Origin of the sequence: Telluria sp. B2, assembly GCF_051789535.1 — a bacterium.
GTDB lineage: Bacteria > Pseudomonadota > Gammaproteobacteria > Burkholderiales > Burkholderiaceae_D > Telluria.
Genome location: NZ_CP196525.1, coordinates 2,434,168 through 2,491,600 on the forward strand (window position 1 = coordinate 2,434,168; position 57,433 = coordinate 2,491,600).

At 66.8% G+C, this 57,433-nt stretch carries 46 protein-coding genes and 2 riboswitches; of the genes, 34 read left to right on the top strand and 12 right to left on the bottom strand.

Annotated features, from left to right (window positions below; translation table 11 throughout):
• Positions 1 to 38: 38 nt before the first annotated feature.
• Positions 39 to 1,169, bottom strand: a complete 1,131-nt coding sequence (gene gcvT / locus ACSUZJ_RS10890) for a glycine cleavage system aminomethyltransferase GcvT (RefSeq protein WP_499415984.1) — start codon at positions 1,167 to 1,169, stop codon at positions 39 to 41.
• Between the two features lie 65 nt (positions 1,170 to 1,234).
• A riboswitch (glycine riboswitch) is annotated at positions 1,235 to 1,324 on the bottom strand.
• A gap of 16 nt (positions 1,325 to 1,340) precedes the next feature.
• Positions 1,341 to 1,427: riboswitch (glycine riboswitch) on the bottom strand.
• A 128-nt stretch (positions 1,428 to 1,555) separates the two neighbouring features.
• Between gcvT and ACSUZJ_RS10895 the strand changes: the two genes are divergently transcribed.
• Positions 1,556 to 2,116, top strand: coding sequence for an ATP-dependent Clp protease proteolytic subunit (locus tag ACSUZJ_RS10895; RefSeq protein WP_499415986.1), 561 nt, complete (start codon positions 1,556 to 1,558; stop codon positions 2,114 to 2,116).
• 354 nt (positions 2,117 to 2,470) lie between these two features.
• On the opposite strand, the gene ACSUZJ_RS10900 is transcribed toward ACSUZJ_RS10895, so the two are convergent.
• The gene (locus ACSUZJ_RS10900; protein WP_313705641.1) at positions 2,471 to 2,791 is read right to left on the bottom strand and encodes a hypothetical protein; all 321 of its coding nucleotides are present in this window, start codon (positions 2,789 to 2,791) and stop codon (positions 2,471 to 2,473) included.
• A 210-nt stretch (positions 2,792 to 3,001) separates the two neighbouring features.
• A complete protein-coding gene (locus ACSUZJ_RS10905) occupies positions 3,002 to 4,285 on the bottom strand; it encodes a methyl-accepting chemotaxis protein (protein WP_499415988.1) in 1,284 nt (427 codons plus the stop codon).
• Positions 4,286 to 4,518: 233 nt separating this feature from the next.
• On the opposite strand from ACSUZJ_RS10905, the gene ACSUZJ_RS10910 reads away from it, so the two are divergent.
• The 9 genes from ACSUZJ_RS10910 (at position 4,519) to ACSUZJ_RS10950 (ending at position 16,781) form a co-directional block, all read left to right on the top strand.
• Complete coding sequence (locus tag ACSUZJ_RS10910) at positions 4,519 to 6,936, top strand: DUF1631 family protein (protein ID WP_499415990.1); 2,418 nt, start codon at positions 4,519 to 4,521, stop codon at positions 6,934 to 6,936.
• A 108-nt stretch (positions 6,937 to 7,044) separates the two neighbouring features.
• Positions 7,045 to 7,221, top strand: coding sequence for a hypothetical protein (locus ACSUZJ_RS10915; protein WP_499415992.1), 177 nt, complete (start codon positions 7,045 to 7,047; stop codon positions 7,219 to 7,221).
• Between the two features lie 175 nt (positions 7,222 to 7,396).
• A complete protein-coding gene (gene smc, locus ACSUZJ_RS10920) occupies positions 7,397 to 10,921 on the top strand; it encodes a chromosome segregation protein SMC (protein WP_499415994.1) in 3,525 nt (1,174 codons plus the stop codon).
• The gene (locus tag ACSUZJ_RS10925) at positions 10,918 to 12,096 is read left to right on the top strand and encodes a cell division protein ZipA C-terminal FtsZ-binding domain-containing protein (RefSeq protein ID WP_499415996.1); all 1,179 of its coding nucleotides are present in this window, start codon (positions 10,918 to 10,920) and stop codon (positions 12,094 to 12,096) included. The genes smc and ACSUZJ_RS10925 overlap by 4 nt, the downstream gene beginning before the upstream one ends.
• Positions 12,097 to 12,103: 7 nt before the next feature.
• Positions 12,104 to 14,449 (top strand): NAD-dependent DNA ligase LigA, encoded by a 2,346-nt coding sequence (gene ligA / locus ACSUZJ_RS10930; protein WP_499415998.1) that lies wholly within the window; start codon positions 12,104 to 12,106, stop codon positions 14,447 to 14,449.
• Between the two features lie 20 nt (positions 14,450 to 14,469).
• Positions 14,470 to 15,366, top strand: a complete 897-nt coding sequence (galU, locus tag ACSUZJ_RS10935) for a UTP--glucose-1-phosphate uridylyltransferase GalU (RefSeq protein WP_499416000.1) — start codon at positions 14,470 to 14,472, stop codon at positions 15,364 to 15,366.
• A complete protein-coding gene (def, locus tag ACSUZJ_RS10940) occupies positions 15,353 to 15,889 on the top strand; it encodes a peptide deformylase (protein WP_499416002.1) in 537 nt (178 codons plus the stop codon). Before galU ends, def begins: the two co-directional genes overlap by 14 nt.
• Positions 15,886 to 16,416 carry a hypothetical protein gene (locus ACSUZJ_RS10945; protein WP_499416004.1) on the top strand — a complete coding sequence of 177 codons (531 nt, stop codon included), beginning with the start codon at positions 15,886 to 15,888 and terminating at the stop codon, positions 16,414 to 16,416. The genes def and ACSUZJ_RS10945 overlap by 4 nt, the downstream gene beginning before the upstream one ends.
• Positions 16,413 to 16,781, top strand: coding sequence for a SpoIIAA family protein (locus ACSUZJ_RS10950; RefSeq protein ID WP_499416006.1), 369 nt, complete (start codon positions 16,413 to 16,415; stop codon positions 16,779 to 16,781). The genes ACSUZJ_RS10945 and ACSUZJ_RS10950 overlap by 4 nt, the downstream gene beginning before the upstream one ends.
• A gap of 54 nt (positions 16,782 to 16,835) precedes the next feature.
• Here the strand turns inward: ACSUZJ_RS10950 and ACSUZJ_RS10955 are convergent, their stop codons facing one another.
• Positions 16,836 to 18,593, bottom strand: a complete 1,758-nt coding sequence (locus ACSUZJ_RS10955; protein WP_499416008.1) for a DUF885 domain-containing protein — start codon at positions 18,591 to 18,593, stop codon at positions 16,836 to 16,838.
• A gap of 227 nt (positions 18,594 to 18,820) precedes the next feature.
• On the opposite strand from ACSUZJ_RS10955, the gene ACSUZJ_RS10960 reads away from it, so the two are divergent.
• Genes ACSUZJ_RS10960 through ACSUZJ_RS10970 form a run of 3 tightly spaced genes read left to right on the top strand, consistent with a single transcriptional unit; the run spans position 18,821 to position 22,086 of the window.
• Positions 18,821 to 19,255, top strand: coding sequence for a hypothetical protein (locus ACSUZJ_RS10960; RefSeq protein WP_499416010.1), 435 nt, complete (start codon positions 18,821 to 18,823; stop codon positions 19,253 to 19,255).
• On the top strand, positions 19,256 to 20,725 hold the full coding sequence (locus ACSUZJ_RS10965; protein WP_499416012.1) for a DUF7125 family protein: 1,470 nt from the start codon (positions 19,256 to 19,258) through the stop codon (positions 20,723 to 20,725).
• Positions 20,726 to 20,736: 11 nt separating this feature from the next.
• Positions 20,737 to 22,086, top strand: coding sequence for a hybrid sensor histidine kinase/response regulator (locus tag ACSUZJ_RS10970; RefSeq protein WP_499416014.1), 1,350 nt, complete (start codon positions 20,737 to 20,739; stop codon positions 22,084 to 22,086).
• Here ACSUZJ_RS10970 and ACSUZJ_RS10975 read toward each other — a convergent pair.
• Both ACSUZJ_RS10975 and ACSUZJ_RS10980 read right to left on the bottom strand, forming a co-directional pair.
• The gene (locus ACSUZJ_RS10975; protein ID WP_499416016.1) at positions 22,043 to 22,612 is read right to left on the bottom strand and encodes a GNAT family N-acetyltransferase; all 570 of its coding nucleotides are present in this window, start codon (positions 22,610 to 22,612) and stop codon (positions 22,043 to 22,045) included. The genes ACSUZJ_RS10970 and ACSUZJ_RS10975 overlap by 44 nt on opposite strands.
• Before the next feature lie 59 nt (positions 22,613 to 22,671).
• Positions 22,672 to 24,129 carry a peptide MFS transporter gene (locus ACSUZJ_RS10980; protein ID WP_499416513.1) on the bottom strand — a complete coding sequence of 486 codons (1,458 nt, stop codon included), beginning with the start codon at positions 24,127 to 24,129 and terminating at the stop codon, positions 22,672 to 22,674.
• A gap of 223 nt (positions 24,130 to 24,352) precedes the next feature.
• On the opposite strand from ACSUZJ_RS10980, the gene ACSUZJ_RS10985 reads away from it, so the two are divergent.
• Positions 24,353 to 25,786 (top strand): hydroxysqualene dehydroxylase, encoded by a 1,434-nt coding sequence (locus ACSUZJ_RS10985; RefSeq protein WP_499416018.1) that lies wholly within the window; start codon positions 24,353 to 24,355, stop codon positions 25,784 to 25,786.
• 40 nt (positions 25,787 to 25,826) lie between these two features.
• On the opposite strand, the gene ACSUZJ_RS10990 is transcribed toward ACSUZJ_RS10985, so the two are convergent.
• From ACSUZJ_RS10990 to map, 5 genes are all read right to left on the bottom strand, one after another.
• Positions 25,827 to 28,661 (bottom strand): sensor domain-containing protein, encoded by a 2,835-nt coding sequence (locus ACSUZJ_RS10990; protein ID WP_499416020.1) that lies wholly within the window; start codon positions 28,659 to 28,661, stop codon positions 25,827 to 25,829.
• A 10-nt stretch (positions 28,662 to 28,671) separates the two neighbouring features.
• A complete protein-coding gene (locus tag ACSUZJ_RS10995) occupies positions 28,672 to 29,520 on the bottom strand; it encodes a phosphate/phosphite/phosphonate ABC transporter substrate-binding protein (protein ID WP_499416022.1) in 849 nt (282 codons plus the stop codon).
• A 577-nt stretch (positions 29,521 to 30,097) separates the two neighbouring features.
• Entirely contained in the window at positions 30,098 to 30,844 is a 747-nt protein-coding gene (locus ACSUZJ_RS11000) for a pseudouridine synthase (protein ID WP_499416024.1), read from the bottom strand.
• A gap of 28 nt (positions 30,845 to 30,872) precedes the next feature.
• Positions 30,873 to 33,464, bottom strand: coding sequence for a [protein-PII] uridylyltransferase (locus ACSUZJ_RS11005; protein WP_499416026.1), 2,592 nt, complete (start codon positions 33,462 to 33,464; stop codon positions 30,873 to 30,875).
• Between the two features lie 16 nt (positions 33,465 to 33,480).
• The gene (gene map / locus ACSUZJ_RS11010; protein WP_499416028.1) at positions 33,481 to 34,305 is read right to left on the bottom strand and encodes a type I methionyl aminopeptidase; all 825 of its coding nucleotides are present in this window, start codon (positions 34,303 to 34,305) and stop codon (positions 33,481 to 33,483) included.
• A 355-nt stretch (positions 34,306 to 34,660) separates the two neighbouring features.
• Between map and rpsB the strand changes: the two genes are divergently transcribed.
• From rpsB to ACSUZJ_RS11100, 18 genes are all read left to right on the top strand, one after another.
• The gene (gene rpsB / locus ACSUZJ_RS11015) at positions 34,661 to 35,410 is read left to right on the top strand and encodes a 30S ribosomal protein S2 (RefSeq protein WP_499416029.1); all 750 of its coding nucleotides are present in this window, start codon (positions 34,661 to 34,663) and stop codon (positions 35,408 to 35,410) included.
• Positions 35,411 to 35,565: 155 nt separating this feature from the next.
• Positions 35,566 to 36,477, top strand: a complete 912-nt coding sequence (gene tsf / locus ACSUZJ_RS11020) for a translation elongation factor Ts (RefSeq protein ID WP_499416031.1) — start codon at positions 35,566 to 35,568, stop codon at positions 36,475 to 36,477.
• A 373-nt stretch (positions 36,478 to 36,850) separates the two neighbouring features.
• Positions 36,851 to 37,567, top strand: a complete 717-nt coding sequence (gene pyrH, locus ACSUZJ_RS11025) for a UMP kinase (protein WP_312549657.1) — start codon at positions 36,851 to 36,853, stop codon at positions 37,565 to 37,567.
• A 35-nt stretch (positions 37,568 to 37,602) separates the two neighbouring features.
• Positions 37,603 to 38,163 carry a ribosome recycling factor gene (frr, locus tag ACSUZJ_RS11030; protein ID WP_499416033.1) on the top strand — a complete coding sequence of 187 codons (561 nt, stop codon included), beginning with the start codon at positions 37,603 to 37,605 and terminating at the stop codon, positions 38,161 to 38,163.
• A gap of 142 nt (positions 38,164 to 38,305) precedes the next feature.
• Positions 38,306 to 39,055 (top strand): polyprenyl diphosphate synthase, encoded by a 750-nt coding sequence (uppS, locus tag ACSUZJ_RS11035; RefSeq protein WP_499416035.1) that lies wholly within the window; start codon positions 38,306 to 38,308, stop codon positions 39,053 to 39,055.
• Positions 39,055 to 39,885 carry a phosphatidate cytidylyltransferase gene (locus ACSUZJ_RS11040; RefSeq protein WP_499416037.1) on the top strand — a complete coding sequence of 277 codons (831 nt, stop codon included), beginning with the start codon at positions 39,055 to 39,057 and terminating at the stop codon, positions 39,883 to 39,885. The genes uppS and ACSUZJ_RS11040 overlap by 1 nt, the downstream gene beginning before the upstream one ends.
• Positions 39,886 to 39,895: 10 nt before the next feature.
• Complete coding sequence (gene ispC / locus ACSUZJ_RS11045) at positions 39,896 to 41,074, top strand: 1-deoxy-D-xylulose-5-phosphate reductoisomerase (protein WP_499416039.1); 1,179 nt, start codon at positions 39,896 to 39,898, stop codon at positions 41,072 to 41,074.
• Positions 41,075 to 41,119: 45 nt separating this feature from the next.
• Positions 41,120 to 42,457, top strand: a complete 1,338-nt coding sequence (gene rseP / locus ACSUZJ_RS11050; protein ID WP_499416041.1) for an RIP metalloprotease RseP — start codon at positions 41,120 to 41,122, stop codon at positions 42,455 to 42,457.
• 66 nt (positions 42,458 to 42,523) lie between these two features.
• Positions 42,524 to 44,878: an outer membrane protein assembly factor BamA gene (bamA, locus tag ACSUZJ_RS11055; RefSeq protein WP_499416043.1), complete on the top strand. Its 2,355-nt coding sequence runs from the start codon at positions 42,524 to 42,526 to the stop codon at positions 44,876 to 44,878.
• A 38-nt stretch (positions 44,879 to 44,916) separates the two neighbouring features.
• On the top strand, positions 44,917 to 45,429 hold the full coding sequence (locus tag ACSUZJ_RS11060; RefSeq protein WP_499416045.1) for an OmpH/Skp family outer membrane protein: 513 nt from the start codon (positions 44,917 to 44,919) through the stop codon (positions 45,427 to 45,429).
• 4 nt (positions 45,430 to 45,433) lie between these two features.
• Positions 45,434 to 46,510, top strand: a complete 1,077-nt coding sequence (gene lpxD / locus ACSUZJ_RS11065; RefSeq protein ID WP_499416047.1) for a UDP-3-O-(3-hydroxymyristoyl)glucosamine N-acyltransferase — start codon at positions 45,434 to 45,436, stop codon at positions 46,508 to 46,510.
• Entirely contained in the window at positions 46,500 to 47,012 is a 513-nt protein-coding gene (gene fabZ, locus ACSUZJ_RS11070; RefSeq protein ID WP_499416049.1) for a 3-hydroxyacyl-ACP dehydratase FabZ, read from the top strand. Before lpxD ends, fabZ begins: the two co-directional genes overlap by 11 nt.
• Positions 47,012 to 47,800 (top strand): acyl-ACP--UDP-N-acetylglucosamine O-acyltransferase, encoded by a 789-nt coding sequence (lpxA, locus tag ACSUZJ_RS11075; protein ID WP_499416051.1) that lies wholly within the window; start codon positions 47,012 to 47,014, stop codon positions 47,798 to 47,800. The genes fabZ and lpxA overlap by 1 nt, the downstream gene beginning before the upstream one ends.
• Complete coding sequence (gene lpxB / locus ACSUZJ_RS11080; protein WP_499416053.1) at positions 47,784 to 48,959, top strand: lipid-A-disaccharide synthase; 1,176 nt, start codon at positions 47,784 to 47,786, stop codon at positions 48,957 to 48,959. The genes lpxA and lpxB overlap by 17 nt, the downstream gene beginning before the upstream one ends.
• 81 nt (positions 48,960 to 49,040) lie before the next feature.
• Positions 49,041 to 49,727 (top strand): ribonuclease HII, encoded by a 687-nt coding sequence (gene rnhB / locus ACSUZJ_RS11085; protein ID WP_499416055.1) that lies wholly within the window; start codon positions 49,041 to 49,043, stop codon positions 49,725 to 49,727.
• Complete coding sequence (locus ACSUZJ_RS11090) at positions 49,724 to 50,509, top strand: TrmH family RNA methyltransferase (protein ID WP_499416057.1); 786 nt, start codon at positions 49,724 to 49,726, stop codon at positions 50,507 to 50,509. Before rnhB ends, ACSUZJ_RS11090 begins: the two co-directional genes overlap by 4 nt.
• Positions 50,510 to 50,560: 51 nt before the next feature.
• Complete coding sequence (locus tag ACSUZJ_RS11095; RefSeq protein ID WP_499416059.1) at positions 50,561 to 51,757, top strand: EAL domain-containing response regulator; 1,197 nt, start codon at positions 50,561 to 50,563, stop codon at positions 51,755 to 51,757.
• Between the two features lie 62 nt (positions 51,758 to 51,819).
• Positions 51,820 to 52,407: a DUF6151 family protein gene (locus ACSUZJ_RS11100; RefSeq protein ID WP_499416061.1), complete on the top strand. Its 588-nt coding sequence runs from the start codon at positions 51,820 to 51,822 to the stop codon at positions 52,405 to 52,407.
• Positions 52,408 to 52,430: 23 nt separating this feature from the next.
• Here ACSUZJ_RS11100 and ACSUZJ_RS11105 read toward each other — a convergent pair whose 3' ends face one another.
• Positions 52,431 to 53,264 carry a metallophosphoesterase gene (locus tag ACSUZJ_RS11105; protein WP_499416063.1) on the bottom strand — a complete coding sequence of 278 codons (834 nt, stop codon included), beginning with the start codon at positions 53,262 to 53,264 and terminating at the stop codon, positions 52,431 to 52,433.
• Between the two features lie 199 nt (positions 53,265 to 53,463).
• Between ACSUZJ_RS11105 and ACSUZJ_RS11110 the strand changes: the two genes are divergently transcribed.
• Together ACSUZJ_RS11110 and ACSUZJ_RS11115 are read left to right on the top strand one after the other, a co-directional pair.
• The gene (locus ACSUZJ_RS11110) at positions 53,464 to 55,767 is read left to right on the top strand and encodes an FdhF/YdeP family oxidoreductase (protein ID WP_499416065.1); all 2,304 of its coding nucleotides are present in this window, start codon (positions 53,464 to 53,466) and stop codon (positions 55,765 to 55,767) included.
• Positions 55,768 to 55,977: 210 nt separating this feature from the next.
• On the top strand, positions 55,978 to 57,423 hold the full coding sequence (locus tag ACSUZJ_RS11115; protein WP_499416067.1) for a S41 family peptidase: 1,446 nt from the start codon (positions 55,978 to 55,980) through the stop codon (positions 57,421 to 57,423).
• Positions 57,424 to 57,433: the final 10 nt, after the last annotated feature.

The following is a 57,433-nucleotide window of genomic DNA, read 5'->3' on the forward strand; positions in this document are numbered from 1 at the left end:
TCTGGATATGCGCCGGGATATGCGCCAGCATAGGCGGTTCAGGCGGCGAGCACCTTGCCGTTGCGGACGAATGGCAGCTTGACCACGGAGGCGGCCAGCTTCTTGTCGCGGATCTCGACGTGGACGGTGTCGCCGACCTGCACATCCATCGGCACGCGCGCCAGCGCAATCGCCTGCTGCATGGTCGGGCTGAAGGTGCCGCTGGTGATTTCGCCGACATTGCCGGAGCTTGCCACGACCTTCTGGTGGGCGCGCAGGATGCCGCCTTTTTCGCGCAGGATCAGGCCGACGAACTGCGCCTGCTGGCCTTTCGCCTGCAGCGCCGCCTTGCCGATGAAGTCGCGTTCCGACACCAGGTCGACGGTCCAGCCCAGGCCGGCGTCGAGCGGGTTGACGTTGTCGTCCATGTCCTGGCCGTAGAGGTTCATGCCCGCTTCCAGGCGCAGGGTGTCGCGTGCGCCCAGGCCAGCCGGCTTGACGCCGGCGGCGAGCAGGGCATTCCAGAGGTTTTCTACCTGGGTCGCGGGCACGCCGATCTCGAAGCCGTCTTCGCCGGTGTAGCCGGTGCGCGCGACCATGGCTTCGCCGAAGGGCGTGTCGGCGACGATCGCGACGTTGAAGGGCTTCATCGCTTCGGTCGCGGCCTGGGCCTGCGGCAGCACCTGCCACACCTTGGCGCGGGCGTTCGGGCCCTGCACGGCGACCAGGGCGATCGCGTCGCCTTTCTCACTGCGGCCGTCACGGCGCTGGGTGATGGCCAGGCCGCTGTTGGTGGCGTCGTTCTGCTGGCGCATCCAGGCCACGTCCTTCTCGGCGGTGCCGGCGTTCACGACCAGGCGGAACCAGTCTTCACGGAAGAAGTAGACGATCAGGTCGTCGATCACGCCGCCCTCGGGATTGAGCATGGCCGAGTAGAGCGCCTTGCCCGGGGTCTGCAGCTTGTCGACGTTGTTGGCCAGCAGGCCGCGCAGGAAGGAACGCGCGTTGGCGCCCTCGAGGTCGACCACGCACATGTGCGAGACGTCGAACATGCCGGCGTCCAGGCGCACGGCGTGGTGTTCTTCGATCTGCGAACCGTAGTTGACCGGCATGTCCCAACCGCCGAAATCGACCATCTTGGCGCCGAGTGCGCGGTGTGCGGAATTGAGCGGGGTCGCTTTGAGCGTCATGGTGTCCTCAGGGCAGATGAATAGGGGAGCTGCACGTCGTCCGCCGATGCGGCCGAACGTGCGCTGCGCGCCCCTCTGTCCTTGGTACCTGAGAGATAGCGGATGTCCGCCTGCCCCTTCGGTGGGCCGTTTGGCCACTCTCCAGAGTTGGTCCGGCCCGCATCGCGCGCCGACCCCTGACCGGTCCTTTTGCCTGAGAGTTTTTGGGTGATGCCCCTTCGGCGGCAGCGTGAATCTGCGCTCTCCCGGTCAAGACCGTGGAGAATATGCGAGCCTTGAACCGCTGTCAACAAAAGGAGGGGGCGCGCACCGTTGGAGGGCGTGCGCGCGGGCTTTTTCCTCCATTTGTTACACTGGGGCCGTCACTTTGCGGGTAGAAAAAGACTATGAGCGAAGATCAAACCAAACACGGCAAGGAAGCCTGGTTCACGCTGTCGGGCGACGTCAACAGCGACATGGTGCACCGGGTGTTCGAAGCGGTCGGCCATATGACCGAGGACGGTATCGAGCGTGCGCACGTGCTGGTGCAGTCGAATGGCGGCTACGTCAGCGACGGCCTGTGCCTATATAACTTCATGTCGAATGCGCCCGTCGAATTCGTCATGTACAACGGCGGGGCGGTCGCCTCGATCGCCGTCATCATGTACCTGGCCGGTACGAAGCGCTACGCCAGCGAGACGGCGCGTTTCATGGTGCACAAGTCGCACGCCACCGCCTCGCCCGGCTCGCGGCCGGATGCGCTCAACATCATCGTCGAGGGCCTGCGTGCCGACGATGCGCGCACCGAATCCATCCTGCGCAAGCACATCGAACTGACGCCCGAGCAGTGGGGTATCCACCAGTACTCCGACCTGCACCTGAACTCGCGCGACGCGAAAACCGCGCGCATGATCGACGACGTCGCCGATTTCGCGCCGCCCAAGGGCGCGATCCTGCGCAATATCTGAGGGCAGCAACCCGGCGCGGCCGGCACCGTCTTCATCGCTGCGGCGGTGGAAGCCGGTGCTCGGCTTTCTGCTTTTTTTATCGGTCCGGCGGCGGCGTCGCGCCGCAATCAAACTCGCGCAATCGGAAAATGCCGGTTACGGTATTGAATAAAGCGATCAGTGATTGCTTGCAAATAGTATTTGCAGTCGAGTTAACTCGACAATAAAACATTTGCAAAATTCCGCTTATTTGCAAATATCCGATATGCCGGTTAAATCGCGTTTCCTGGATCGATAATAAAAAAAGCCCGGAACGCATTGCGCGCCAGGCTCCTTTATTTACCGCCGTCGCGTCAGCAGACGGGGTGCAGCGAATTAACGCTTGTTGTCGTTCTTGTGGCTTTGACGGCCTGCTTCGGCGTGCTGCTCAGGCGTGCCGCCGCGCATGCCCGAACCCGAGCCGGAACGCGAGCCCGAGCCCGAACCGGACTGCTTGTTGCCGTCGTTCTTGTGGCTCTGGCGGCCTGCTTCGGCGTGCTGCTCAGGGGTGCCGCCGCGCATGCCCGAACCGGAACCCGAGCGCGAGCCCGAGCCCGAACCGGATTGCTTGTTGCCGTCGTTTTTGTGGCTTTGACGGCCAGCTTCAGCGTGTTGCTCAGGCGTGCCGCCCTGCGTGCGTTTTTGATTCGAGGCCATGATTATTTCCTTTCAATGTTGAAATACATTTACTCGCTGGACTACTGCGCGCACTACTGTGTAGGGTGAGCAGTTAATTCAGTGATGCAATCATGCGATTCATACTGCTGAACCGGTATCGGATGATCGCCTGAGCCCGTGTAGGAAGCACTCCTACACATTAAAAATAATCATTTCCTCAAATACTTCAATGAAAATCGTGCCTCGCATTTAAAACTCTTCCCAATCCGCATCTGCCTTGGCCGCGCTGCGCCGGGCGGGCCCGCCTGGATTGACGCTCCTGGGCCCGCTCGCGGCGGTGGCCGGGCGGAGGGATGCGCCTGGCACCGGCCGCAATGCCGGCTTCGCCGGAATGCGCACCATGGCAGCCGGGGCGGGCTTGGCAGGCGCCGCTTCGCTGGCCCGCACGAAGCCGCTGGTGGCGCGGGCCAGGGCGGCCGCCTGGTCGCGTACCGAGGCGGCCGCCGCGGCCGACTGCTCGACCAGGGCCGCGTTCTGCTGGGTCGCCTGGTCCATGGCGGCGATGGCGCCGTTCACCTGCTCGATGCCGGCGGTCTGTTCGACACTGGCGTCGGCAATCTCGGCGATGATGCCCGTCACGCGCTTGACGCTCGCGACCACTTCTTCCATGGTCCTGCCGGCCTTGTCGACCAGGGCGGTGCCGGCGTCGACCTTGGCCACCGAGTCGTCGATCAGCGCCTTGATCTCCTTGGCCGCCGCCGCCGAGCGCTGGGCCAGGTTGCGTACCTCGGAGGCGACGACCGCGAAACCGCGCCCCTGTTCGCCGGCGCGCGCCGCTTCCACGGCGGCATTCAGGGCCAGGATATTGGTCTGGAAGGCGATCCCGTCGATCACACCGATGATCTCGGCGATGCGTTTGGAGGAATCGTTGATCGAGGCCATCGTATCGACCACGTCGAGCACCACCTGGCCGCCCTTGACCGCCACTTCCGACGCCGAGACCGCCAGCTTGCTGGCCTGGTGCGCATGGTCGGCGTTCTGGCGCACGGTCGCAGTCAATTCTTCCATGGAGGAAGCGGTCTCTTCCAGTGAGGCAGCCTGCTGTTCGGTGCGGCTGGATAAATCGAGGTTGCCGGTAGCGATCTCGCCGCTGCCGGCGCCGATCTGCTCGGCGCCGCTGCGCACCTCGGCCACCATCGCGGCGATCTTCCCGCCCAGGCTGGCGAGCGTACCCATCAGCTTGCCGGCTTCGCCCGGCTGGGGCGTGTCGGCGCGTACCCGCAAGTCGCCCTCGGCCAGGCGGCGCGCCATCCGGGCGGCGTCCTGCAGGGGACGGGTGGCTTCGCGCGCCAGCCAGAGCGACAGGGCCACTGTCAGGCCGAGGCCGGCCGCGAGCGGCAGCACGACCCCGGCGCGCAGCGGCGCGGCGCCGTCCGGGGCTGACAACAGCATCTGGGCGGCGAAGACCGTATAAAGCAGGGCAAACGCGGCATGGATCTTGAGCCTGCTGTCGAGTTGGCGAATGGACTTCATGTAGCGCTCCTGGCGGGGTGAGGGTGGTGGACCTTGTTATGTTAGGGAAAGGAAACATCGCGAATTTGTCTAAGCTCAACAGAAAACATGCCGTTAAGCATTGTGGGCCGCGGCGCCGGCAAACCCGCCGGAACGCTGGTTTGAAAAACACGTTTCCTGTAGCCTTGCTATTGCCATAATGCAATAATATGCAACAATGCCAGGGAAGGCGCCTCGCGCCGAAGGACTTCATCATGGCTCACGCTTCCACCGTGGCTTCGACCGACGCTTCCACCGGGATACCGGGTACCCCCGTGCCGCCTGCGCCGCCGCGTGGGGTGCTGCTGGAGCTCGTCCGCGCAGCGGCGCAGGGCGCCGGCGAGCAGCTGGGCGGCCTGGTCAACCGGCTGGTGACGGTCTTGCTGGACCTGACGGCGGCCGGCATCGATGCCGAGGCCGCCTACCGGCGCACCCGCGCAGGCAAGCTCCTGAAGAGCAATTCCTACGCCTTCATCCACCTGGCGAGCCAGGTCCTCGAGCGCCAGCTCGAGCAGGCCGCCGCCGAGCTGGCGCCCTCGAACAGGCAGGAAACCGGCCAGGCTTCCCTGAGTCTGGTGCCGATGGAAGTCATGGACACCCGGGTCGCCTTCGGCGCGCTGTGCCGCCCCTTCGAGATCGCGCATGCGGAAGTACTGGCCAGCCTCTGTGTGCGCCTCGGCCTGCTGCTCGGGCGCGACGTGCTGCGTCCCGGCCAGAACCCGCTGCGCCCGGAAGTCTTCCTCAGCGCGGTCCACACTGCCTGGTGCGAATTCGAGCCGGACCCCAGCACGCACGACCTGCTGCTGCCGCTGCTGCGGCCGGACCTCTTCCTCGACCTGGGCGAGTTGCTGGCGGCGGCTGACAGGGAACTTCGCGCCCGTAACAAGCAGGCGCGTGAACGCTTTCACATTCGCAAGACCAAGGACGCCTCCGCGGCGCGTGTCCGGCGCCCGGGCATGGACGCCGCGCTGGCGCAGCAATTGCGCGCGCTGCTGGGTGGAACCGGCGGCGAAGCGCTCGCGCCCCTGGTTCCCGAGCTGCCGCACATGCCCCAGGGCAGCGGCTGGCGCCCGAGCGCGGCGGCCGGGTTCGCGGTGGCCGCGCCGGGCCAGCCCGCAGCCGCGCCCGTCATGGCGGGCCAGGCCGCGCAGCCGATCGCGGGCGTGGCGCCGCTCGCGCCGGCCGTGGGCGCGCCCGCCAATGCCGCGATCCCGGCGGCCGGCTTCCTGGTGCAGGGCGCCGCTCCGGGCGCGTCATTCGTCCAGGCTGTCGCCGCGCCAGCCGGCGCGATCGGCCCCAGCCCCGGCACCCTGCTCGACCTGCTGGCCGCGATCCCGCTGCCAGCGTCCGTGGCGGCGAACACCGCGGAGGCAGGTGTCCAGGCCGCCCCGCACCAGGTCTTCTACCTGCCGCGCCTGAAACAAAGCCTGCCCCAGGGCAGCCTGTCGCGCGGCGAGGAAAACACCCTCGACCTGTTGTCGCGCATTTTCGAGACCGTGCTGCTTGACGAGGGCATCCCGCTGGAGACGCGCGAGCTGATCCGCTTCCTGCAGGTGCCTGTGCTGAAGGCCGCCTTGCTCGACCAGGGCTTCTTCTTCGAGGAGATGCACCCGGCGCGGCGCATGATCGACCTGCTCTCGCGCACGGGTTGGGAACGTTGCCGTGCGCCGGACGACCCGGTGGTGCAGGCGATGCGGCGCGGGGTCGACCGGATCGGGCGCGAGCCGGGCGCCGAGCCCCAGGCCTTCGCCGAGGCGGTGGCCGAAGTCGAAGCCCAACTGGCGGCCGAGGAGCGCGCCGCCGAGGAGGCCATCGCCCGGCCGATCGCGCGTGCCACCAGGCTGGAAAAGCAGACCGTGGCGGCGCGTGCGGCGCGCCAGGCGGTCGGGCTGCGGCTGGGCGACGGCGCCCTGGTGGCGCTGGTGTCGAGCTTTCTCGAGCGCCGCTGGATCGAGGTGCTGACCTTTGCCCACCTGATCGACGAGGAGCGCCCTGGCGCGGTCGACAACGCCACCCGGGCGATGGACGACCTGGTCTGGAGCGTGAAGCCGAAGGCGACCCAGGAGGAGCGGCGCGCCCTGATCGCCAAGCTGCCGCCGCTGATCACCACCCTGAACAAGTGGCTGGACGCGATCAGGTGGCAGGGCGCCGAGCGCCTGCAATTCTTCGCCGAGCTGGCCGAATGCCACCTGCAGATCGTGCGCGCCCCGCTCGAACTGTCGCCCGAGCGCCAGCTCGAGCTGGCGGTGGAGGCCGCCCAGCAGGACGCGCTGCGCCGCATCGCCCGGGAGCAGGCCGCCGCCGCGCAGGAAGAGCCGGCGCACAGGGACGAGGCCCTGGTCCAGGTCGACGACCTGGAGCGCGGCATGCGCCTCGAATTCGCCCAGCCCGACGGCAGCGTGCGCAAGGTGAAACTGGCCTGGGTCAGCCCGCGCCGCACGCTCTTCATTTTCTCGAACGGCCCGCGCCAGGATGCCTTCTCGCTGCCGGCCGAGAAGCTGGTCGACGCCTTCCGGGCCGGCAGCGTCACCGTGGTCGCGCTCGAAGGCGTGGTCGGTCGCGTGCTGACCGAGGCGATGCGCGAGGCTGTCAACGATCCGGCGCCGGCCAGGGCGCTATCCGCGATGGTGTGATGGCCGATGGCGCGACTGCCCGCCTGTCCCAGTTCCGCGTTGTTGCTCCATGATGCTTGCTCCATAATGCGTCCAGGCCAGAAGGGGCGCAACAAACTGGAGTAATGCATGGACCAGCACCACCACAATGACGAGGCAGCGCGCGGCGCGCATGCGCAGCCGGATGAGGACACCCAGGCCCCGGACGAGCTGCGCCGGCGCGGTTTTCCGCCACGGCTGCGGCTGCTCTTCCTGGCTGTCGTACTGGGGTTTGCGCTGTACCGCCACTTCCAGGGCGCCGGCTGATCCCTGTGCCGCTTGCGGCCACGATTCGGCCCACTATTTCGTTTCGTTAATATTCTGTAAAATGCCGCCGCCCTGGCGCTTGCGGGCCGAGCCTGGTACAGCCCAAACTTGGCCGAAATGCAAGCAACAGATGGTATGATGCCTCCTTTAACGATTCCCGAGTAGCCGAAGCAAGGTGCGACTATCCTCCATTAAATTGTCGGGATTTAAGTCTTTCGTCGATCCAACCAATTTCCAGGTACCTGGTCAGCTGGTCGGCGTGGTCGGTCCGAATGGCTGCGGCAAGTCGAACATCATCGATGCCGTGCGCTGGGTGCTGGGCGAATCGAAAGCGTCGGAACTGCGCGGCGAGTCGATGCAGGACGTGATCTTCAACGGCTCGACCCACCGCAAGCCCTCGGGACGGGCCTCGGTCGAACTCGTGTTCGACAACAGCATGGGCAAGGCCGCCGGCCAGTGGGGGCAGTACGCCGAGATCGCGGTGAAACGCACCCTCACGCGCGACGGCACCTCCACCTATTACATCAACGGCCAGCCTGTGCGCCGGCGCGACATCCAGGACATCTTCCTCGGCACCGGCCTCGGCCCGCGCGCCTACGCCATCATCGGCCAGGGCATGATCGCCCGCATCATCGAGTCGCGCCCGGAAGAGCTGCGCGTCTTCCTCGAGGAGGCGGCCGGCGTCTCGAAGTACAAGGAACGCCGGCGCGAAACCGAGAACCGGCTGTCCGATACCCGGGAAAACCTGCTGCGCGTGGAAGACATCCTGCGCGAACTGAACGCCAACCTGGAAAAGCTCGAAGCCCAGGCGGCGGTGGCGAACCGTTTCCATCAACTGCAGGCCGACCAGGAAGAAAAGCAGAAGCTCCTTTGGCTGCTGCGCAAGAACGAAGCCGAGCTTGAACAGAAACGCTACTTCCGCGAGATGGAAGAAGCCCAGAACAGCCTGGAAGAGCAGACCGCGAAGCTGCGCAATGTCGAGCTGGAACTCGAACACCTGCGGCAGCACCATTTTTCGGTGGGCGACCGCCTGCACACGGCGCAGGGCGCGCTGTACCAGACCAATTCCGAGATCGGCAGCCTGGAAGCGCAGATCAAGTTCGTGATCGAGTCGCGCACCCGCCTGCAGAACCAGCTCGCTGCCCTCACTGCCCAGCGCGACGGGTGGCTGGCCCAGGCCGCCGAGTACGAAGAGCAGATCGAGGAAGCGAGCTTTCGCGTCGAGGAACTGGCCGCGCGCGCCGAAGGCGCCCAGATCGCGGTGGAAAGCGCGGGCGAGCGCCTGCCGGAACTCGATGCGGCCTGGCGCGAAGCGCAGCGCAAAGCGGACGAATCGCGCGCGCGCATCATGCAGGTCCAGCAGCGCATCGAGCTGTCGGCGGCGCACGGGCGCAACGCCTCGAACATCCTGAACAGCCTGGCGAGCCGGCGCGAACGCCTGCAGCAGGAAAAGAACAGCCTGAACCCGCCCGACAGCACCCAGCTGGCGAACCTGCGCCTGCAGCTCGAGGAAAAGCAGCAGGCCCTCGAAGAGCAGAGCATGCTGCTGGAGGAGGCGGGCGAGCAGCAGGAGCAGGTGGAAACCGAGCGGCGCGAGGCGCACGCCCAGGTCCAGCGCGAGAGCGCCACCAACGCCCAGCTGGAGGCGCGCCTGTCGGCCCTGAAGGGGATGCAGGAGCGGGTCCAGACCCAGGGCAAGGTCCAGCCCTGGCTGCAGAAGCACGAGCTGGGCGGCCTGCCGCGCCTGTGGCAGCAGGTCCAGGTCGAGGAGGGCTGGGAGACCGCGCTCGAGGCCGTGCTGCGCGAGCGCACCGGCGCGCTCGAAGTGTCGAACATCGACTGGACGAAGGCCTTCCTCGCCGATGCGCCGCCGGCGCGGCTGGCGATGTATTCGCCGGCCCCGGCGGCCCCCGCCGCGGCCGAGGCGCCCGGCCTGAAGCCCTTCGCCAGCCTCCTGAAACTGAACGACCCCGGCCTGCGCGGCGTGCTGAACGACTGGCTGCACCTGGTGTTCGCCGCCGAGGACGCGGCCCAGGCGTTCGCCGACCGCAGGCGCCTGCCCCAGGGCGGCTGCTTCGTCACGCGCCAGGGGCATGTGGTGTCGCAGTCGAGCGTGTGCTTCTACGCTGCCGACGCCGAGCAGGACGGCATGCTGGCGCGCCAGCACGACATCGACCACCTGGGCAAGCAGTTGCGCGCCCAGGCCCTGCTGGTCGATGAGGCGCGCTCGCGCGCCACCCGCGCCGACGCCGCCGTCACCGATTTGCAGCGCCGCCTGCAGGATGCGCGCACGCGCGTGGGAACGCTGACGCGCGAGGTCCACGCCCTGCAGATCGAGGTGGTGCGCCAGAGCGAGATCGAGGCGCGCTTCAGCCAGCGCAGCAGCCAGATCAATGCGGACCTGCTCGAGATCGCCGCCCAGGAAGCCGAGCAGCGCGAGATCCAGGCGAATGCCGAAGCCGAGTTCGAGGAGCTCGACATGGAACTGGCCGAGCTGCAGGGCAGCCACGAGGACGGGCAGACGGCCTTCCTGCAAAGGGAAGCGGCGCTGGCCGAGGCGCGCGACAGGCTGCGCGAACTCGAACGCGGCGCCCAGGAGGCGCTGTTCGCCGAGAAGACCGGCCGCGCGAAGATCGAGGAACTGCGGCGCAGCATCGCCACCGCCCAGCAACAGGCGGCCCAGGTCGCCGCGAGCCTGGCGCAGGGCCAGGCCGAACTGGCGGCGCTGGAAGCCGGCACCGCGCACGAAGGCCTGCAGGAACTGCTGGAACGCCGCACCACCCAGGAGCGGGCCCTGGCCGATGCGCGCCACGAACTGGACCAGGTGGCCCAGCAGCTGCGCCACGCCGAGGAGTCGCGCATGGGTTCCGAGCGCAGCCTGCAGCCGCAGCGCGACCGCATCACGGAAATGCAGCTCAAGGAGCAGGCCGCGCGCCTGAACCAGGAGCAGTTCGCCGAGGCCCTGGCCGCCACCGGCGCCGACGAGAAGGCCTTGTCCGAAAAGCTCAACCCGGACCTGAAGCCGCAATACCTGCAGGGCGAGGTCACGCGCCTGACCAATGCGATCGCCGCGCTGGGCGCGGTGAACCTGGCGGCGGTGGAAGAACTGGCCACCGCCACCGAGCGCAAGCGCTTCCTCGATTCCCAGAACGCCGACCTGAACGAGGCCATCGCCACGCTGGAAGACGCGATCCGCCGCATCGACAAGGAGACCCGCGAACTGCTGCAGGACACTTTCGACCGCGTCAACAACCACTTCTCGGAACTGTTCCCGATCCTGTTCGGCGGCGGCCAGGCGAAGCTGGTGATGACGGGCGACGAGATCCTCGACTCCGGCGTGCAGGTCATGGCCCAGCCGCCGGGCAAGAAGAACGCCACCATCCACCTGCTGTCGGGCGGCGAAAAGGCGCTGACGGCGACGGCCCTGGTGTTCTCGATGTTCCGTTTGAACCCGGCGCCGTTCTGCCTGCTGGACGAGGTCGACGCGCCGCTGGACGATGCCAATACCGAGCGCTTCTGCCGCATGGTCAAGCGCATGTCGGACCATACCCAATTCCTTTTCATCTCCCATAACAAGATTGCGATGGAGATGGCCAATCAACTGATCGGTGTGACGATGCAGGAGCAGGGCGTATCGCGCATCGTGGCGGTGGACATGGAGTCCGCCGCCCATTTCGCACAAGAGGCACAAGCAGCATGACAGACTTCCAAATGAGCCTGATCGCGGCTGGCGGCGTATTCGTCGTCGGCGTCATCACCTACAACAAGTGGCAGGAGTACAAGGCGCGCAAGACGGTCGAGCGCGCCTTTGCGTCCGACCATGACGACGTCCTGATGCGCAGCGGCGCCACGCAGGCCGAGCGCAGCGAGCCTGTGCTCGACATTGGCGGCATGCCCGGCGCCGAGGCCGTCGAGCCGAGTTTCGGGGCGGCGTCGCATGCCGACCCGGCGGCCGATGCACCTGTTGCCGGCACGGGCAGCACCGGCGCCTCGGCCAACGAAACGACTGGCGCCGCCGAGCCGCTCGCGCCGCTGGCGGGCGCCGCGACCGCTCCCGCTCCCGCTGCGCCGTCGGAAGCCGCCGAGAACCTGGTCGACCCCCTGATCGACTGCATGATTCCGCTGAAACTCGAAGGCGCGGCGCGCGGCGACAGGATCCTGCCGTCGCTCCTGAAACTGCGCCGCGTCGGCAACAAGCCGATCCACTTCGTCGGCCTGGCCGTCAGCGGCGAGTGGGAGCCGATCGTCCACGGCGGCGTCTACACCGAACTGCAGGCCGGCGTGCAGATGGCCACCCGCACCACGGCCCTGAACGAGCTCGAATACTCGGAACTGGTCACGCGCCTGCGCGCGGTGGCCGACGAGATCGGCGCCGAGCCGGACGTGCCGGACATGATCGAGGTGATGAGCGAGGCGCGCACCCTGCACAAGTTCGTCGCCGGCCATGACGCCCAGCTGGGCGTGAACCTGAAATCGAATGGCGCGCCGTGGGCGATGGCGACCCTGATCGGCGCGCTCGAGAACGTCGGCTTCGACGTGCGCCCGGATGGCCGTTTCGCGATGCCGGACGGCGCCGGCGGCGTGCTGTTCACCCTGTCGACCAACGTGACGCTCGGCGCCGAGACCACCGACCGCCTGACCCTGCTGCTCGACGTGCCCTGCGTGGCCCCGAGCCGCGACGGCTTCGGCGCCATGGTGAAATGCGCGAAGGAACTCGTGCTGCGCCTGGATGCGACCATCGTCGACGACTTCGAGCAGCCGCTGCTGGACGCCTCGCTGGCCGAGATCGCCGGCCAGGTGAAGGACTTCTACCAGGAGATGGAAGCGTCCGACATCCCCGCCGGTTCCAACCGCGCGCTGCGCCTGTTCAGCTGAGGTCTCGATGAGCGAAGCGCAGGACTACCTGGAACGCATGGCGTGGCTGGTGGAGGAACTGAACCGCCACATCTACAACTACCATGTGCTCGACGCGCCGACGATTCCGGACGCCGAGTACGACAAGCTGTTCCGCGAGCTGCAGGAGCTGGAAGCGGCGCACCCGGAAGCGGTGTCGCAGGACACGCCGACCTCGCGCGTCGGCGCCGCGCCGATTCCCGAATTCAGGCAGGTGACCCATGCGGTGCCGATGCTCTCGCTGAACAACGGCTTCACCGACGAGGACATCGACAACTTCGACCGCCGCGTGCGCGAAGGCCTGGATGCAAGCCAGGTCGACTACGCGGCCGAGCTGAAGTTCGACGGCCTGGCGATGAGCCTGCGTTATGAAAACGGCGTGTTCGTGCAGGCCGCCACCCGCGGCGACGGCTACACCGGCGAGGACGTGACCGCGAATATCCGCACCGTGCGCGTGATTCCGCTGCGCCTGCATGGTGACGACATCCCGGCCGTGCTGGAAGTGCGCGGCGAGGTGCTGATGTTCAAGCAGGATTTCGAACGCCTGAATCAGCGCCAGCGCGAAGCCGGGCAGAAGGAATTCGCCAATCCGCGCAATGCCGCGGCCGGCAGCCTGCGCCAGCTCGACGCGCGCATCACGGCCCAGCGTAAACTCCGTTTCTTCGCCTACGGCATCGGCCTGCTGGAAGGCGCCGACATGCCGGAATCGCACTCCGCCGTGCTCGACTGGTTCGAAAAGCTCGGCCTGCCGGTCTCGAAGGAGCGCGCCGTGGTGCGCGGCTGCGAGGGCCTGCTCGGCTACTACCGCGAGATCGGACAAAAACGCCCCTCGCTGCCCTACGAGATCGACGGCGTGGTCTACAAGGTCGACCGCATCGAGGACCAGCGCGCGCTCGGTTTCGTTTCGCGCGCGCCGCGCTTCGCGCTGGCCCATAAATTCCCGGCCGAGGAAGCGCTGACCGTGGTGTCGGCGATCGACGTCCAGGTGGGACGCACCGGCGCGATCACGCCGGTGGCGCGCCTGGTGCCGGTCTCGGTCGGCGGCGTGACCGTCACGAATGCGACCCTGCACAACGAAGACGAGGTGCGGCGCAAGGACGTGCGCGTAGGCGACACCGTGGTCGTGCGCCGCGCCGGCGACGTGATTCCCGAGGTGCTGTCGGTGGTGCTGGAGCGCCGCCCGACGCCCGAGCCGGCTGTCTACATGCTGCCGACCCAGTGCCCTGTGTGCGGTTCGCACGTGGTGCGCGAAGAGGGCGAGGCGGTGGCGCGCTGCTCGGGCGGCCTGACCTGCGCGGCCCAGCGCAAGGAAGCGATCCGCCACTTCGCCGGCCGCCGCATGATGGACATCGAAGGCTTGGGCGACCGCTACATCGACAGCCTGGTCGAGTGCAACCTGATCCATGGCGTGGCCGACCTGTACAAGCTCACGCTCGACGACCTGCTCAGGATGAAGCGCCTCGCGGACGAGCGCGACGGCACCACGCCCGAGACCGTCAAGCAGGGCAAGGTGGCGACCAAGTGGGCCGACAACCTGCTGGCGGCGATCGAAGCGAGCAAGCGGCCGCCGCTCGAGCGCCTGCTGTTCGCACTGGGTATCCGCCACGTCGGCGAATCCACGGCCAAGACCCTGGCCGACTGGCTCGGTTCGCTAGCCCTGGTGCGCCGCGCGCCCGCGGCCCTGCTGCGCGTGCTGCCCGATATCGGCGGCACCGTGGCCGAGGCGATCGCCGACTTCTTTGCCGAAGAAAAGAACCAGATCGCCCTCGACGCCCTGCTCGAAACGGGCGTGGCGCCGCAGGGCGAGCATGCGCCGAAGGCGGCGCTGCGCGAGCGCCTGGACGAGGTCAAGCTGCTCGCCGCCCTCGACATCCCGAAGCTGACCGAGCCGCGCGCGCGCCAGCTGCTCGACGGCCGCACGCTGGAAGACCTGGCCTTCCTCAAGGTCTTCGGCGTGTTCGGCCTGCCCGAGGCCCTCGTCGCCTCGCTCGAAGCCTGGATGGCGGTCGAGGCCAACCGCGAAGCCCTGATGAAGCTCGCGAGCCTGCGCCGCGAACTGCTCGACAGCCTGCCCGAGGAAGCCGCCACGCCGGAGGGCATCTTCTCCGGCAAGACCTTCGTCCTGACCGGGACCCTGCCGACCATGTCGCGCGACCAGGCCGGAGCGCTGATCGAGGCGGCCGGCGGCAAGGTCTCCGGTTCGGTGTCGAAGAAGACCTCCTACGTGGTCGCCGGCGCCGAGGCGGGCAGCAAGCTGGAAAAGGCCGAGGCGCTCGGCGTCACCGTGCTGGACGAGGCGGGCCTGCTGGCGCTGCTGGGCCAGGGCGCATCCTGAAATCGCAAAGGAGAGGAACGATGACGCAGATTCGCAAGGCAGTCTTCCCGGTCGCGGGCCTGGGCAGCCGCTTCCTGCCCGCCACCAAGGCGCAGCCGAAGGAAATGCTGCCCATCGTCGACAAGCCGCTGATCCAGTACGCGGTCGAGGAGGCGGTGGCGGCCGGCATCACGGAGATGATCTTCATCACCGGCCGCAACAAGCGCGCCATCGAGGACCACTTCGACAAGGCCTACGAGCTCGAGTCCGAACTCGAAGCGCACAACAAGCGCGAGCTGCTGGACGTGGTGCGCAAGGTGATCCCGAAGAACGTCACCTGCATCTACATCCGCCAGTCGGCGCCGCTGGGCCTGGGCCACGCGGTGCTGTGCGCGCGCCCGGTGGTCGGCAACGAGCCCTTCGCCGTGCTGCTGGCCGACGACTTCATGGATGCGGACGGCGGCAAGCCGGTGCTGGCCCAGATGACCGAGATCTACGCCTATGAGAAGTGCAGCCTGCTGGCGGTGCAGGACGTGCCGCGCGCGAACACGCGCCAGTACGGCATTGTCAGCGCCTCGCCCTACCGGCAGGACCTGGAGCTGGTGTCCGGCATCGTCGAGAAGCCCCGGCCGGAGGAGGCGCCGTCGACCCTGGCCGTGGTCGGCCGCTATGTGCTGAGCGGCGCGATCTTCGACTACCTGGAAAACCTGGGAACCGGCAGCGGCGGCGAGATCCAGCTCACCGACGGCATCGCCGCGCTGATGCAGGCCGAGCGCGTGCTGGCTTACCGCTACGCGGGACAGCGCTACGATTGCGGCTCCAAGCTCGGCTACCTGCAGGCCACCGCCGCGATCGGACTGAAGCATCCCGAAACCGCCGCCGGCTTCGCCGATTTCCTCGCGCAGCTGGCCAGGGAGAACGATCATGGCCGTTCGTGAGATCCTGAAGATGGGCGACCCGCGCCTGCTGCGCGTGGCCGAACCGGTGCGCGCCTTCGGCACGCCCGAGCTGGAAAGCCTGATCGCCGACATGTTCGATACCATGCATGCCGCCAACGGCGCGGGCCTGGCGGCGCCGCAGATCGGCGTCAACCTGCAGCTGGTGATCTTCGGCTTCAAGCGCAATCCGCGCTACCCGGATGCGCCCCAGGTGCCGGAAACCGTGCTGCTCAACCCTGTGCTGACGCCCTTGTCCGATGAGATGGAAGAGGGCTTCGAGGGCTGCCTGTCGGTTCCCGGCCTGCGCGGCAGCGTGCCGCGCTACACCCGGCTGCGCTACGAGGGCGTCGACCAGGCCGGCCAGCCGATCCGGCGCGACGTCGAGGGCTTCCACGCGCGCGTGGTCCAGCACGAGGTCGACCACCTGCTCGGCATCCTCTACCCGATGCGGATCAAGGATTTTTCCCGCTTCGGCTACACCGAGGTGATGTTTCCCGACCTCGATCCCGGAGCGGACGATTGATTCCTGAGGCAGCGACGATCCGCACCCCGGCGGCGGCCCTGGCCCTGCTGCTGACCTTGATGCTGACCCTGCTGCTGACCAGTCCGCTGGCGCAGGCCGACAATCCCTTCACGACGATCGAGGCTGCGCCGAAGAGCGAATTCTGGATCGATTCGGGCTTCCTTACTGTCCACTTCGACACGGGCGAGGACCTGAACGGCAACAACAAGGGGCTGGGCGCCGAATACCGCTTCTCGGGCACCATGGCCGCCACCGCCGGCCGCTTCCGCAACAGCGACCGCGCATGGTCGACCTATGCGGGCCTGCTCTGGCAACCGTATGCGCTGGGCACGCTGCGCCTGGGCGCGGCGTTTGCCGCCTTCGACGGCTATCCGAGGATGCGCGACGGCGGCTGGTTTCCCGCCCTGATCCCGACCATGACCTACGACCATGAGCGCGTCGGCGTCAACATCGGCATCGTTCCGAGCTACAAGGACCGGTTGTATGGCGGGATTTCCGTGCAGTTCAAACTGAAGGTATTCGAATGATGCAGGCGGCGGGCGCACCGTCCGGACTGACGGTGGAGGTGGCGGGGGACGTGCTGCGCGTGGTCCAGCAGGGCGTCATGACCGCGGAGGCGCTGCGCCTGTGCCAGGAGCGCGTGCTGGCGCTGGCGCACGAGACCGGCCTGCGCCGCGTGCTCTACGACGCGCGCGCCATGATCGCGCCCGAAGCAGAACTCGCGCTGGAGCAGCAGAAACTCGACGACCAGCTCGGCGAGCTGAAACTGCGCCGCGCCATCGTGGTGCCGGGCACGCGCATCGCCTATCTCGCCCGCATCGCCTTCTTCGAGGGCGAGGACAGGGTGTTCTACGACGATGTCGAGGCCGCGCTGGCCTGGTTGCGGGCCTGATATCGTAGGGTGGGCACCTGTGCCCACCCTACGAAAAGCCTGACCGCCAAACGCTCACGCCTCCTTCGGATACGGGCTCTTCCCACCCTCCGCGATGAAACGGTCGATCCTGTCCTTCAGCACCGGCAGCGGCACCGACCCCAGTTGCAGGATCGTGTCATGGAAGTTGCGGATGTCGAACTTCTCGCCCAGCGCCTTCTCGGCTTTCGCGCGCGCTTCCATGATCGCCATCTGGCCCAGGTAATAGGACAGGGCCTGGCCCGGCCAGGAAATGTAGCGGTCGACCTCGGTGGTGACCTCGTGGTCGGACAGCGCCGTGTTCTCGCGCAGGTAGGCCTGGGCCTGCTCGCGGGTCCAGCCCTTGGCGTGGATGCCGGTGTCGACCACCAGGCGCGAGGCGCGCCAGGCCTGGTAGCTCAGCATGCCGAACACTTCGTAGGGCGTCTCGTAGATGCCCATCTCGGTGCCGAGGCGTTCGGTGTAGAGCGCCCAGCCTTCGCCGAAGGCGGAGATATACGCTCTGCGGAACGGCGGGACGCCTTTCTGCTCCAGCGCGACCGGCATCTGGAAGGCGTGGCCGGGCGCCGACTCGTGCAGGGTCAGCGCCGGCAGGCTGTACAGCGAGCGCGCCGGCAGATTGTAGGTGTTGACCAGGTAGACGCCGGGACCGCCGCGGCCGGCAGTATAGAAGGGCGCCTGGTCGTCGGGCACCGGGCGAATGGCGAAGCGCTGGCGCGGCAGGTAGCCGAAGTACTGGCCGGCCTTGGCGTCGAACTTCTTCGCCACCCAGGCCGCGCGCATCAGGAGTTCGTCCGGGGTCTTGGCGTAGAAGCGCGGATCGGTGCGGAGAAAATTCTGGAAGGCGGCAAAGTCGCCCGTAAAACCGGTCTGGTGGATGACCGCGTCCATCTCGGCGCGGATCTTCGCCATCTCGGCCAGGCCGATGCGGTGGATCTCGTCGGCGCTCAGGTGCGTCGTGGTGAATTCGACGATCTTCGACTGGTAATAGGCTTTGCCGTCGGGCAGGCTCTCGGCCGCCAGCACCTCGCGCGCCTTCGGCATGTACTCCTCGCGCATGAAGGCGAGCGCCTTCGCGTACGCGGGCTGCACCTGGGTGCGGATCGCGGCGACGGCCTGTTCTTTCAGTTGCGCCTGTTCCGCGGCCGGGATCGAGGCCGGCATGCTCTTGAACGGGGTGAAGAACACGGTGTCCTGCGGGGCCGCGTTCACGACCGAGGCCAGGGCGGCGTCGCGTCCGGCGAGCGTGACCTTCGGCGGGGTGAAGCCGCGCGCCAGGCCGGCGCGCATGTTGTCGAGCTGCTCGTCGAAATAGCGCGGGTAGCTGGCGAGCTGGCGCAGGTAGTTGGCGTAGTCCTCGCGCTTGGCGAAGGCCTGGCGCGCGCCGTAGGTCACGTCGGTCCAGAAGGCGCTGTCGGCGTTGACCGGCTGCTCGTATTCGCGAAAGCGCAGTTCCTCCACAAACGCGGCGATCTGGGCGCGGTAGACCTGGTAGTTGATGCGCTCGCCCGCGGACAGGCCGGCGGCGTTCAGGGCGTCGAGCTGGCGCAGCACGCCCTGCCAGTGCTGCAGGCGCGCCTCCTGGGTCTTCGCGTCGACGCGCGGCAGTTCGGCGCTTACGTTGCCGCGCGCGTCCTCGTCGGTGGCCAGGCGCTCGCCGACGCGCCACTTCCATTCGGCCTTGTAGATGGCCTCGAAACGGGCGTCGGCCGCCGGCCTGGCGGTGGCCGCGTGGGCGTTCGTCGTCATCAGGATTCCTGCCGCGACCATGGCGGCGACCAGCGTGTGTTTCATGTTCTCCCCATCCTCTTCTCGATTGCACAACAATTGCTAATTTGCATTATGTCGCAGACCATGGCGCGCGGCCACGATTTTCTCTCTGTAAAACACGGCAAAATGTTTTCGCGCGTTTCGATGATTGTTTATAAAAATTGTCCACATTGCCCCTATAATCGAGGATCAGCCAGCCAGCCAGCCGAACGGCCGCTGTGCGAATCAACAATGACAGCTGACCAGCGAGCATGGATCATCAAGAAGGCGGGCGGCCCCAGTCGCCGCGGGCCGCCGACACAAGAAACGAGAGCGACGCGCCGCTGGATGGGCGACAGGTCGACGCGCTGGTGCAGCCCTGGCTGCGGCTGGGAGAGCAACTGACGCCGCTGATCGGTGAGAGCGGTTTTTGCGCGCTCTTCGGACGGGCACTGCGCCTGGCGAACGCCAGATTCGAATTCCTTGGCCGCTGCGACCCGTCGCGCCCGCTGGGCGACCTGTTCGCGTCCCTGACCAGAACCCTGAATGAGGCAGGACCGGAGCATGCAGGAGAGGCGAGCGCCGCCCTGCTTGACACTTTTACAGCGCAGTTGCGCACCCTGATCGGTGACGCGCTGACGAAACAGCTGTTACGCGTCGCAACGGAAGGCGGGGACGGGCAGAAGCATGAACAGGAGCAGAAGTAAATGAGCGACAAAGTAGCCTTGGGCCTGTTGAGCACCGGTGTGCCCGGCCTGGATGTTCTCCTGGAAGGGGGACTGCCCGAGTTTTCGTTCAACCTGGTGGCGGGCCCGCCGGGCAGCGGCAAGACCACGCTTGCGCACCAGATCATGTTTTCGCTGGCCACGCCCGAACGGCGCGCGCTGTTCTTCACCGTGCTGGGCGAACCGCCGCTGAAGATGCTGCGCTACCAGCAGCAGTTTTCCTTCTTCGACGTGGCCAAGGTCGGCCCGGCGATCCGCTACGTGAACCTGGGCGAAACCTTGCGCCAGGGCGACTTCAGCGGCGTGCTGGAGCGCATCATGGCCGAGGTCGAGGCGTTTTCGCCTTCGCTGGTGTTCGTCGACTCCTTCCGCTCGGTGGTCCAGACCGCCAGGAGCGGCAACGAGGGCCTGGCCGACCTGCAATACTTCATCCAGGAGCTCGGCACCCGGATGACGACCTGGCAGGCGACGACCTTCCTGATCGGCGAATACATGCATGCCGACCCGGAAGCCAACCCGATCATGACGGTGGCCGACGGCATGTTTTCGCTGACCCAGGCGCACGAGCACAGCACCGTGGTGCGCAAGATGCGCGTGGTGAAGATGCGCGGCCATCCGCACCTCGCGGGATCGCACAATTTCCGCATCACGGGCGACGGCCTGCGCGTGTATCCGCGCGTGCTGCCGCCGCTGGCCGCCGACCGCCTGCCGGGCAACCCGGTCGACCGCGACCCGCGCCGCATCTCGACCGGCGTGGCCGGGCTCGACGCGCTGCTGCACGGCGGCCTGCCGCAGGGCCATACCATGCTGGTCGTGGGCCCGACCGGCGCGGGCAAGACCATCCTCGGGACCAGGTTCCTGCAGGAAGGTGCGCGCCAGGGGGAGAAGGGCGTGGCCATGTTCTTCGAGAAGGGCACGGCGCGCCTGCGCAATGCCGAGCTGGCCGAGCTGGTGCAGGATGGCCGCGTGACGGTCGTGGAAAGCCGCATGCTCGACCTGACCGTGGACGAACTGATCGACGAGCTCCAGGACACCCTGCAGCGCACGGGCGCGACCCGGCTGGTGATCGACTCGTTGTCCGAGTTCGCGCTGTACATGGCGCCGGAATTCCATGCCGACCTGCGCCAGGCCGTGTTCCGCATGCTGGCGGTGGTTGCCAAGCAGGGCGTGAGTACCCTCGTCACCACCGGGCTGGACGACAGCTTCATTGAGCTGCGCCTGAGCCAGGCGAATATCGCCTACCTGGCCGACGCGGTGCTTGCCCTGCGCTATGCCGAGGTGGACGGCAGCCTGCGCAAGTTCATGTCCGTGGTCAAGGTGCGCGGCAGCGGACACAGCCACGACCTGCGCGAATACCAGATCACGGACGACGGCCTGGACGTCGACGACCACCCGACCCACCTCGACGGGATCTTGACCGGGCGGCCGTCGCCGCGCCAGCCGGGTAGATAGGAGATGAGGGAATGTTTCACGAAGACGACAAAGGCTCCATGCAGCGTTCCCTGAACACCGACCCGGCCGCGCTCGGCCAGGACGCCTATACGGCGGCGCTGCTGCGTCATATCGGCAGTCTCGAAAGCGAACTGGCGCGCCTGCGCGAGGCCGTGCGCGACAAGGAAGCGCTCGAGCGCAGCGTCGCCCGCCTGCGCGAGGCCAACGAGCACCTGGTGCTGGCGGCCATCAATGCCCAGGGTTCGCGCGACGACGCCGAGGCCGCCAACCGGCGCCAGAACGAGTTCCTGGCCATGCTGGCCCACGAGCTGCGCAACCCGCTGGTGCCGATCAGCATGTCGGCGATGCTGCTGGAACGCTCGGCGAACGCGACGCCCCAGCTGCTTAACTTTTCCAGGGTCATCCGGCGCCAGGTCGACCACATGGCGCGCCTGCTCGACGACCTGCTCGACGCGGCGCGCATCAGCAGCGGCAAGATCACCCTGAACCTGGAGCCGATGCCGGTCTCGCGCGCGATCGACCAGGCGCTCGAGACCGTGCTGCCGCGCATTCGCGAGCGCGGCCAGCACCTGTTCCTGAACGTCCCGCCGGACCCGCTCGGGGTGCGTGGCGACCGCGTGCGCCTGACCCAGGTGTTCACCAACCTGATCGGCAACGCCTCGAAGTATACCGGGGACGACGGCAAGATCGACGTCGATGTCATGGTCGAGGACCATGAGGTCATCGTCTCGGTGCGCGACAACGGCACCGGCATCGCGCCCGAAGTCCTGCCGCACATCTTCGACCTCTTTACCCAAGGACCGCGCTCGCTGGCCCGCTCCGAAGGCGGCCTCGGTGTCGGCCTGAACGTGGTGCGCAACCTGGTGTCGATGCACGGCGGGACAGTAAAGGCCGAGAGCGACGGACTCGGCCAGGGCAGCCGCTTCGTGGTGCGCCTGCCGCTGTGCGCGCTGGAAAATGCCGAGCCGCCGGTCGAGGCCGCGGCAGTGCAGGAAACGGGGCGCTGCCGCATCCTGCTCATCGAGGACAACGTGGACGCCGCCGAAACCCTGAAGGCCTTCCTGGACATGGAAGGGCACCAGGTGGCGATCGCCCATGATGGCGGCGCCGGTCTCGAGGCCCTGATGGCCCATGACTTCGACGTGGTCGTGTGCGACATCGGCCTGCCCGGCATGGACGGACTCGAGGTGCTCTCCGCGCTGCGCGCATCGAACAAGCCGGCGCAGCCGGTGGCGATCGGCCTGTCCGGCTATGGCCAGGCCGAAGACCGCACGCGTGCCCTGGCCGCCGGCTTCGACCATTACCTGGTCAAGCCGGTCACCCCCGAGGCGCTGCTGGCGCTGGTCGCGGCGCGCCGCTAGCGGGCGGCATCGCCTGCCACTCGGCGCGCGTCATCTCGTAGACCGCGTGCGGGCTGTCGTACCAGCTTTCCTCGCCGCGGTAGCGCATCCCCAGGCGCAGCATGACCTTGGCCGAATCCAGGTTCCCGGCCTTGCACACGGCGCACAGCAGGGGCGCGTCCAGGGTGTCGAAGGCGAACGCCGCCATGGCGCGCGCCGCCTCCGATGCATAGCCCTGGCCCCATTTGTCCGGCACCAGGCGCCAGCCGATCTCGTGCGGATTGGCCGGATCGCGCCCCAGGTACTGGATGCAGCCGGCGCCGATCACGCGTTCCGTGTCCCGCTCGACGAAGGCCCACCACGAAAAGCCGTACCGGCCCCAGCGTCCCTTCACCAGTTCGATGGCGGCGCGGGTCTGTTCCAGGGTTTCCGGCTTGCCGGTGATGAAGCGCATCACCTCGGGCAGGCGGTTCATCGCGTGCAGGCCCTCGAGGTGATGGTCGCCGAAGGGTTCCAGGCGCAGGCGTGCGGTCGTCAGTATGGTCATGCTTCCTCTCGTCGAAAAGAAAAGGGCCGGCAAGCCGGCCCTTCGATCACCTCGAGCGCTTACTGGTGCGCGTGGTGGGTGGCGGTCAGGCGCCGCATCATCGGCAGCACGGCCAGCGCGATCAGGGTGCAGGCCACGGCGGCGATGCCCAGCTTGTTGAACAGGCTGGTGTAGATCGGCAGGGTCTGCAGCGGGTCGGTCATGCCTTGCGGGACGCTGGCCAGGTTGGCGACCACGCCGCCCAGGTACTGCGAGATGCCGGTGGCCACGAAATAGGCGCCCATCATGAAGCCGCCCATGCGGGCCGGGACGTAACGCGCGACCATCGCCAGGCCCAGGCCCGAGACCAGCAGCTCGCCCAGCGAATACAGGCCGTAGCCGGCGATCATGATCCACGACGAGGTCAGGCCATTCACGGCGAAGGAGCCGGCGAAGCCGTAGGTGAAGAAGCCGAGCGCCACCACCGAGAAGCCCAGGGCGAACTTGCCGGCGATCGAGAGATCGGAGCCGGTGCGGCCGGCGCGTGCGTACATGAATGCCAGGACCGGGCTCAGCACCATGATCCAGATCGCGTTCAGGGCCTGGAACTGGGCCGGCGACCAGGTCCACAGGTGGCTGCCCAGCACGGTAAATTCGAGGTCGACGTTACGCAGCGCGAACAGCGACAGCGAGGTCGACATCTGCTGGTAGAAGATGAAGAAGAACACGGTCTGCAGGGTCAGGATCAGCGCCGCGATCAGGCCGGCGCGCTCGCTCGGCACGCTCTTCCTGATCAGGTGCGCGAAGATGCCCAGCACTACGATGCCGGCCAGGTAGACGAAGATGCGCGCCAGGCTCTGGTACTGCAGGATCAAGGCCGAGACGCCGACGGCGACCACGCCGCCCGCCAACACCATGCCGAGCTTGCCCATGTCCAGCGGCAGTTCGTCCGGCTGGGAACCGACGTGGCGGATGGTGGCGCGCATCATCATCACGGTCAACAGGCCGACCACCAGGCCGACGCTGCAGACGGCGAAGGCCACGTGCCAGCCCAGTTCGTTGCCGTAGGTGGCGTTGACATAGTCCTTGATCGCCGGAGTGGCCAGCATCGAGATGGTCGAGCCGACGTTGACGGCCATGTAGTAGATGGTGAAGGCGCTGTCGATCTTCGAGTCGTCGCCTTCATAGATCTTGCGCACCAGGTTGGCGGTGTTCGGCTTGAACAGGCCGTTGCCGACCACGATCACGCCCAGGGCCGAGAACAGGAACCAGGTGTTTTCGGTCGGCACCGCCATCAGGGCGTAGCCGAGGGTCAGGATGATGCCGCCGAGGACCATGCAGCGGCGGGTGCCGAGCACCTTGTCGCCGATCCAGCCGCCGATGGCCGGCGCGACGTAGATCAGGGCCGCCGCGGCGCCCCAGACCAGGTTGGCGCGGCTGTCTTCGAAGCCGATGCGCTGCACCATGAAGTAGACGATGAGCGCCTGCATGCCGTAATAGCCGAAGCGCTCCCACAGTTCGATCAGCGCCACCGTCATGAACGAGCGGGTCTGGCTGTACGGCAGGATTTCCGTTTTCAATTTCTCTCCTTGTTGGATGAACTCGCGCCCGGCTCGTGGCCGGCGCAAGCGTTGCATGCTACGCCACGACAACGCAAGATGCAATGCTGAAAGTCGCCTTGTCTCCCTATGTGGGTGTCCGTACCGAAGGCCCAGCCTGCTCGCCTAGACTGGCGCCAGGGGAGAAGAACAAGGACGATCGATGACGACAGCGGTGGTGTTGGGAGGCGGCCTGGCCGGGCTGTCCTGCGCGGTGGCGCTGGCCGAACGCGGAATTGCGGTAACCGTGCTGGAAGCGGCCGACAGGCTGGGCGGAAGGGCGTCGAGCTGGCGCGACGAGGCGAGCGGCGACAGCGTCGACATCGGCCCGCACATCTTCCATTCCGAGTACCACAACATGCTCGGCTTCCTGGCCCGGCTCGGCAGCTCGCACCTGATCACCTGGCAGCCGAAGAAGGTCCTGACGCTGGCCTGCAAGCCGGACCCGCGTGCCCTGGTCCATGCGCCGCTGCCTGCGCCGCTGTCGCTGATGCCGAGCATGCTGTGCGTGCCCGGCCTGTCGGCGCGCGACTACCTGTCGATGATGAAGACCGGCTGGCGCGGCATGCGTTTCGGCGAGGAGCAGGTGCCCGAGCTGGACCGCATCGGCGCGCTCGACTTCTTCCGCAGCCAGGGCGTCAGCGAGCGCATGATCGACTGGTGGTGGCGCTTTGCCTCGATGGTGGTGACCAATGTGCCGCTCGAACGCTGTTCCGCCGCCGCGCTGATGCGCATCCATGCCCAACTGAGCGGTTACCGGGGCCTGCACTTCGGTTTCGCGGCGGTCGGGCTGGGCGAGCTCTACACGCTGCAGGCGACGCGCCTGGTCGAGGCTGCGGGCGGGCGGGTGCTGACCGGCACGGCTGCGCGCGCCCTGTGCGGAGACGGCCGGGTCGACGCCGTGCTGCTGGGCGACGGCACGCGCCTGGCCGCGGATGTCGTTGTCAGCGCGCTGCCGCCGCAGGCGCTGGCGCCGCTCCTGCCGCCGGCCTGGCGCCGCGCGGGCGTCTTTGCGCACCTGGACTGGTTCGAGCCGAGCCCGTATATCTGTTGCTACCTGTGGTTCGACCGCGACGTCAAGGCCGAGCGCTTCACCTCCCACCTGTGGTCGCCCCAACGACTCAATTACGACTTCTACGACCTGAGCCAGATCCGCCATGGCTGGGACGGAAGGCCGACGGTCATCGCCAGCAACATCATCTACAGCCACCGCGCCGAGCACATGGATGACGAAGCCATCGTGCGCGCCACCGTGGCGGAGCTGGCCGAGTTCGCGCCCGAGGCCGGCCGGGCGCGCCTGCTTCATGCGCGCGTGCACCGCGTGCCGATGGCCATTCCCTGTCCGCTGGTCGGTTTCGAGGAGCGCCGGCCGCCCCAGCGCACTCCCTTGCCGGGACTGGTGCTGGCCGGCGACTGGACCGCCACGCGCATGCCGTGCACGATGGAGGGGGCGGTCAAGTCGGGCGCGCTGGCGGCCGAAGTGGTACTGGAGGACCTGGGCCGGCCCGAACGGCTGGCGATCGAGGCGCGCATGTACGATGGCTTCGCGGGGATCGTGCGGCGGCTGGCGGCGCGCAGGCCGAAGGGGCAGCCCTGAGGCCTTGCCTGCGCCGCCATGCAGGGTCTGCGCGGGCAGCTCAGGCCGCCGCCCGCTCGGCCAGCAGCGTCAAGCAGGCATGCGCCGGCAGCGGTTTGCTGATGTAGTAGCCCTGGATCTCGTCGCACTGGTAGGCTTCCAGCGCGCGCAGGTGGCCGACCGTCTCGACGCCTTCGGCGACCACCTTCAGGTTCAGGCTGTGCGCCAGGCTGATCACTGCCTTGGTGATGGCGGCGTCGTCGCTGTCGGCCGGCAGGTCGCGCACGAACGTGCGGTCGATCTTCAGCGCGTCCAGCGGGAAGCGCTTCAGGTAGGCCAGGCTCGAGTAGCCGGTGCCGAAGTCGTCGACCGACAGGCGCATGCCCTGGGCCTTCAGGTCCGACAGGATCGCCACCGCCGCTTCGGGGTCGGCCATCAGCATCGATTCGGTCAGTTCGAACTCCAGGAGGCGCGGATCGATGCCGGCCGCGGCGACGATGGCGCGCACGGTCTCGGGCAGGCCGGCGTGCGCCAGCTGGCGCGCCGACAGGTTGATCGCCACCGGCGGCACCTGATCGAGCGTGGCGGACCATTCGCGCAGCTGGCGGCACACGTCGGCAATCACCCATTCGCCGACCGGCAGGATCATGCCGGTGTCTTCCAGGATCGAGATGAATTCGAGCGGCGACACCAGCCCGCGTTCCGGGTGGCGCCAGCGCAGCAGGGCCTCGAAGCCGCTGACCGCGCCGCTGTCCAGGCGCAGCTTGGGCTGGTAGTGCAGCTCGAACTCGCCGCGCTCGAGCGCCAGGTGCAGGTCGGTCTCGATCTGCAGGCGCCGGGTGGCGGTCTCGTGCATCTCGGCCAAGAAGAAGCGGTAGTTGTTACGGCCGCTGTTCTTGGCGCTGTACATCGCCGTGTCGGCGCTCTTGAGCAGGGCCGAGGCGGAGGCGCCGTCCTCCGGATAGCCGGCGATGCCGACGCTGGCCGACACGAACAGCTGCTGGCCTTGCAGCATGAAGGGCCGGGCCAGCGCTTCGACGATGCGCTGGGCGACCGCCTCCGCATCGGCCGGGCCTGCGAGCTGCGGCAGCACCACGGCGAATTCGTCGCCGCCCAGGCGCGCCACGACGTCGCCCGCGCGCGCGCAATCCTGCAGGCGGCGGCTGGCCTGGGCCAGGAGTTCGTCGCCGACGCTGTGCCCCATCATGTCGTTGACGCTCTTGAAGCGGTCGAGGTCGATGAACATCACGCCGGCACGCTGGCCCCGCGCGGCGGCGCCCGCGATCGCGTCCTCCAGGCAGCTCGCCAGGCGGTGCCGGTTCGGCAGGCCGGTCAGGGCGTCGTACTGGGCCAGGTAGGTCAGGCGGTTCTTCGCGTCCTCGCGCTCGATCGCGGTGGCGAGGATGTTGGCCAGGGCGTTCAGGAAGCCGTCCTCGTGCTCCTGGAAAGTGCGCTCCTCGGGCGCATAGACGCAGAGTGCGCCGTACAGGCGGTCGCGGCAGACGATGCAGACCTCGATGCTGCTGCCGGCGGCCTGCCGGCCGAGCAGGTCGGCGCCCCAGCGCGCCAGGCGCTCGGCCGAGGCGGGACCGGCGGCGTATTCGAAGCGCGTGCCGGCGACGGCATCGGGAAAACCGGGGCCGGCCTGCAGGGCTGCGCTGCCGGCACCGGCGTCGAAGCCGAACAGGGCGGCGTGACTGACCTGGAGGCCTTCGCAGGCGACCTGGGTGGCCATCTCGAACAGTTCCTGCAGCGGACCGGATTCGAGCGCCTTGCGTCCCAGGCGCGCGATCAGGCCCTGGCGCTTGCCGTTGTCGATGATCGCGTCCTCGAATTGCTTGCGTTCGGTGATGTCGAAGTCGATGCAGATGTACTTTTCGACGCCCCCCGCGTTGTCGAAGATCGGCACGACGGTGCGGTACCACTGGCGTTCGCCATCGCGCGCCGGGACCATCACTTCGCCGCGCCAGACATTGTCCGACGGCGTCCAGCCGCGGTTGCTCTGCGCCAGCGGCACGCCGACGCGCGCCAGTTCGGCGCCGACCAGTTCCTCGCGCGCATAGCCCGAGTGGCGCACGAACTGGTCGTTCACCGCCGTCACGCGGCCCTCGCGGTCGACCTCGCAGACGATGGCGGCCTGGTCGAGCGCGCTCTTGTGCTGGACCAGGGAATTCATCAGTTCGGCGATGCGCTGGCCGTACTGGTCGCGCATGCTGGCGGCGCTGCGGTTGACGGCCTGGATCGCCTCGCGGATCTCGAGCGGGGCGCTGGCGCTCAATGCCGCCTCGGCGCCGGCGTCCTGGTCGCCGTAGAAGCGCAGGCGCCCGAGGTTTTCGAGCCAGCGCGCCAGCAGGTAGCGCGCCAGCGCCAGGCTGGCCGCGAGGACGACCGCGGCCAGGCCGGCCGACTGCAGCAGCAGGGTCCACAGTTGCGCGGCGAGCTTGCGCTCGTCGAAGGAAAGGCGCAGCACGCCGTAGTCCTTGCCGCCGACCGTGACCACGCGGTTGACGTCGAACAGCTCGCGCCCGACGCGGCGCGTGAGCCAGTCCGGGGCCGGGGCGTTGCCCTCTTCGGCCTGTGCGTTCACACGGATCACGCCGCCGCCCAGGTCGATGAAGACGGCGCTGCGAAACGGCGACTGCACCATCATCGTGGCAAGGGTGCGCTTGACGGTGTCGTAGTCGCCGATCAGGGCGCTGTCCTCGACCGCCTGGGACGCGACCTCGACCAGGGTATTGGCCGCGTCCTGGGTCTCCTCGATATGCTGGAGGTACTGGTGGCGGTAGAACATGCCCAGGCCGACGCCGACGAAGACCAGCATGCTCAGCGCGAAGAGCGTGAACACGCGGCCCACGAGCGAGCGCGGCAACAGGAACAGGTGGAGACGCTTGAACATCGCGGCAGGCTCAGCGCAGTTCGGCCGGAGCGGCCTGGTAGAACCTGAGGTAGGCCGCATAGTCCGCATCGCTGGCAGGCACGAAGGACAGCAGCTCGGGCGCGTGGACCAGTTCCGACGACGCCTCGAGGATCTTGCGTCCTTCCGGGTCGCGGTGCATGTTGAGGAAGGCGTCGGCGACGGCGCGCACCTGCGCGGCCGGTACGCGCGGCGAGGCCATCAGCGCCAGGTCGTTGAACGGAGCCGAGCTCCACAGGATGCGGAAGCGCTTGTCCTCGCGTCCGGCGTAGTTCTGCACCAGTTGCGAGTTCGCGCCCGCCGCCCTGGCGCGGCCGCTGAAGAGCTGGGTGAAGGCGGCGTCCATGTTGCCGGCAAACGCCACCGTCACCGGCACGTTCTGGCGCAGCAGCTGGGCATAGGTCACCTTGTAGGCGATCAGCGCTTCCGGTCCCGGGAAGACAACGGTGCTGTTGGCCAGGTCGGCCAGGTGCCGGATCGGGGAGTCGGCGGGAACGACGATCTGGGCGCGCACGGGTTCGGCATTGCGGCGGCCGAACACGGTCCAGCCCATCTTGCTGCGCTCGGGGCTGAACAGGTGGTTGGTGAAGGCGAAGTCGACTTCCTTGGCCAGTACATAGCTGGTGGTGTCGGCCGATGTGCGGCCGAGCTTCAGATTCAGGCGCACGCCGCTCTTGCTCGACACATAGCGCACGATCGGATTCCAGAAACTGGCCGAGACCTGCAGGTTGTACTGGTTGACCGGCGAGAAGTTGTAGGTCGGGGGCTCGGCGGCCACGCTGTTGCTAGAAAGCAACGAAGACAGGAGCAGGGCGAGGCCTGCGCGGAGGATCGTACGCATGATATTGGGGGTGAGGGAGTCGAGAGGCACGGGAATGCAGGGGAGTGCACCCGTAAAATGACTATAACATATTTCGTACAGACAATGCTTGTGAGCAATATTTTAACATTGCAGTTTTGGAACCGGGCTGTGGCGTGTGCTGCCAGGCAGGCTGCCGGTGTGGTGTCGATGCGCGGGCCGATGCCGGCAGTCGGCATGTGGCCGGGACGGTGGCCTCGAACGTGGCGGCAGGGGCCAGCCCGTGCGCGCTTGCCCGGTTTCGCCGGTCCATGCGCGTCAGGTCAACGGGGGGATTGGCAGGGTGAAAACGCGTGACCGGGAGATCGTCGGCGCGCCGACGCGGTAAAGGCGGCAGGCATCAGCCTGCCGGGTGAGAAATCGTGCGTGTGCGCCGCCCAGCCATCGTTCGTTGGCAACGACATTGCCCGGCGCGATCACGAAGCCAGGGGGAGGCTCGCCAGGGCCATCCCGCACGGTCGCGGCGTCGGGAGCACCGCGTGCACGCGCGCGGCGCAGGCACCGGTGCTGCGGGTGCAGCCGTTCACGCTGCGGCCAGGGGAGACTGGTCGCGGCTGGCTCAGAACTGCTCGTCCGGCCGCAGGTAGCGCCACTGGCCCTGCGGCAGTTCGCCCAGCTTGACGCGGCCGATGCGCACGCGCTTCAGGCCCACGACCTTCAGGCCGACCATCTCGCACATGCGGCGGATCTGGCGCTTCTTCCCTTCGCGCAGGGTAAAGCTGAGCTGGTCCTCGTTCTGCCAGCGCACCTTGGCCGGCAGCAGCGGTTTGCCGTCCATCCAGAGGCCGTGGTTCAGCTTCTTGAGGTCGCTGTCGGGCAACTTCCCCGGCCTGGTGTACTGCACGCGCACCAGGTATTCCTTCTCGATCGAGGTGTCCTGGCCGATCAGCTGCTTGGCGATGCGGCCGTCCTGGGTCAGCACCAGCAGGCCGACCGAGTCGATGTCGAGGCGGCCGGCAGGCACCAGCGAACGCAGCTGGGTCGGATGGAAGTTCTCCTCGGACGGGTCCTCGGCCCAGCGGTTCTCCGGCTTGATCAGGGCAACCGCCGGGGTGTAGCCGTCTTCGGCCTGGCCGCTGACATAGCCGACCGGCTTGTTGACCAGGATGGTCACGCGCTTGGACTGCTCGGCCGCGGCCTGGCGCTCGACCGTGATGCGCTGGGAAGGCAGCACCTTGCTGCCCAGTTCGGAGACGACCTTGCCGTCGACCCGCACCCAGCCCCGGGCGATCCATTCATCGGCTTCGCGGCGCGAGCACAGGCCGAGTTCGGACATACGTTTGGACAGGCGGAGCGGTTCGGTCATAAGGCAAAAACAAAAAAAAGAGAAAAAATCAGATGGCCAGCGCGTCGAGCAGCTCGGTCTCGAGCTGGACCTGCACGCGCGGGTTGTTCAGGTTGGGGCCGTCGATCAGGAACACGTCCTCGACGCGTTCGCCCAGGGTCATGATCTTGGCGGTGTGCAGATTGATGCGGTAGCGCGTCAGCACGTTGGCGATCGCATACAGCAGGCCGGTGCGGTCGTGGGCGGCGATCGAAAGCAGGTAGTGCTGGCCCCGCTCGTCCGGCCTCAGGTCGACGGTGGGCGTGATCGGGAAGTGGCGCGACAGGCGCGACAGGCGGGCGCGCGTCGGCGCCGGCAGCGGCGCGCCTGACAGCAGCAGCGCGCACAGCTCGTGCTCGATCAGGCTGATGATGTCGCGATAGTGCTTGGCGAAGTTTTCCTCGGTGACGAGGAAGGTGTCGAGCGCATAGCCGTCGCGCGTGGTGTGGATCTTGGCGTCGAGGATGCTGAAGTTCTTGCGGTCGAAATAGCTGCAGATGCGCGCGAACAGGTCGGGCTGGTCCTTGATGTAGACCGTCACCTGCAGGCCTTCGCCGATCGGCGCCAGGCGCGCCTTCACCACGGGCTTCGCGCTTTTCATCTTGTCGTGCAGGCAGCGCGTCTGCCAGGCGATGTCGGAGGCGTCGTGGCGCAGGAAGTAGACGACGTCGAGCTGGTCCCAGAGCGCCTCGTGGGCGTCGCTCGGCAGCCCGAACAGGCGCAGCGTGGCCAGGGCCTCCTGTTGGCGCATGCGCAGTTCGCGGTCGGTCGAGTGCGGCTCGCCTCCGAGCACGCGCAGGGTGATGCGGTACAGGTCTTCCAGCAGCTTGGCCTTCCAGGCGTTCCAGACCTTCGGGCTGGTGCCGCGGATGTCGGCCACGGTCAGGAGGTAGAGCGCGGTCAGGTGGCGCTCGTCCTTGACCACGTTGGCAAAGGCCTGGATCACGTCCGGGTCCGACAGGTCCTGCTTCTGGGCCACCTGCGACATGGTCAGGTGCTGCTCGACCAGGAAGACGACCAGTTCGGTGTCGTCTTCCGATAAGCCATGGTCGCGGCAGAACGCGAAGGCGTCGACGCGCCCGAGTTCGGAATGGTCGCCGCCGCGGCCCTTGGCGATGTCGTGGAACAGGGCGGCCACGTACAGCAGCCAGCGGTCGCGGAAGTTCGCGATTAGCTGGCTGCAGAACGGGTATTCGTGGGCGTGTTCGCTCATCGTGAAGCGGCGCAGGTTACGCACCACCATCATGATGTGCTGGTCCACCGTGTAGACGTGGAAGAGGTCGTGCTGCATCTGGCCGACGATGCGGCGGAAATTCGGCAGGTAGCGCCCCAGCACGCCGAAATCGTTCATGCGCCGCAGCGCGTGCACCAGGCCGACCGGCGCCTTCAGGATGCGCAGGAAGTGCGCCTTGTTGGCCGGGTCGGCGCGGAAAGCCTCGTCGATCAGGTTGCGCGCATGCCAGAGCGCGCGCATGGTGCGCGCGGTCATGCCCTTGATGTCGGGATGCGCGGTCATGGCGACGAAAATCTCGAGCACCGCCGAGGGATGGGTCTCGAAGGTGTCGTCGCGCGCGATGTCGATGAAACCGTTGATGTTGTAGAAGCGGTTGTTGAAGCGCTCGTCGAGCGGCACCGGCACCGAGGGCTGCGGGAACAGTTGCGCCTCGATGTTCTGCAGCAGGATGGTGTTGAGCTGGGTGACCGTCTTGGCGGCCCAGTAGTAGCGCTGCATCAGGTATTCGCTGGCGCGCCGCGCGCCGGGACCGGGCGCATCGCTGGCCAGGCCGAACGATTCGGCGATCGCGGTCTGGACGTCGAACAGCAGGCGGTCCTCGCGCCGGCCCGTCTGCAGGTGCAGGCGCACGCGGATGTCCTTGAAGGCGCGCTCTTTTTCCATCAGCTGGCGCGCCTCCACGCGCGTGACCAGGCCGCGCGTGGCCAGTTGGCCCCAGGAGTTCGCCAGGCCGGCCGCTTTCGCCACCCACAGGATTACCTGCAGGTCGCGCAGGGCGCCCGGGCTCTCCTTGCAGTTCGGCTCCAGCGCGAAGGCCGTGTACTCGTATTTCGCGTGGCGCAGGCGCATCTCGGCGGTCTTGGCCTGGAAGAAGGCGCGCGGGTCGAGCGCCTCGCGGTAGCGCTTCTGGAGCTGGGCGAACAGGGCGGCGTCGCCACTCACCAGGCGCGCCTCCAGCAGGCTGGTCTGGACCGTGATGTCGGCGGCGGATTCGACCAGGCATTCGTCGACCGTGCGGATGCTGTGGCCGATTTCCAGCCCCAGGTCCCACAAGAGCTGGACCAGGTGTTCCAGCCTGGTCCGGGTGGCCGCGTCGGGCGGGGCGCCGAGCAGGATCAGGACGTCGACGTCGGAATGCGGGAACAGCTCGCCGCGCCCGTAGCCGCCCACGCCCACCAGGGCGGTATTCGCCGGCAGGGCGGCCGCGCGCCAGGCCTCGACCAGGATGCCGTCGACGCAGCGGCGCAGGCTGCGCAACAGCTTCTCGGGCCGGTCGTCGCGCCGGAAGCGCTCGAACAGCGCCTGGCGTTCGGCCTTCAGGCGCTGCCTCAGTGCGGGCCTGGCCTCATCGAGCAGCACGGCGGTCATGGCGTCGCTCCGTCGCTCAGGCCGGAACGGCGGTTTTGGCCAGTACGATGGCCGGCGGCGGCGGGGTACCCGCGGACATCGTCAGCACTTCGTAGCCGGTCTCGGTCACGAGGATCATGTGTTCCCACTGGGCCGAGAGGCTGCGGTCCTTGGTCTTGATGGTCCAGCCGTCCGGCAGGGCCTTGATCTCGCGGCGGCCGGCGTTGATCATCGGCTCGATGGTGAAGATCATGCCCGGCTCGAGCCTTTCCAGCGTGCCTGGCTTACCGTAGTGCAGCACTTGCGGCTCTTCGTGGAACACACGGCCGATGCCGTGGCCGCAGAACTCGCGCACCACGCTGTAGCCGTTCTTCTCGGCGTGCTGCTGGATCACGTGGCCGATGTCGCCCAGATGGGCGCCGGGTTTGACTTTCGAGATGCCCAGCCACATGCACTCGTAGGTGACTTCCGCCAGGCGCTTGGCCATGATCGACGGTTTGCCGACAAAGAACATGCGGCTATTGTCGCCGTGGAAGCCGTCCTTGGTGATGACGGTGACGTCGATGTTCATCACGTCGCCGTCCTTGAGCGGCTTGTCGTTCGGGATGCCGTGGCAGATCACGTCGTTGAGCGAGGTGCAGACCGATTTCGGGAAGGGCGGATAGCCAGGCGGCGCGTAGTTCAACGGCGCCGGCGTGGTGCCCTGCACGTTGACCATGTATTCGTGGCACAGGCGGTCGAGCTCGGCCGTGGTCACGCCCGGCTTCACGAAAGGCGTGATGTAGTCGAGCACTTCGGCGCCGAGGCGGCCGGCGATGCGCATGCCTTCGATTTCTTCCGGGGTTTTGATGGAGATGGACATAAAAAGACTCGGTAAAGCGAAATGATCGTATTTGGTAACAGGGCGTAACAGCTGGGTTGCAATGACGCACGCTGCAATATTCTTGACATTATAAGTTATGTACGGCAGCGACGTGACCTGCCCTCGGGGGAAGGTCCCGGGAAAGGCCGGGACGGCCGGCAGCGCGGTCAGGCGGCAGGCCTGCAAGAAGCTTGAAATACGGGCCGAATCCCGCTAGAATCTCGGGTTGCTTGGACTCTGGTCCGGTAATGTTGTCAAAGTAGTCTATTTTTTTATTCAAATCGCGAATGCGACCGCCATAGGGTGCCCTCGAGGTGACTGGTCGTTATTCAAGAATTTAACCCTGGAGAATTACATGTCCGTTACTATGCGCGAAATGCTGGAAGCCGGTATCCACTTCGGCCACCAGACCCGTTTCTGGAACCCGAAAATGGCGCCGTTCATCTTCGGTCATCGCAACAAGATCCACATCATCAACCTGGAAAAAACCATGGCGATGTACCAGGATGCGATGAAGGTCGTCAAGCAGATCTCGGCAAACCGCGGCACCATCCTGATGGTCGGCACCAAGCGCCAGGCCCGCGACATCATCGCCGCTGAAGCACAGCGCGCCGGTGTTCCTTACGTCGACCAGCGCTGGCTGGGCGGCATGCTGACCAACTTCAAGACCATCAAGACCTCGATCAAGCGCCTGAAGGACATGGAAGCGCAGGTCGAATCGGGTGAAGTCGAGAAGCTGTCGAAGAAAGAAGCGCTGATGTTCTCGCGCGAAATGGAAAAGCTGCAGAAGTCGATCGGCGGCATCAAGGACCTGGGCGGCATCCCTGACGCGATCTTCGTCGTCGACGTCGGCTACCACAAGGGCGCCATCACCGAAGCCGGCAAGCTGGGCATCCCGGTCATCGGCGTGGTCGATACCAACCACTCGCCGGAAGGCGTCACCCACGTGATCCCGGGTAACGACGACTCGTCGAAGGCGATCACCCTGTACGCACGCGGCGTTGCCGATGCGATCCTGGAAGGCCGCGCCAACGCCACCAACGAAGTCGTTGAGATGGTCAAGGCCGGCGGCGACGACTTCGTCGAAGTCTCCGAGCAGGCGTAAGGGCAAGGCAGGCCCCGCGCCTGCCTTGGCTTACACACTCTCTAAGGGGTGCCGGTAATCTGAGCACCCCTTTTTTCAAGCAAAAAGAATACCCCCAGGCGGGCGCCGCGTTGACTGGCGGCCGCATCTTAGGACTCACATTTAGGAGAATACACATGGCAGCGATTACTGCAGCGATGGTCGGCGAACTGCGCGCGAAAACCGACGCACCGATGATGGAATGCAAGAAGGCACTGACCGAAGCCGAAGGCGACATGGCACGTGCCGAAGAGATCCTGCGCGTCAAGCTGGGCGGCAAGGCATCGAAGGCATCGTCGCGCATCACCGCCGAAGGTGTGGTGGCAACCTACATCGCCGGCAACGTCGGCGCGCTGGTCGAAATCAACAGCGAAACCGACTTCGTCGCCAAGAACGAAGAATTCCTGGCCATGGCCAACCTGGCAGCCAAGCTGGTCGCCGAGCAGAACCCGGCGGACGTCGCCGCCCTGGCAGCCCTGTCGGCTGGCGAAGGCAAGACCTTCGACGAAGTGCGTACGGCACTGATCGGCAAAATCGGTGAGAATATGACCGTGCGCCGCTTCCAGCGTTTCGAAACCACCGGCAAGCTGGCTTCCTACCTGCACGGCACCCGTATCGGCGTCATGGTCGAGTACGAAGGCGCGGACGAGCAGGTCGGCAAGGACGTGGCAATGCACATCGCTGCGATGAAGCCGGTTGCTCTGTCGGCTGAGCAAGTGCCTGCTGAACTGATCGAGAAAGAGCGTTCGGTCGCCGAACTGAAAGCCAAGGAAGACGCCGAGAAGGCCGCCGCCGAAGGCAAGCCGGCCCAGTCGCCGGAAATCCTGGCCAAGCGCCTGGAAGGCTCGGTTCAGAAGTACCTGAAGGAAGTGTCGCTGCTGAACCAGGCGTTCGTGAAGAACGACAAGCAGTCGGTCGAGCAGATGCTGAAGGCCGCCAACACCACGGTGAAGGCATTCACGATGTACGTCGTGGGCGAGGGCATCGAGAAGAAGGTCGACGACTTCGCAGCAGAAGTGGCAGCGCAAATGGCTGCCAACAAGCAGTAATACGAAAGCGGGCCGCAAGGCCCGTTTTTTTAACCGTCTGTTTTATTGCAGGCGGTTTTGTAGGGTGGACACCTGTGTCCACGCGGTGATACCTGGCCGGGCGCTCATCCGGCACGCGATCGGAGCCGATAGCCCGTGGCAAGATCAGCGCGTGCGTTTGCCTCGGTAATGGCCATTGGGCGCATGTCCTGGCCGGCGCCCGCGCTGCGGCTTTCATGTGCCCGACAGCGTGGACACAGGTGTCCACCCTACAATGGCGCGCAGCCCGTGCGCGCCTGTTTCACCGCCATCTGTACATTGCAGATGAGGCCGCCAGCCACGAACCGGCAGCCGGAACCGAATTCGAATCAACACAACAGGAGCCCGCTTCATCATGACAAAACCAGCCTACCAACGAGTCCTCCTTAAACTGTCTGGCGAAGCGCTGATGGGCGACGATCCGTTCGGCATCAACCGCGCCACCATCGATCGCATGGTGGCCGACGTGGCGGAAGTGGCGAAGCTGGGCGTCGAGCTGGCGGTCGTGATCGGCGGCGGCAACATCTTCCGCGGCGTCGCCCCTGGCGCCCAGGGCATGGACCGCGCCACCGCCGACTACATGGGCATGCTGGCGACCGTCATGAACGCCCTGGCGCTGGCCGACGCCATGCGCCATGTCGGCATCACCGCGCGCGTGATGTCGGCCATCGGCATCGAGCAGGTGGTCGAGCCCTACGTGCGTCCGAAAGCGCTGCAGTACCTGGAAGAGGGCAAGGTCGTCGTGTTCGCCGCCGGCACCGGCAACCCCTTCTTCACCACCGACACCGCCGCCGCGCTGCGCGGTTCGGAAATCTCGGCCGAGATTGTTTTGAAGGCAACCAAGGTCGATGGCGTATATACTGCCGATCCGAAGAAAGATCCGCATGCGACGCGCTACGAGTCGATCTCGTTCGACGAAGCCATCGCCAAGCACCTGCAGGTGATGGACGCGACCGCGTTCGCCCTGTGCCGCGACCAGAAGCTGCCGATCAAGGTGTTTTCCATCGTCAAGCCGGGCGCGCTCAAGCGCGTGATCATGGGCGAAGACGAGGGTACACTGGTACACGTTTGATTTAACTCTGAATTACCCAAGAACAGGAGAGCAGCATGTCCTTAGCTGACGTGAAGAAGAACGCGCAAGAGCGCATGACGAAGTCGTTGGAGACCCTGAGGGCCGACCTGGCCAAGGTCCGCACCGGCCGCGCCCACACCGGCATCCTCGACCACGTGATGGTCGAGTACTACGGCGCGCCGACGCCGCTGAGCGGCGTCGCCAACCTGACCCTGCTCGACGCCCGCACCATCGGCGTCCAGCCTTACGAAAAGAAGATGCTGAGCACGATCGAAAAGGCGATCCGCGACGCCGACCTGGGCCTGAACCCGTCGACCTTCGGCGAGCTGGTCCGCGTTCCGACGCCGCCGCTGACCGAAGAGCGCCGCAAGGAAATGGTCAAGCTGTGCAAGTCGGAAGCCGAAGACGCGAAGATCGCCGTGCGTAACATCCGCCGCGACGCCAACGAGCAGCTCAAGAAGATGGTGAAGGACAAGACCGCCTCGGAAGACGACGAGCGCCGCGCCTCGGACGAGATCCAGAAGCTGACCGACAAGTTCGTCGCCGACATCGACAAGCTGGTCGCCGAGAAGGAAAAGGAAGTCCTGACCGTCTAAGCGAGGTAGAGTTGGCCGGTTAACAGCATCCCAGGCTTTTCGCCCGGCATGCTGTTACCTGACCCGGCTGCCGCCCGGCCGTTTTTTCACCCGGCCGGGCGCTTCGCTTTATTTGTCGTATCACCGTCATGGCAATGGATTTATGATTTTCAAGAGTTCGACGACTGCAGTACCCGATGTGCCGGCCGTCCCGCGCCATATCGCGATCATCATGGATGGCAATGGCCGCTGGGCGACCAAGCGCCTGCTGCCACGCGTGGCCGGGCATGTGAAGGGCGTCGAAGCGGTGCGCGGCGTGGTCGAGGCCTGCGTGCTGCGCGGCGTCGAGTACCTCACGCTGTTCGCGTTTTCGTCCGAAAACTGGCGCCGTCCGGCCGAGGAAGTCTCGCTGCTGATGCGCCTGTTCGTCACCGCGCTCGAGCGCGAAGTGGCAAAGATGCACGCCAACGACATTCGCCTGAAAGTGGTGGGCGACCTGTCCCGCTTCGACCCGAAGCTGCAGGACATGATCGCCAATGCCGAGCGCAAGACCGCCGGCAACAAGCGCCTCACGGTCTCGGTCTGCGCCAACTATGGCGGCCGCTGGGACATCATGCAGGCCACCAGCAAGATGGTTGCCGCCAATCCCGGCACCACCGAATACACGGAAGAGATGCTGGCGCCGCACCTGGCCATGGCCTATGCGCCGGAACCGGACCTGTTCATCCGCACCGGCGGCGAAGAGCGCATCTCGAACTTCCTGCTGTGGCAGCTGGCGTATTCCGAGCTGTACTTCACCGACACCTTCTGGCCGGACTTCTCGGCCGAGTCCCTGGACGCGGCCATCGCGTCTTACCAGAGCCGCGAGCGGCGTTTCGGCCGCACCGGCGAACAAGTAGCGAACAATACCTGATGCTGAAAACCCGGATCATCACCGCGCTCGTGCTGCTGGCAGTCCTGCTGCCGGTCCTGTATTCCAACAATTTCACAGCCTTCGCGGTAGTGGCGACCGTCTTCTTCGGCGCCGCGATCTGGGAATGCTTCCGTCTCTTCAACCCGGGCTCCAGCAAGGCGCTCATCGTGGCCGCCTTCTGGACCGCCGCCTTTGCCTGGGCTTTCTTTGGCCCGAACGACAGCAACCCGCTCTTCTGGTTCGCCATCTCGCTGCTGCTGTGGGCGCTGCGTTTCGCGCCCTCGCTGAAGGTCGGCCTGCCGCCGCTCGATTCCACCGCGAATACCCTGCTCAGCGTGGTGTATGCGGTGTCCCTGGTCGGCTGCTTCGCGGCGATCGTCGCGCTGTTCTCGTATTCGCCGCTCTACCTGCTGTCGGTGATGGCCATCGTCTGGGCCGCCGACATCTTCGCCTACTTCTCGGGCAAGGCCTTCGGCAAGCGCAAACTCGCGCCGTCGATTTCGCCTGGCAAGTCCTGGGAAGGCGCCATCGGCGGCGGCATTGCCGTGCTGGTCATCGCCACCCTGGTGGTCGTGTTCGGCCGCGAGGCGCTGGCGAACACCTTCCCGGTGCGCGTGCAGGCCAGTCTCGGCTGGGCCGCCATGTACGCCATCCTGGTCCTGATCGTCGCCGCCAGCATCGTCGGCGACCTCTTCGAATCCCAGCTCAAGCGCCGCGCCGGCATGAAGGACAGCAGCAAGCTGCTGCCCGGCCATGGCGGGGTGCTCGACCGGATCGACGCCCTGGTTCCGGTACTGCCGCTGGCGGCACTGATCGGCGCCTGGCTGTAAGGAGTTTCACATGCAACGCATCACCATCCTGGGCGCCACCGGCTCCATCGGCGTCTCGACCCTCGACGTGCTCGCGCGTCACCCCGACAAGTACCAGGTCTACGCGCTGAGCGCGCACAGCCGCGTGGCCGAGCTGGCCGCGCAGTGCCGCAAGCATCGTCCCGCGCGCGCCGTCGTCGGCACGGCCGAGGCGGCGGCCGAACTGGCGCGCCTGCTGGACGGCGTGGCGGTCGACATCGCCTGGGGCGAAGCGGCCCTGTGCGAGATCGCCAGCGCGCCCGATACCGACACCGTGATGGCGGCCATCGTCGGCGCCGCCGGCCTGGCCCCGACCCTGGCCGCCGCGCGCGCCGGCAAGAAGGTGCTGCTGGCGAACAAGGAAGCCCTGGTCATGTCCGGCCAGCTCTTCATGGACGCCGTGCGCGAACACAAGGCCACGCTGCTGCCCATCGACAGCGAACACAACGCAATCTTCCAGTCGCTGCCGGCGAACTATGCGCGCGAGCCGAACGCCGCCGGCGTGGCGAAGATCCTGCTGACCGCATCCGGCGGCCCCTTCCTGCACCGCGCCGTGGAGACGCTCGAGGCCGTCACGCCCGAGGAGGCCTGCAAGCACCCGAACTGGTCGATGGGCCGCAAGATCTCGGTCGACTCGGCCACCATGATGAACAAGGGCCTGGAAGTGATCGAGGCGCACTGGCTGTTCGGCGCGCCGGCCGACCTGATCGAGGTCGTGATCCATCCGCAAAGCGTGATCCACTCGATGGTGTCCTACGTCGACGGTTCGGTGCTGGCCCAGCTCGGCAACCCGGACATGCGCACTCCGATCGCGCATGCCCTCGCTTTCCCCGAGCGCATCGGTTCCGGCGTCGCCCAGCTCGACCTCACCAGCATGGCAGCCCTGCAATTCCACCGGCCGGACTACGCGCGCTTCCCCTGCCTGGCGCTGGCCTTCGCGGCCCTGCGCGCCGGCGGCACCGCGCCCGCCCTGCTGAATGCCGCCAACGAAGTGGCGGTCGCCTCCTTCCTCGAGCGCCGCATCGGTTTCCGCGACATCGACCGCGTCATTGCACGCGTGATGGACGAGAACGAACATGGCGCGGCGCATGACATCGAGGCCGTGATGGCGCAGGATGAACGTGCGCGCGCGGCGGCGCGGCAGATCGTCGACGGCATCGTGCGCCACTAGGCGTACGACGTACGCAACCGGCTCAACCAAGCGGAACCGAACATCATGAACTTCCTCTACACGGCGGTGGCCTTCCTGCTCGCGCTGGGGCCGCTCATCATCTTCCACGAGCTCGGCCACTACCTGGTCGCACGCCTGTGCGGCGTGAAGGTGCTGCGCTTTTCGGTCGGCATGGGCAAGGTCGTCTGGTCGCGCCGTTTCGGCCGCGACCAGACCGAATGGGCGGTGTCGGCCCTGCCGCTGGGCGGCTACGTCCAGATGCTCGACGCCCGCGACCCGGCCACCGCGCCGAAGAGCGAGGCCGAGCTGGCGCGCGAATTCACCCGGCAGGGCGTCTGGAAGCGCATCGCCATCGTCGCGGCCGGTCCGATCGCCAACTTCCTGCTGGCCATTGCCTTGTTCGCTGCGCTGTTCATGCACGGCACCCAGGAGCCGGCCACCAAACTGGCGGCGATGGCCGCCAACACGCCCGCGTATGCGGCCGGCCTGCGCGGCGGCGACGAGATCCTTGCCGTGAACGGCGAGCCGGTCCAGTCCTTCTCCGAGCTGCGCTGGGCCGTGACCCACCTGGCCGTGGACCGCGAAGCGGCGCGTCTCGACGTCAGGGGCGCCAACGGCAGCCAGTACGCAGCCACCATTCCGGCCAGCGCCTTCGGCGCGGTGGACCCCGAGGGCGACGTGATGAGCGCGCTCGGCATCGAGGTCTGGGTCGGCATGGCCAAGGTCGGGCAGGCCGTCGAAGGCGGCCCCGGCGCGCGCGCCGGCCTGCGCCCGGGCGATGTGGTCGAGGCGGTCGACGGCAAGCCGCTGGTCGACGCCGCCGACTTCGTGCGCACCGTGCGCGCGGCGCCGGAACGCACGCTGCAGCTGCAGGTGCGCCGCGACGGCGCGCTGCTGTCGCTGCCGCTCACGCCGGAACGCGATGCGCAAGGGCAGGGCGTGGCCAAGGTCCAGCTGGCGCCCGCGGTCGGTTTCGTGACGGTGCAGGACGGCCCGATTGAAGCCCTGCAGAAGGGCGCGCGCCGCACCTGGGAGATGACGGCGCTGACCTTCAAGATGATCGGCAAGATCGTCACCGGCCAGGCTTCGCTGAAGAACGTGACCGGTCCGCTGACGATTGCCGACTATGCCGGACAGACAGCGCGCATGGGCCTTGCCACGTTTTTGGGCTTTATCGCGGTGGTCAGCGTGAGCCTGGGTGTAATGAATCTGTTACCAATTCCAGTGCTGGATGGTGGCCATTTGCTGTATTATTCGCTGGAAGTTTTGACCGGGCGTCCCCTGTCCGAGCGAATCCAGGCATTCGCTCAACGCGCAGGGGTAGGCCTGCTGTTCATGCTGATGGCGCTCGCCGTCTTCAATGACCTGGGAAGGTTGCTCTGACTTTTCCGCGGCACCGGCAAACAAGAATATGTATGTTGTCCAATGACTGACCCGTTGATTTAGCCAATGAATTCACAACCAGATCGTTTTGCCCTGCCGTTCATTCGCCGCAGCCTGATCGGCGCGGCCGTGCTGGCGCTGTGCGCCGGCCCTGCGTTTGCCGTCAACCCGTTCGTCGTGAAGGACATCCGGATCGAAGGCATCCAGCGGACCGAAGCCGGCACCGTGTTCACCTATCTGCCGGTGCGCGTGGGCGAGACCTTCGATGACGAGAAGAGCATCACGGCGATCAAGGCGCTGTATGCGACCGGCTTCTTCAAGGACATCCGCCTGGAAGAAGAAAACGGCGTGCTGGTGGTGCTGGTCGAGGAACGTCCGGCGATCGCCAACGTCGATTTCACCGGCGCCAAGGAATTCGAGAAGGACATGCTGGTCAAGGCCCTCGGCGAGATCGGCGTGGGCGAGACCAAGATCTACGACAAGTCCGCGGTCGACCGCGCCGAGCAGGAACTGAAGCGCCAGTATCTCTCGCACGGCCTGTACGGCGTGAAGATCACCACTACCGTCACCCCGATCGAACGCAACCGCGTCAACGTGATGTTCAACGTCGACGAAGGCGAGGTCGCGCGCATCAAGCAGATCAACATCGTTGGCAACAAGGTCGTCTCGGACAAGGAAATCCGCGAGCTGCTGCAGCTCTCGACTTCCGGCTGGTTCACCTGGTACTCGAAGGCCGACCAGTATTCCAAGACCAAGCTGACCGGCGACCTCGAAGCGATCAAGTCCTACTACCTGGACCGCGGCTATCTCGAGGCGAACGTCGAATCGACCCAGGTCGCGATCACGCCGGACAAGAAGGACATCTACCTCACCATCAATATCACCGAAGGCGAGAAGTACACCGTCTCGGACATCAAGCTCGACGGCGAGATGTTCGGCCGCGAGGAAGAACTGCGCCAGCTGATCCTGCTCCAGCCGGGCAAGACCTATTCGGGCGCCCTGCAGGAAGCCTCGGTCAAGCGCATCGCCGAGCGCCTCGGCAACTTCGGCTACGCCTTCGCCAACGTCAACGCCGACCCGCAGCTGAACCGCGAAAAGCGCGAAGTCGCCTTCACCTTCGTGGTCGACCCGGGCAAGCGCGCCTACGTGCGCCACATGAACATCGCCGGCAACACCGTCACCCGCGACGAAGTGATCCGTCGCGAATTCCGCCAGTTCGAAAGCTCGTGGTACGACGCCAGCAAGGTCAAGCTCTCGCGCGACCGCGTCGACCGCCTCAGCTACTTCAAGGACGTGAAGGTCGAGACCCCGGAATCGCCGGGCACCACCGACCAGGTCGACGTCAACCTGACGGTCGAGGAAAGGCCGACCGGTAACTTCATGATCGGCGGCTCGTTCTCGCAGGCCGAGAAGTTCACCTTCACGGCCTCGATCCAGCAGGCCAACTTCGCCGGCAGCGGCAACACCGTCGGCATCGACCTGAACACCTCGAAGTACAGCCGGACGATCGCGTTCTCGCAGACCAACCCTTACTTCACCGACGACGGCATCTCGCGCGCCTTCCAGCTCTACTACCGCACGACGCGTCCGCCGCTCTCGAACATCGGTTCGTACACGGTGCGCCAGACCGGCGGCAACCTGACCTTCGGCGTGCCGTTCTCGGAAACCGACACCGTCTTCTTCGGCGCCGGCCTGGAACGCACCACGCTGACCACCGACGAGACCAGTCCGGCGCTGTACCGCCAGTTCGTGGCGCAGAACGGCGGCCCGAGCGACCCAGGCAGCGACCTGTTCGGCGTGGGCACCGGCAAGAGCATGTCGATCCCGCTGACCGTGGCCTGGGGCCGCGACAGCCGCGACAGCGCGCTGACCCCGAGCATCGGCCGCTACCAGCGCGCCAACCTCGAGATTGACGTGTTCGGCGACGCCAAGTACTACCGCGCGGTCTACGAACACCAGTGGTACCGTCCGCTGACGACCTGGATGACCCTCGCCGTGCGCGGCGAGTTCGACTACGGCAAGGGCATCGGCAAGGACGCCTACCCGGTCTTCAAGAACTTCTACGCCGGCGGCATCGGCTCGGTGCGCGGCTACGAGAGCTCGACCCTGGGCGTGGTCGATCCGGTCTACGGCGACGCCATCGGCGGCTCCAAGCGCGTGATCGGCAACGTCGAGCTGCAATTCCCGTTCCCGGGCAGCAGCAAGGACCGCAGCCTGCGCTGGTTCACCTTCGCCGACGGCGGCCAGGTGTTCCAGGAGGACAGCCCGATCCGCCTGAAGGAACTCCGTTACTCGGCGGGTATCGGCCTGTCCTGGATTTCGCCGGTCGGCCCGCTGCGCCTGTCGTTTGCCAAGCCCCTGAACGCGAAGCCGGGCGACCAGCTCGAACGCTTCCAGTTCCAGATGGGGACGGGCTTCTGAGGTCCCCTGGAGCGTCACCCTTTTCACTGCGGAGAACCATGTTGAAAACTCTAAAAGCCTTGCCCGGGACACTGCTGCTGGCAGCCCTGTGCGCCGCTCCGCTGGCCCAGGCGCAAACGGCGCCGAGCCGCATCGGCTTCGTGTTCACCGAACGCCTGATGACCGAATCGAAGATGGCCAAGGCGGCCGATGCCAAGATCCAGGCCGAATTCTCGAAGCGCCAGAAGACGACCGAGGAAATGGTGGCGAAATTCAAGCAGATGAGCGAGAAGTTCGACGCCGACGCCCCGCGCCTGACCGACATCGAGCGCACCCGCCGCGCGCGCGAACTGTTCGACATGGAAAAGGACGTGCAGCGCATGCAGCGCGAGTTCCAGGAAGACCTGTTCCAGCGCAAGAGCGAAGAGCGCGCGGCCATCGCCCAGAAGGCCTACAAACTGATCGAACAGATCGCCGAGCAGGAAAAGCTCGACGCCGTGCTGCAGGAAGCGGCGTGGTCGAGCCCGCGCATCGACATCACCGACAAGATCCTGAAACTGCTGGACAAGTAAGACTTTGGAACAATCGAAACCCTCCCGTGGCGTGCGCCTGGGCGACCTGGTGGAACGCTTCGGCGGCCAACTCGTCGGCAATGCCGACCTCGTCGTATCAAGCATCGCGCCGCTCGACAGCGCCGGCGCCAGCCAGATCAGCTTTCTCTCGAACAGCAAGTTGCGCGCCCTGGCCGGGCAAAGCACGGCCGCGGCCCTGATCCTGTCGCCGCTCGACGATCCGACGGTCGCCGCCACCTACGCCGGCAGCCGCATCGTCACCACCAATCCCTACGCCTACTTCGCGCGCGTGGCCCAGTACTTCGTCTCGCTCGAAGAACAGGCGCCGGCCCCGGGCATCCACCCGAGCGCGGTGGTCGACCCGGCCGCGCAGGTCGACGCCAGCGCCCACATCGGGCCACACGTCACCATCGAGGCCGGCGCCGTCGTGAAAGCGAACGTCGTGATCGACCACGGCTGCTTCGTCGGCCGCGACGCGGTGATCGGCGAGGGCACGCGCCTGTTCGCCAACGTCACCTTCCACCGCCAGTGCGTCATCGGTGCGCGCGGCATCATCCACTCGGGCGCGGTGATCGGCGGCGACGGTTTCGGCTTCGCTGTCGAATCCGGGGTCTACCTGAAGATTCCTCAGACCGGGCGCGTGGTGATCGGCGACGACGTCGACATCGGCTCGAACACCTCGATCGACCGCGGCGCCCTGGCCGACACCGTCATCGAAGACGGCGTCAAGCTGGACAACCAGATCCAGATCGGCCACAACTGCCACATCGGCGCGCACACGGCGATGGCCGGCTGCGTCGGCGTGGCCGGCAGCGCGAAGATCGGCAGCCGCTGCACCTTCGGCGGCGCCGCCATGGTGCTGGGCCACCTCGAGATCGCCGACAACGTGCACATCTCGTCGGGCTCGATGGTCTCGCGCTCGGTGCTCGAACCGGGCCAGTACACGGGCTTCTATCCGCTCGCGAAAAACGCCGAATGGGAGAAGTCGGCCGCGATCGTACGCAACCTCAATTCCATGCGCGAGAAGATCCGCACGCTGGAAAAAACAATTAAAAAGCTTTCAGAACAAAATGACGACTAACACCGAAAAGATCACCCTCGACATCAACGGCATCAAGGAATACCTGCCGCACCGCTATCCGCTGCTGCTGGTGGACCGCGTGCTCGACGTCGAGCTGGGCAAGCGCATCACCGCCATCAAGAACGTCACCGCCAACGAGGAATTCTTCAACGGCCACTTCCCGCACAAGCCGGTCATGCCGGGCGTGCTGATGATCGAGGCAATGGCCCAGACCGCGGCGATCCTGTCGTTCATGACCATGAACGTGAAGCCGGACGAGAATTCGGTCGTGTACTTCGTCGGCATCGACAACGCCCGCTTCAAGCGTCCGGTCGAACCGGGCGACCAGCTCAAGATGGATGTCGAGATCCTGCGCGTCGCGCGCGGCATCTGGAAATACAAGGCAGTCGCCACCGTCGACGGCAAGGTCGCCGTCGAGGGCGAACTGATGTGCACCATTCGTGGCGCCGCCGAGGGGACCATGAAGGGCCAGTCGAAAGGTGATTCGGGAACGGAGCAGTAATGAGCAAGATTCATCCTAGCGCAATCGTCGACCCGCAGGCCGAGCTGGACAGCTCGGTCGAGGTCGGCCCGTATTCGATCATCGGTCCGAACGTGCGCATCGGCGCGCGCACCGTGGTCGGGCCGCACGTGGTCATCGAAGGCCACACGACGATCGGCGAGGACAACAAGTTCTTCCAGTTCTGCTCGATCGGCGCCGCGCCGCAGGACAAGAAGTGGAAGGGCGAGCCGACCCGCCTGGAAGTCGGCAACGGCAACACCATTCGTGAGTTCGTCACATTCAACCTGGGCACGGCCCAGGACGAGGGCGTGACCCGCCTGGGCGACGACAACTGGATCTCGGCCTACGTCCACCTGGCGCACGACTGCCAGGTCGGCAGCCACACGATCTTCTCGAACAATGCGCAATTGGCCGGCCACGTGCACGTGGGCGACCACGCCATCCTGTCCGGCTATGCCGGCGTCCACCAGTTCTGCAAGATCGGCGCCCATGCCTTCATCGGCATGTACACCAGCCTGACCCAGGACGTGCCGCCTTTCGTCATGGTCTCCGGTAACCCGGCGGCCGCGCGCGGCATCAATATCGAGGGCCTGAAGCGCCGCGGTTTCAGCCGCGCCCAGATCGACGGCATCCGCGCCGCCTACAAGCACCTCTACCGCTCGGGCCTGACGCTGGAAGAAGCGAAGGCGGCGCTGGAGCAGGAAGAGGGCGCTTCGCCCGAAGCGGCCGGCGACATCCGTTCGGTACGCGACTTCCTCGGGACGATCACCCGTGGCATCGTCCGCTGATGCACCTCGCCCGGACATCTCGCTAGCCCTGGTCGCCGGCGAGGTGTCCGGCGACATGCTCGCCGCACGCCTGCTCGCAGGGCTGCGTCCCCATCTTCCGAACGCGCGCTTCCACGGCATCGGCGGCCCGCGCATGATCGAGCAGGGGCTGGTGTCGGACGTGCCGATCGAGACGCTCACCGTGCGCGGCCTGTTCGAGATCATCCCGCGCTACCGCGAAATCAAGGGTATCCAGAACCGCCTGCGCGACCGCCTGCTGGAAGAACGGCCGGCCGCTTTCATCGGCGCCGACTACCCGGGCTTCAACCTCGGACTCGAGGAGCAGCTGCGCGCCGGCGGCATTCCGACCGTGCACTTCGTCGGCCCCCAGATCTGGGCCTGGCGCGGCGGACGCATCAAGAAGATCAGGCGCGCGGTCTCGCACATGCTGGTGATCTTCCCCTTCGAAGAGCAGATCTACCGCGACGCCGGCGTGCCGGTGACCTACATCGGCCATCCACTGGCGGAGACCATCCCGCTCGTGCCCGACACGGTGGCGGCGCGCACGGCGCTCGGCCTGCCCGCCAACGCGCGCGTGGTGACGGTCATGCCGGGCAGCCGCATGGGCGAACTGAAATACCTGGCCGAGACGTTTGTCCGCGCAGCGGATTTGCTTGCAAGGCGCGATCCCGGCCTGACTTTCGTCGTGCCGATGGCCGGTGCGAAGCAGCGCGCCTATTTCGACGAGATCGTCGCGAAGGCCGGCCTGCAGGACGTGGCCTTGACCATCATCGACGGCCAGTCGCACACCGCCATCGCGGCTGCCGACGCCGTGCTGGTAGCGTCCGGCACGGCCACGCTGGAGGTGGCGCTGCACAAGAAGCCGATGGTCATCGCCTACCGGGTGATGCGCGCGTCCTGGGAAATCATGCGCCACATGGGCTACCTGCCCTGGATCGGACTGCCGAACATCCTGGCGCGCGACTTCGTCGTGCCCGAGTACCTGCAGCATGCGGCCACCCCGGAAGCCCTGGCCGACGCCGTCTGGCAGCAGCTGAACGACACGGCGCTGCGCGACCGCCTGGCCCAGCGCTTCCTTGAGATGCACCACAGCCTGCTGCGCAACAGCGCGCAGGAGAGCGCGCAGGCGGTCCTGGGCGTCATCGGATCGCGCGCGTAGAATACGCAGCGCGAGGTCCGCAAGGTCAGCAAGGTCCGTAAGGTCCGCAACTTAGCCAAACAAGCAAGCACTGAGAATTCCATGAGCAGGAAGCGCGTTAATTTCTATCCTGGCCTGCCGCCCCGGCTGCGCCCCTTTACCGACCTCGACATCGTCTGCGGCGTCGACGAGGCCGGCCGCGGTCCGCTGGCCGGGCCCGTGTTCGCGGCCGCGGTCATCCTCGACCCGAAGCGCCCGATCGAGGGCCTGCGCGATTCGAAGAAGCTGACCGAGGCGCGCCGCGACGAGCTGGCGCCCCAGATCCGCGAGAACGCGATCGCCTGGGCTATTTGCCATGCGACGTGCGAAGAGATCGACAGCCTGAATATCCTGCACGCGACCATGCTGGCGATGCGCCGCGCGGTCGAGGCGCTGCAGACGGTGCCGACCATCGCCCTGATCGACGGCAACCGCTGCCCGCCCATGGACATCCGCGCCCATGCGATCGTCGAAGGCGACGACAAGTGCCACGCGATCTCGGCCGCCTCGATCCTGGCCAAGACCGCGCGCGACGCCGCGCTGGTGCGCCTGCACGAACAGTATCCGCAATACTGCTTCGACCAGCACAAGGGCTATTCGACCCCGCTGCACCTGGAGCGCCTGCGCCTGTACGGGCCGTCGCCGGTGCACCGCCGCTCGTTCGCGCCGGTGCGCAACCTGCTGCAGGTCGACCTGTTCTCCGCAACCGAAGCTGCAGTCGAACTTGTCAATGAGGCGGCGCCCGCATGAAGAGCATCACCTCGCGCGACAACCCTTTCTACAAGGACCTCGTCAAGCTCGCATCGCACGCGCATGCACGGCGCAAGGCCGGCCGCACGCTGCTCGACGGCGTGCACCTGTGCCAGGCCTGGCTGGACCTGCGCGGCGCTCCCGTGCACTGCGTGGTCTCGGAAGAGGCCCTGCAAAATCCCGAAGTGGCCGACATCGTGGCCCGCGTCGAGTCCCTGCACGCCCACGTGACGGCGCTGCCCGACGCGCTGTTCGGCGCCCTCAGCCAGGTCGAGCATGGCGTCAACCTGTTGTTCCTGGTCGACACCCCGCGGCCCGTGCCGCCGCCGGGCATGACGGTCTCCGCCGTCCTGCTCGACGGCGTGCAGGACCCGGGCAACGTCGGATCGATCCTGAGGAGTGCCGGCGCTGCCGGCATCACCCAGGTCTTCTGCAGCCCCGGCACCGCCTTCTGCTGGTCGCCGAAGGTGCTGCGCGCCGCGATGGGCGCCCACTTCGTGCTGGAGATCTTCGAGAACGTCGACCTGGCCGCCCTGGTGCGCGCCTCGAACATCGCCGTGCTCGCCATGAGCGGCTATGCGCAGCAGCGCCTGTACGACGTCGACCTGCGCCAGCCGGTGGCCTGGCTGCTGGGCCACGAAGGGCAGGGCGTCAGCGACGAGCTGATGTCGCTCGCCTCGCACCAGGTCGTGATCCCGCACGCGGGCCAGGTCGAGTCGCTGAACGTCGCAGCCGCGGCGGCGGTGTGCTTTTTCGAGCAACTGCGCCAGCGGCAGGCATAGACGGCACTGCTTCCTGTAGGGTAATCTCAGGGAATACACCCTGGAGTCGAGATGGACATCGCGCATTTGCACTTTCTGGTAGCCGAGGCCGACAGCGGGCAACGTGCATCCCTGGCCGAGATGCTGGGCCGGCTCGGGGCGACCCGCGTCACCGACGTGCCCGACGGGCACATGGCATTGCGCACCTTCCAGGCCAGCTTCACGCCGCGCGTGCACATCGCCATCATCGACCTGGCCCTGCCGGGCATGGACGGGCTGGAGCTGATCCGCAACCTGGCGGGCCTGGAATCCGACGCCAAGGTGATCGTCACCGGGGCCCAGCCGGCCAACCTGCTGTTCTCGGTCGAGACCCTGGCCCAGGTCTACGGCATCGACCTGCTCGGCACCATCGCCAAGCCGGTCACGGCCGCCAAGCTCAAGCCCCTGATCGACAACTACGTGCCGCCGGCCCAGCTTGACACGGCCGACGTCACGCCGCGTTTCTCCTTCGCCGATATCGGCCTGGGCCTGCAGAAGCGCCAGTTCGAGCCTTTCTTCCAGCCGAAGATCGAGCTGGCTACCGGCCAGGTGCGGGGCCTCGAGGTGTTCGCGCGCTGGCGCCACCCCGAGCACGGCATCCTCGGGCCCTCGGCCTTCATCGACGCGCTCGAACAGAACAACCGCGTCGACTTCCTCGACTGGAGCATGATCGAGCTGTCGGTCGAGCGCTGCCGCTGGTTCCACGACCAGGGCACGCCGATCTCGATCTCGATCAACCTGGCACCCGAGACCCTGGCGCACCCGGCCTTCATCCGCCAGATCACGGCCTGCCTCGGCCGCCACGCGGTGTTGCCCGACTACATCACCTTCGAGATGCCGGAGTCCTCGGTCCTGAACACCGACCCCAACTTCATCGAGCGCCTGGTGCGCCTGCGCATGATGGGATTCGGCCTGGCGATCGACGACTACGGCACCGGCCGCTCCAACCTGCAGCTGCTGGCGCGCATCCCGTTCTCGGAACTGAAGATCGACCGCAGCTTCGTCGACGGGGCGTCGAAGCGCCGCCCGCTCGGCACCGTGCTGCGCTCCTGCCTGGGCCTGGCCCACAGCCTGGACCGCATGTCGGTGGCGGTCGGCGTCGAGACGCGCCAGGACTGGGACTTCCTGCAGGGCCTGGGCTGCACCTATGCCCAGGGCTACCACATCGCCAACCCGATGGAGGCGAGCGCCTTCCCGGGCTGGCTGGAGGAGTGGCGGCATTTCTTCTGAGCGCGTCCGTCGGCAGGACTGGGGCGCACATGTTCGGGTAGTTCGTTCTTTGGGAGACTGAAATGAGCATCCGCATACGCTGCCACTGCGGCAAGCTGCAGGGCGAACTGGACACGGCGGCGGTGGCCGCGCGCGCGAAGTGCTATTGCACGGATTGCCGGGCCTTCGCCCGCTTCCTCGGCAACGAGATCGAGATCCTCGACGGCGCCGGCGGCACCGAAGTCGCGGCGGCGCTGCCGAGCGGCCTGCGCTTCACCCAGGGCATCGAGCACCTGGCCTGCATGTCGCTCAGCCCCAAGGGCATCTACCGCTGGTATGCGAGCTGCTGCCGCACGCCGGTCGGCAACACGCCGCGCAATCCCAGGCTTCCTTATGTCGGCGTGATCCGCGCCTGCCTGGACGCCTCGCCCGCGGAACTGGACGCCGCCCTGGGGCGCGAACACATCGCGGCGCACACGAAGACGGCCTACCGCAAGGTCGAGACGACGCCGGCAGCCACCGCCCGGGCAGTGCTCAGGATCGGCGGCAAGATCGTGAAAGCCCGCCTGACGGGAAGCTGGAAGAACAACCCCTTCTTCGTCCCCGGCAGCGACACACCGGTGCGCACGCCCCAGGTCATCTCGCGCGAACAGCGCCAGAAGCTGAGCTGAGCTGAGGACGGACGGGCCGCCGCTTACAACTCGATCACCAGCTCCGGCCGGAAGCCTTCCTGCTCGCCCTTGCTCAGGTAGCCGAGCGGATTGGCGACCACGCGGCAGGACCAGGGCCGGCCATCTTCGACACCCGTGACGGTGTAGTCGTTCATGCAGTGCAGGTGGCCGTGCATCCAGACATCGGCGAAGGGGAAGAGGGCGTCCAGCGCATTGCAGAAGCCCGCGGTGCCGGCCGCCAGGCCGTAGCGCGGATCGGCGCTCAGCAGGCTGGGGGCGAAGTGGGTGACCGCGACCGTGACGCCGTCGAAGGGCTCGCTGAGCGCCGCGCGCAGCCAGGCCTGGCAATCCAGCGAGAGTTCGCGCATGTCCTCGGCCAGCATCGGCGCGCCGTCCCTCAAGGTCGTGTTCTTGCTGAGGTAGTAGTTGGCCGCACGGAAAGCCTTGCCGCGCAGTTGCAGCTGGCGGGTGAGGTCGGTCTCGCGGCTGGCAAGCGCGTCGAAATCGCTCCACAGCGTGGTGCCGATGAAGCGGACGTGATCGATGACGATGGTTTCGCGGTCCAGCCATTCGATGCCGAGCTCCGCGCAGAGCCCGCGCAGGCGGGTATTGGTCTCATCGAACTCGAGGCCGTCGTATTCGTGGTTGCCGGGCACGAACAGGACGCGCGCCTTGCCCGCACCGGGGCGCCGCGGGGCGAACCGTGCCAGGCCGAAGTCGTCGCCGGCCAGGCGCGAGCCCGACTGGTAGGAGCCGATGTCGCCTGCCAGCACCACGACGTCGGTGTCGGGGGCGATCTCAGGCTGGAAAGCCGGATAACGTTCGAGGTGCAGGTCCGAGAAAAGCTGTATGCGCATAGCCGGGCAGTATAAGGGCAAGTCGCGCGGCTTGCCGCGAATCGGCTCCCGAACGTGCTCGCTTGTATGTTCGATTATGTGTTCCGATACGTGCTCCAATGATATCGGATCGTCCCAATTGCCCGCGTCTGTGCGCTGCCGAACGGAGGGCGGCGGAGCCGACGTTTACGGTACATGCTCCATAGCAAAGGAGGCTGCCATGAGCGAGGAAGCGAAGGGACTGCGGTTTGAGGCACCCACCATGCCGGCCGGGGGCTGGGCCTCGGTGGCGGAAGTGAGCCATATCCTGCTCGACCAGCGGGTCGTGCTCAAGGACAGCCTCCTCCTGATGAAACAGAACAAGCCCGACGGTTTCGCCTGCGTCAGCTGCGCCTGGGCCAAGCCGGCCAATCCCCATCCCTTCGAGTTCTGCGAAAGCGGCGCCAAGGCCACCGCCTGGGAAACCACGAGCAAGGCCATCGGCGCGGACTTCTTCGAGCGCCACACGGTGACTGAGCTGGAGGGCTGGTCCGACCATGCTCTCGAAGAGCAGGGCCGCCTGACGGTGCCGCTGCGCTGGGACCCGGCCAGCGACCGCTACCGCGAGGTGAGCTGGGACACGGCCTTTGCCGAGATCGGCGCGGCCCTGCGCGCTTTCGAGCGCGAACAGGTGGTGTTCTACGCCTCGGGCCGCGCCTCGCTCGAGACCTCCTACATGTACCAGCTGCTGGCGCGCATGTACGGCAACAACAACCTGCCCGACAGCTCGAACATGTGCCACGAAAGCACCTCGGTGGCGCTGCAGAAGACCCTTGGCGTGGGCGTGGGCACCGTGGTGCTCCAGGATTTCGAACAGACCGACTGCATCTTCTTCTTCGGCCAGAACGTGGGCGTGAACAGCCCGCGCATGCTGCACCAGCTCAAGGATGCGAGGAAGCGCGGCGTGCCCATCGTCACCTTCAATCCCCTGCGCGAGCGCGGCCTGGTGAGCTTCACCAATCCGCAATCGCCCGTCGAGATGCTCACCGGGCAGGAGACGGCAATCAGCACCCAGTACCACCAGGTGCGCCCGGGTGGCGATACCGCCGCCATCATGGGCATCTGCAAGGCGCTGCTGGCGCTGGACGACGCGGCCTTGGCCAAGGGCGAGCAGCGCGTGCTCGACGTCGACTTCATCGCCGAGCACACCCACGGCTTCAACGACTTCGAGCTTGCGGTGCGCGCCTGCGGCTGGGAGGCGATCGAGCGCGAATCCGGCCTGGCGCGCGCGGCCCTGGAGAGCGCGGCGCAGGTGTATGCGCGTTCGAGCGCCGTGCTCGGCGTCTACGGCATGGGCCTGACCCAGCACGAGAACGGCGTGCAGAACGTGGCGATGCTCGTCAACCTGCTGCTCATGCGCGGGAATATCGGCAAGCCCGGCGCCGGCGTCTGCCCGGTGCGCGGCCACTCCAACGTGCAGGGCCAGCGCACCGTCGGCATCACCGAAAAGCCCGAGCTGGCGCCGCTCGACAAGCTGAAGCAGCAGTACGGCTTCGAACCGCCCAGGAAGACCGGCATGAACACGGTCGAGGCCTGCGAGGCCATCCTGGCGCGCAAGGTCCAGGCCTTCATCGGCCTGGGCGGCAATTTCGTGCGCGCCGTGCCCGAGACCGTGCTGATGGAAGAGGCCTGGCGCGAACTGCCGCTGACCGTGCAGGTCTCGACCAAGCTCAATCGCAACCACGTCATCCACGGCAAGGCTTCGTATATCCTGCCTTGCCTCGGGCGGATCGAGATCGACCGCCAGGCCGGCGGGCCGCAGGACGTGACGGTCGAGGACAGCACGGCCTGCATGCACGGCTCGCGCGGCATGACGGAACCCGTAGCGAACACGCTGCTGTCCGAGCCGGCGATCGTCGCCGGCATCGCCAAGGCCACGCTCGACCCTAACCCAAAGGTGGACTGGGATGCCTGGGTAGCGGACTATGGCCGCGTGCGCGATGCCATCGAGGAAACCTACCCGGAGATCTTCAGGGATTTCAATGCGCGCATGTGGACACCCGGCGGCTTTCGCAAGCCGGTCGGCGCCGCGCACCGCGTCTTCGCCACCGACAGCGGCCGTGCCCAGTTCACTGTACCCGAGCAACTGCAGGGCGACCCGGCGATGGACGCCGCGCCGCCCGAGCTGCGTTTGTTCACCATCCGCAGCGACGGCCAGTTCAACACCACGATCTACCACCTCGACGACCGCTTCCGCGGCGTGTCCGGCAGCCGCATGGTGCTGTTCATGGCGCCGGCGGACATGGAACGGCTCGGGCTGGCGCAGGGCGACGTGGTGGCGCTGCGCACCGCGGCCATTGATGGCGTCGCGCGCCGGGTCGATGGGCTGGCGGTCGTGCCCTACGACGTGCCGCAGGGCTGCGTCGCGGGCTACTACCCGGAGCTCAATCCGCTGATTCCGCTGTGGCACCATGCGAAGGAGAGCAAGGTGCCGGCGGCGAAGTCGATTGATGTGCTGGTGGAGCGCGCGGCAGGAAGCGTTTGAACAGGCGGGAACGCGCGGCAGGGCTGGGCGCGGCGCCGCCTGGCGCCTGCGTCGAGCCGGACCCGGCGGGGCCGGCCCAGGACTTTGTTCGCATTTTGAAACTTCTTGGCTTATCATTTCGCCAATTCGTTTTGATGCCGACGAGGTTCCATGCCCAGCCTGAAGATTCTATCCCGCCGTTCCCGGCCAGCCATCGCAGCCGGACTGGCCATGCTGCTTGCGAGCGCCTGCGCCGCTGCCGCCGTCGCGCTGCCCGCGTCCCCGGAGGCCTGGCGCAAGGCAGCGCAAGCCGATATCGAGGCCGGCGTGCAGGTCACGCGCGAAAACCATCCGGGCATGCACGACCAGGAAAACCCCGGTTTCGCGCGGAACCTGGAGGCGGCGCGCCTGCACGGCCTCGCGCTGGCTGCCCAGGTACGCGACGCCGCCGGCTACCTCGCCGCGGTGCAGGGATTCAATACGCGCATCGGCGACGGCCATGCCGGTATGGCCGTGCAGCTGGACGCCGCGGCCCTGCCGAGGTCGCGCTGGCCGGGCTTCGTTACCGTCTGGCGCGGCAACGCCTTGTATGTCCACTCATCGGCGGAAGGTCAGCTGGCGCCCGGCAGCAAGCTGATCGGCTGTGACGGCAAGTCGGCCGAACAACTCATCCGCGACAATGTGTTCGCTTTCCAGGGACGGGTGGCCGAGGCCGGGCAGTGGTGGCTGGCCGCGCGCCGCGTATTCATCGATGCACACAATCCCTTTGTCGCGCTGCTGCAGCGCTGCCGTTTTGAATGGCAGGGCAAAACCGTCGAGCAGGCCCTGGCCTGGCGTGCGCTCGATGCGCAGGCGGAGCGCTGGCTGGACGAGAGCCCGGTCGGCGTGCCCGGCCCGGTCGGCGTGGCCGAGCCGCGCAAGAACCTGTACTGGTTCTCGATGCCGACCTTCCATCCGGACGAGGCCGGGCGGGAAGCCTACCGCAACATGTTCCGCGAGCTTGCACAGAACCGGCAGCGCTACCTGGCGGCCGATGCGATCGTGGTCGACCTGCGCGGCAACCGTGGTGGTTCGTCGAGCTGGAGCAGGCAGTTCGCCGAAGCCCTGTTCGGCAAGCGGCGCGTCACCGATGCGGTAAACGCCTACGGCGCCGCCACCGAGGTCTGGTGGCGAGCTTCGCCCGGCAACACCGAGTATGTGGCTTCGCTGGCCGAGCTGCTGACCAGCCAGCAGCGCCCGGAAGAAGCGGCCTGGGCCCGTGCACAGGCCGAGGGCATGCGCGCGGCACTGGCGCGCGGCGCGCCATTTCATGTCGAGAAGGGGGGCGCCGACTCGGTGGAGGCGAGCGTCGTCGACGGGCCGGCGTTCACCCAGCCGTTGTACGTGATCGTGCCGGGCAACTGCGCCAGCGCCTGCCTCGACGCAATCGACGTGTTCTCTCGCTTCCCGAACACGATCCTGGCGGGAGCGCCGAGCTCGGCCGACTCGACTTACATGGATGTGCGGCGCGTGGACCTGGCTTCGGGCCTCGCCTTTGTCATCATCCCGAACAAGGTGTACGTCAAGCGCGGCCGCGCGAACGGACAGATCTACCGTCCGCACTTGCCCGTGCACGAGCTGGTGTGGTCGAGCGAGGTGCTGCTCAAGGCGGTCGAGGCAGACCTGGCGCGGCGCTGAAGCCGCCCCG

Coding starts and splice junctions, on each gene's coding strand:
- gcvT (WP_499415984.1), bottom strand. CDS start 1,169: ATGACGCTCAAAGCGACCCCGCTCAATTCCGCACACCGCGCACTCGGC.
- ACSUZJ_RS10895 (WP_499415986.1), top strand. CDS start 1,556: ATGAGCGAAGATCAAACCAAACACGGCAAGGAAGCCTGGTTCACGCTG.
- ACSUZJ_RS10900 (WP_313705641.1), bottom strand. CDS start 2,791: ATGGCCTCGAATCAAAAACGCACGCAGGGCGGCACGCCTGAGCAACAC.
- ACSUZJ_RS10905 (WP_499415988.1), bottom strand. CDS start 4,285: ATGAAGTCCATTCGCCAACTCGACAGCAGGCTCAAGATCCATGCCGCG.
- ACSUZJ_RS10910 (WP_499415990.1), top strand. CDS start 4,519: ATGGCTCACGCTTCCACCGTGGCTTCGACCGACGCTTCCACCGGGATA.
- ACSUZJ_RS10915 (WP_499415992.1), top strand. CDS start 7,045: ATGGACCAGCACCACCACAATGACGAGGCAGCGCGCGGCGCGCATGCG.
- ACSUZJ_RS10925 (WP_499415996.1), top strand. CDS start 10,918: ATGACAGACTTCCAAATGAGCCTGATCGCGGCTGGCGGCGTATTCGTC.
- ligA (WP_499415998.1), top strand. CDS start 12,104: ATGAGCGAAGCGCAGGACTACCTGGAACGCATGGCGTGGCTGGTGGAG.
- galU (WP_499416000.1), top strand. CDS start 14,470: ATGACGCAGATTCGCAAGGCAGTCTTCCCGGTCGCGGGCCTGGGCAGC.
- def (WP_499416002.1), top strand. CDS start 15,353: ATGGCCGTTCGTGAGATCCTGAAGATGGGCGACCCGCGCCTGCTGCGC.
- ACSUZJ_RS10950 (WP_499416006.1), top strand. CDS start 16,413: ATGATGCAGGCGGCGGGCGCACCGTCCGGACTGACGGTGGAGGTGGCG.
- ACSUZJ_RS10955 (WP_499416008.1), bottom strand. CDS start 18,593: ATGAAACACACGCTGGTCGCCGCCATGGTCGCGGCAGGAATCCTGATG.
- ACSUZJ_RS10960 (WP_499416010.1), top strand. CDS start 18,821: ATGGATCATCAAGAAGGCGGGCGGCCCCAGTCGCCGCGGGCCGCCGAC.
- ACSUZJ_RS10965 (WP_499416012.1), top strand. CDS start 19,256: ATGAGCGACAAAGTAGCCTTGGGCCTGTTGAGCACCGGTGTGCCCGGC.
- ACSUZJ_RS10970 (WP_499416014.1), top strand. CDS start 20,737: ATGTTTCACGAAGACGACAAAGGCTCCATGCAGCGTTCCCTGAACACC.
- ACSUZJ_RS10975 (WP_499416016.1), bottom strand. CDS start 22,612: ATGACCATACTGACGACCGCACGCCTGCGCCTGGAACCCTTCGGCGAC.
- ACSUZJ_RS10980 (WP_499416513.1), bottom strand. CDS start 24,129: ATGACGGTGGCGCTGATCGAACTGTGGGAGCGCTTCGGCTATTACGGC.
- ACSUZJ_RS10985 (WP_499416018.1), top strand. CDS start 24,353: ATGACGACAGCGGTGGTGTTGGGAGGCGGCCTGGCCGGGCTGTCCTGC.
- ACSUZJ_RS10990 (WP_499416020.1), bottom strand. CDS start 28,661: ATGTTCAAGCGTCTCCACCTGTTCCTGTTGCCGCGCTCGCTCGTGGGC.
- ACSUZJ_RS10995 (WP_499416022.1), bottom strand. CDS start 29,520: ATGCGTACGATCCTCCGCGCAGGCCTCGCCCTGCTCCTGTCTTCGTTG.
- ACSUZJ_RS11000 (WP_499416024.1), bottom strand. CDS start 30,844: ATGACCGAACCGCTCCGCCTGTCCAAACGTATGTCCGAACTCGGCCTG.
- ACSUZJ_RS11005 (WP_499416026.1), bottom strand. CDS start 33,464: ATGACCGCCGTGCTGCTCGATGAGGCCAGGCCCGCACTGAGGCAGCGC.
- map (WP_499416028.1), bottom strand. CDS start 34,305: ATGTCCATCTCCATCAAAACCCCGGAAGAAATCGAAGGCATGCGCATC.
- rpsB (WP_499416029.1), top strand. CDS start 34,661: ATGTCCGTTACTATGCGCGAAATGCTGGAAGCCGGTATCCACTTCGGC.
- tsf (WP_499416031.1), top strand. CDS start 35,566: ATGGCAGCGATTACTGCAGCGATGGTCGGCGAACTGCGCGCGAAAACC.
- pyrH (WP_312549657.1), top strand. CDS start 36,851: ATGACAAAACCAGCCTACCAACGAGTCCTCCTTAAACTGTCTGGCGAA.
- frr (WP_499416033.1), top strand. CDS start 37,603: ATGTCCTTAGCTGACGTGAAGAAGAACGCGCAAGAGCGCATGACGAAG.
- uppS (WP_499416035.1), top strand. CDS start 38,306: ATGATTTTCAAGAGTTCGACGACTGCAGTACCCGATGTGCCGGCCGTC.
- ACSUZJ_RS11040 (WP_499416037.1), top strand. CDS start 39,055: ATGCTGAAAACCCGGATCATCACCGCGCTCGTGCTGCTGGCAGTCCTG.
- ispC (WP_499416039.1), top strand. CDS start 39,896: ATGCAACGCATCACCATCCTGGGCGCCACCGGCTCCATCGGCGTCTCG.
- rseP (WP_499416041.1), top strand. CDS start 41,120: ATGAACTTCCTCTACACGGCGGTGGCCTTCCTGCTCGCGCTGGGGCCG.
- bamA (WP_499416043.1), top strand. CDS start 42,524: ATGAATTCACAACCAGATCGTTTTGCCCTGCCGTTCATTCGCCGCAGC.
- ACSUZJ_RS11060 (WP_499416045.1), top strand. CDS start 44,917: ATGTTGAAAACTCTAAAAGCCTTGCCCGGGACACTGCTGCTGGCAGCC.
- fabZ (WP_499416049.1), top strand. CDS start 46,500: ATGACGACTAACACCGAAAAGATCACCCTCGACATCAACGGCATCAAG.
- lpxA (WP_499416051.1), top strand. CDS start 47,012: ATGAGCAAGATTCATCCTAGCGCAATCGTCGACCCGCAGGCCGAGCTG.
- rnhB (WP_499416055.1), top strand. CDS start 49,041: ATGAGCAGGAAGCGCGTTAATTTCTATCCTGGCCTGCCGCCCCGGCTG.
- ACSUZJ_RS11090 (WP_499416057.1), top strand. CDS start 49,724: ATGAAGAGCATCACCTCGCGCGACAACCCTTTCTACAAGGACCTCGTC.
- ACSUZJ_RS11095 (WP_499416059.1), top strand. CDS start 50,561: ATGGACATCGCGCATTTGCACTTTCTGGTAGCCGAGGCCGACAGCGGG.
- ACSUZJ_RS11100 (WP_499416061.1), top strand. CDS start 51,820: ATGAGCATCCGCATACGCTGCCACTGCGGCAAGCTGCAGGGCGAACTG.
- ACSUZJ_RS11105 (WP_499416063.1), bottom strand. CDS start 53,264: ATGCGCATACAGCTTTTCTCGGACCTGCACCTCGAACGTTATCCGGCT.
- ACSUZJ_RS11110 (WP_499416065.1), top strand. CDS start 53,464: ATGAGCGAGGAAGCGAAGGGACTGCGGTTTGAGGCACCCACCATGCCG.
- ACSUZJ_RS11115 (WP_499416067.1), top strand. CDS start 55,978: ATGCTGCTTGCGAGCGCCTGCGCCGCTGCCGCCGTCGCGCTGCCCGCG.